We start from the raw sequence: 46,895 nt of genomic DNA, 5'->3' as shown, positions 1-46,895 counted from the left end.
TATGGTTTTTGTCCGTCCTTTGGTCGGGCTGTTCAGCGATAGCGATAGCGTCAGGGAAATTGCCGTTTCTGCCTGCACCGTCTTCCATCTCTTTTTTGGACTGTATGGTATTGAGACTGTCGTCACGGCGATGCTTCAATCGCTCGGGAGAGCGCGTCTCAGCGCGGTTGTGTGTTTCGCGAGACATTATCTCTTCATTCCGGCTGTACTGTTCTTCCCTGCCATCTCTGGCTTCAGCGGAGTATTGGCCAGTCAAGCCATCGCGGAGCTAGGCGCCGGGATGATTGCACTGTTTATCATGCGCCGTCAGTTCGTTGAGCTCAGGCGATGCGGCCGACACATTCAGCCTGGAATCGAAAGTGCTCTTTGATCTGATCATCGGAGCCGGCATTTAAGCCTGCATGGCCGGCGACGGGATGGCTCCAAAATTAGGTGTGATGTGCAAGAGCGAGTCGCTATGTATCGGTCTATATCGCTGCGATTGCGATGAAGGCAAAGCCGTCGAACGTCGTGCGCGGGTGGCGCAGCGCGGCGAGGTCGACGTCGCGCCTAGTCTTGGCGAGCACTCGAGCTCAAGCCAAGGATAAGAGAGACCGATCATGAGGAAGCTACATCCGTGGCTTATGATCTGAAATCCGACCGCCCTTCAGTGTCGTGTCGCTCATAGTGAGGCAAGTAGGCAGCCGGAATTTGCGGCTTGCAGTCTGAGAACGGAAAGACGCCTTCGGAGCGATATTCCCGGCTGTGGGCGCTCTGTTTCGATTGTGTGTACTCAACTACCGCGAGGCCAAGCGGCATGCACGCCGTAAGGAAAATCTACGTCTCCGGGTAGAACGAAAGACACGGCATCACGGGGACGACCTGCATTCGTGCCGAGTGCAAATTTCGAAAATCGAGGGATTAAGTCCGTTGTTAAGCTCCGAGCCGAGAGGATTCGGCGGCGAAAACTCTAGCCAAAAATGGTCCAGTTTGACGGCCTCAGATCCCTTGAATCGTACGTAGCGTCAAGTTGTATCTCAGATGGGTGGGACGGCCCCCGACCACGCCAAGGCTATCCAACGAGCGAAAAGGATTGCGAATGTTTCAATTCTTAGACTCACGCCGCAGGACTTCCGTGATCAGCGAAAGCAGGGCGGTTTGAACGGCACGCTCTTCTTTAGCGATGGTGGCGGTGTTGTTCACCCGATGCAGGCCCGTTCCCCTTCGGATGCACCTCGGAGCACCAACACGCCATTGCGCAAGTGGCGGCTTACGAATCGCCGATGCTGATCTCGTTACGAACGCGGCTGCGCGACGAGCGGAGCTGGAGCTCTCCACCGATCCAACAAACGACTAACATTTTGATGAACGAAATGGGAGCCATGATGACCGGCGAATCTATCCTGATTTTGGGCGGCGGACCGCGAGTGCGGACGCAATATCGTGAACAGCGAAACCAACATGTTGGCGCCGACGTCGGCACCAGTGGCAGCGACGCTGCTTCTTGGGCGGGTTGCACAATGGCAGAAATGCCGCTCGATCATCGCCTCTACCCGTTGCGACCGCCTATTCCGCTTTGGACATACCCACCTCCTACTCGGCAGCAGAGCTTCGTGGCCCTAGCGGACGGCCTGCCATGGCGGCCTATGCTAGCAGCCATTTCGCCGCGGACCGGACCGCGCATGGTTTCCGGGGCGGCATGAGCTATGCCAAGAGGTGAGGCTCCCTTGACCGCCTCAGTCAGGCCGCTTGAACGGGCGAGTAATCATGGCTTTTGAGACACAGCATCCAGTATTCCAGGCCTTGCGCGAGCGTCTATTACTGGGCCATTGGCTACCCGGCACAGCCTTGAAGCCTGCCGACATTGCCGATGAGCTTCGCGTCGGAATTTCGCCCGTACGAGAGGCTTTGATACGGCTGACTGAGCGCGATGTGGTGCAAAATGTCGACCACAAGGGGTTCAACGCCAGGCCGATCGACCCACATCAAGCCATCCTGTTCTGCAACATGCTGTCGCAAATGTATGTCGATAGCATCAGCGATTTCACCAAGGCGAAGCTGATTGATGAAGTGGCGGCAAGCTTCTGCGGTGAAATTAAGCCCATCTACGCAAGCAATGAGGATCCCGCCAAACTCTTCTTGAAAGCAGGCGAGTGCTATCGGCGCGCGTTGCTGGTCAAACAGCATCGCCACATTGCGGATCACGTCGCGGACGTCGTTTATGTCTACCTTTCACGCGCAATGGGAACACGTACGTACTACAGCGAGTTGCTTGTCGAAAGTCAAAGTATCAGTGCGTTGATGGTCGAAGGGCAGCACAAAGGCGCAGCCCGTGCCATCCAAGACTTTTTCAGGCGCCGGGTCACGGAAGTTATGCGAGCACAAGCGAGGCTCTCGCGGATGCCGACCACGACAAATCTAGCACGTAGTCACGTGGACTTATCACGCCCCGGCGATGCGTGATTGCTATGATCGTCGTGTCCGACGCGAGTTGCCGAAGTTCGTCGAAGATTCCGCGCTCGGTCTGCTCGTCCAACCCGGAACTGGCCTCGTCGAGGAGCAACAGCCGAGGCCTTGCGATGAGGGCACGGGCGATCGCAAGGCGCTGCCTCTCGCCGCCGCTTAGCAATTGGCCCCGCTCGCCGACGCGGTAGTCCAAACCGTCCCGCAAGGAGGTCACCTTATCAGCCAGATGGACGCATTCTAGTGCGTGGAACACGTCCGCATCGGGAAACGGGCGGCCCAGCAGAACGTTTTCGCGGATACTCAGATTCATCATCATAGGCTCTTGGGGCACGTAACCTACGTGCGCCAAGTAATCTTCCGGATCGATCGTGGCCAGGTCCAGAGAGCCAACGCGTACCAGGCCGCTGTAGCCTTGATGCATTTTTAGCAGGAGCTGCATAAGCGTCGATTTGCCAGCGCCCGAGCGTCCGATGATGAAGTTGATGACGCCGGGCTTGAACTCGCCCGTTATCCCAGAGAGAAGCGGCGAGGCGGCGCGCTCATAACCAAACGAAAGCGCGCTGATGGAAATGGCGAGTGAGCCCGATATCGGCATAGTACGCTTGAGCATAGCGGGTCGTGCCGCTGGGGCATGGGCATCAAGCAGCGCCTGCAGCGGCCGGGCCATGCCACGCGCAATGATGATGTCTCGAATTGACATGCCAATAAGCTCGAAGGGCCGGTTCAGTTGAACCAGGATCATGCTCACCATGACGAGCCCACCTATCTCGCCTGATCGGTCATAGAGCCACAGCGAAAGCCCCAAGATCGAGGCATACTGAACGAACAAGAGGGTCGCTTGCAAAGCGCCATAGCGCAACCGGGCGCCATAGAACGAGAGCCAGGCTCGGCGCGTGGCGGCGGCCTGGCGGTCATACAACTCAGCTATCCAGGGTTGAGCGCGGAACACCCTGATCGAAATGATGTTCTCGATTGCATTTCCTAAAACGTTCGAGCCCTCGTTACTTGAGGCCTGCGCCTCAGCCTGATACACTTTTGTAACTCTATTGCTCTTCCACGTTATCAACACGAGGACGGCGCCGTAGGCTAGAACGAACAGCGCCACAAACCAATTTGCTGCTCCACCGACGGCAAGGAACGAGAACGCAACATCGGCGACCCCGCCCATCAGCACCATCAAATAGAGCTGAATGTACATCTTATTGGACTGGTGCCAACTCTCTACCATTGCCGAAATCTTGCTCGGATTGTTTTGAGAAAACAGCGAGCCCTCGGCGCTCACCAGAGCGGCCATGATCTTCTTGCTGGAGAGATTACGAACGTCCTGTTCCAGCCTGTTCGACAGAACCGCCTTGACCTCCTGCAAGCACCGAGCAAGTGCGGTCGTAACGGCAAACAGCAACAACAAACTGAGCGTAAGAAGCGGCGGCGCGCTGGCCAGCCGGGCGACGGCCCGTGAGAACAAGAGCGGCCCGGCGACCGTGCAGGCAGACGCTGCAATGGTCGTGAGCAAGAAGCCCGCGACAAGAACGCGGGAAGATTGCAGGCTCGTCTTGATGATGTCCCATTGGAGCGGGGGCAAGAGCGGCTTACCCCAGTTCATGAAGGTCCATCCAATCGGCAACAGCGCAGAGACGAACGAGTGCAAACGCTGAGTCGTATGACAAATTGTCGATAGCTGAACGGAGGAGATCGCGGGAGATCAAGCCTTGCCGATACAATGCACTACGCTCGACACGTGACACTAAGGCACCATATTCGTACCGCATTAGCATGTCGCGCCCGGCACCTTTGCCAACCCGATAGTAGATCACGTCGGGCAAATGTTCCCGGAAGGCCTCGCGCTCAAGTGCACGATCAATTCCATTTGAGTGATGATGTCGGCGAGCCGTGACGAGACTTGCCTTGATGAGCGGCCAGAACACAAACGCCTTTCGCTCTTCTACCGCAATGTCTCGTAGTGCGATGCGATTGAGCTCCGCATGACGCATGCCGAAGAACTGAAACAGTCGCGTCGTCGGCAGGTGGCGTAGGGACCTGGCGCCTGGTACGAGCTCTGCACCGAAATCCGGCCGCACTGACGCGACAGGCGACTGCGGCCGATGATCACCGAGCATATGGCGGCGTAAGTCCCGGCCGCTCCGACCGGTGATCACCTCGCGAAGAACACGCCAGACAGACGTTCGAGCCTGAATCGCAAGGCCGGCGAGCTCGCGCAATGCATCTTGTGGCGATCGGGATTCGGCAAGCAGCTCTCTGGCCATCGTCAAGCGGCGCATTCTGAGAAATAGTTGATCGCCTCCGTCTCCTGTGAGCACCAGGCGCGATCCTGCGGCCTGCGCAGCCTCGTGAAGTTGAGCCGTTGTGGCGATCGTGGCCGCTAGCTTACAAGGTCGCGGCGTTGGAGCCAGCAATTCTGACGATAGATGGGTCATCGACGAGCGAGCATTCGTTTCGACATAGGTTGGCGCGCCGCCCACCTGCTCGGCTAGCGCGGCAAAAAAGAAGCGTTCGTCACCATTGACGTCCGTCTCTGAGTAGCTGTTCAGGAGGGAAAGGGGCCTGCCTCGATGGAGGTCGGCCGCAGCCAGCGCCACTACCGACGAATCAAGGCCCCCGGAACATTGAATACTGAAAGCACCGCCATAGTGGCGGGTTTTGTGAGCGACGCTCGCTGAGATCAATTGGCGAAAACTGGCCACGTCATCCTTGAAAGAGAACGCCGAGGTGTTGAGCCTGGCTACGGCGCCCGCCAGAAAATCGACTTGCCGAAAAGTCCCCCTTGAGACGATGAGCGCCGCGCCACTCAGTAGCTCAAAAATCCCACACAACCCTGTTTCCGGGGTCAACCAAGACGCGTTGCGTATCAGGCCAGTCAAATAGCCAAAGTTGAAGGCGTGGCGTTGCGCCAAGGCGGCATCTGGCAGCTTCAGTCCTGCCCAGCACTCAATCTCATCATTTCTGACCTGGTAGAAGATGGAGATCTCCGAGAAAGGTGGGCGTACGATCGCGATGCCACTTGGCGCGCGAACAATGAACGCCGCATCGCCAGCGTACCGCTCCTGCAGCAAGGCGACAATCTCCGGCAGAGACGTGTCTTTGAACTGTGTTGGCTCCAATTCAGTCGGCATGCCGGTCTCGGCGTCAACAATATCGTTGAGCACCGTGATTTCCACGCGGCCGTCTACAATGATGGTGGCAAGCTCCTTCGCTGAATCCAAGAGCCCATCTACATTGAGTCTCATTTCGCGAAGCTCAAGATGACGCTGTAGTCCTCCACAGCACGCTTCGCGTCGTTCAAAATGAGGTCACCAGATTGCAGCCAGGCGTGGGCTCTGAACGGGGGCTGCTTCACACCAACGAGGAGCTCGAGCGATGCGATGTAGGGATAGAAAAACAGATACCCCCCTACGGAATCCTCAAGGCAGCGCGGGCGGCGGAACCGAAGATTGCGCAGATGTTGGAATACGCTGGCGTAGTAATCGATTGTTTCGACTCCCATTGACGCCGGTGCTGTTCCCCGACGCGAGGCACGTAAAAAGTCGAGTTGACGAGCGATGGTCTGGCTGCGAACGAAGCGAGCAGCATGAGCCGCACGCGCATAGTGCCACACCAGATGGAGGGGTGGGAGAAAGGCTGGCGGTGAACTCAGGCAATCGCGCAACTTGGCCGTCGTCTCGGTTAGCCGTTCACGCTCCTCCGGACAAGCTGCAGAAGTGCTCGCCATGCTGTAACGATTGGATTGCAGGTCGAGGCTGATCCAACGCCCGTTAGACCACGCATGAAATATGTCACTCACAGCAGCGATCCCTTGGCCACCGCCTCAAACTGATGGGATGGGCCGAAGCCCATCCCATCAAGACGGTCCGCGTCAATCGGACTCATCCACGAAATAATAATCGCCGGTCGTGTGTTCTGCGCGCCACGAGCCCCCAAAGCCTTTTGTGAGCTCGGTGGCGTCCCCGAGGTCCTGCACCGTGTCATTGATAGCGGTTTCATTGATAGCGGTTGTATTCATCCACTTTCTCCAGAGTGACCGGCATATCGCCAGCGCGCGGAAGCTAGCATCGTGATATAAAATAGGGCTTTTATTTTCTGAGTATGATCTCGAGCGATTTGAAAAATAGTTTGACGTTGCGGAGGATGCGGGATGGGCGACGAGGCAATTAGGTGGCGCGTTTGCGGCCAGCGGCCGAAGGGACGATGATTCAATCACCTATAGCGCCTGAGTAGAGTTACCGGCACGGAAGGCGTCTAGTTCAATGGTAGCAATTCCATGGCCAGCGACCGCTTCGCGCTGACAGACAGTACCAGATCCAGTGCAGGCAGCCGATCTGACTTAAGCAAAGTCTAATCCGACTTCGTCACCGCGCAATGCCGCGACAGTTTCCGTCGCCGTGCGAAAGCTTGCTCAAAATGATCGCGATATTTGCCGAATCAGGCACCATGCTGCTGGGCTTGCAAGCCGCCAACCACTTTTGGCTTGGCATCGGGTCCGGCGCAGCAGCGCACCGACCCGTCTAACCGAACATAGATCTCTCAGCCGGCTTGGCGTTCTGGTAACGCTGCGTGATTTACGGCAGCAACTCCCGCTGAGGCGCGTCACGTTGCGCTTTGAAAGCGACGACGAAGACCTCAAGCCCGGCCGAGGTTAAACCGTTCTCAGTGACGAGACCCAGCCGCATGAGGTTGACCGCTGTCTCCATACATGGAACCTCCGCCAGCCGAGCGGACGCCCAGCGGTCCGCTTGCAGGACGCCTTCCAACAATGATGAGAGAGCTTTTACTGATCGTGTCGCCCCCGTGCAGTGGATCGTGTGACTTTGCCGGGCTGGCCGCGTTTGTTTGGAATTCTGCAGAACGATCTCGGTCAGCGCATATTGTCGCCGTTGTGTCGCCCATTCTTCGCGATTTTGCAGAGAAACAACCTGGCCTTTCGATTAAAAGGAGGGGCCAAACAGGAGATTGCATATGAAGGTCGGGGTCCCTAAGGAAATCAAGACGCACGAATACCGCGTGGGTCTGACCCCTGGCGCCGTCCGCGAATATGTGGCTGCCGGTCACAATGTACTGGTCGAGACCAATGCGGGTGCCGGCATTGGCGCGAGCGATGACACTTATCGCAAGGCCGGCGCGACGATTGTCGGCTCAGCTCGTGAGGTCTTCGCATCCAGCGAGATGATCGTAAAGGTGAAGGAGCCGCAACCTTCTGAATGGACTCAGCTGCGCGAGGAGCAGATCCTTTTCACGTACCTGCATCTGGCGCCAGACCCGGAACAGGCGCGGGGACTCCTCAAGTCTGGATGCACCGCTATCGCCTATGAGACCGTGACGGATGCGCATAGCGGGCTTCCGCTGCTTGCGCCGATGAGCGAAGTCGCGGGAAGGCTTGCGGTCGAAGCGGCAGGCAGCGCCCTGAAGCGCTATAGCGGCGGGCGAGGGCTGTTGATCGGCGGCGTTCCTGGCGTGCAGCCGGCCCGCATCGTCGTGATCGGAGGCGGCGTTGTTGGGACACATGCGGCCCGAATGGCCGCTGGCCTGGGCGCCGAGGTCACGATCCTCGACCGTTCGATCCCCCGCCTTCGCGAGCTGGATGAACTGTTCGAAAGCCGCGTTCGTACCAGATTCTCGACCATAGATGCCCTCGAAGAGGAGGTCTTTGCAGCCGACGTTGTCATCGGCGCGGTCCTCGTCCCCGGTGCAAGCGCACCGAAACTCGTGAGCCGCAGCATGCTAGGCTCAATGCGCAAGGGATCCGTCATCGTTGACGTCGCCATCGATCAAGGCGGCTGCTTCGAGACATCGCGCCCGACCACGCACGCCGATCCAACTTACGAGGTGGATGGCGTCATTCACTATTGCGTCGCCAATATGCCCGGAGCCGTCCCGCTCACATCGAGCCAGGCACTGAACAATGCCACACTGCCCTTCGGGCTGGCGCTCGCCAACAAGGGTTTCGCGGCGGTGCTCGAGAATCCGCATCTGCGGGCAGGCCTCAATGCGTATCGCGGCCGGCTTACTTACAAGGCTGTAGCCGAGAGCCTCGGCCTGCCATTCTCCCCGATCGAACAGGCTGCGGCCTGATCCCAGAAGTCCCTATGGGACGTTTCCTCCCTCACTTAAGGGCCGCTCCTTGGAGTGGCCCTTTTTTTGTGCCCGGCATGTTCGGCAGCTTGGAGGTGGAAGCCCTCTACTTTTGGATAGCTATGAAATCCCCCACGGGATCGAATCAACGTGAATCATCCCCTGAGCGAACTCGCGTGGATGACTAGTAAGTGCATTACAACCCAAAGATCCGAAGGAGACGCACTCAGACCAAGCCCACGCTTCGCCGGGGGTGTTACGGCTCGATACGTTCCGACCAGAGCGATATCGTCTTCGATTTACCCCGATACTTCTCGCTGGTCGATCAGTTCCTTGCCGGCGAGGGCGAGTTCAGCTTCGTAGACCGCGCGATCAGTCACCTCGATACGCTCGATATAGTCCCACGGGCTCCTCAGTATCGCGGCTCTAACGTAAAGACATCCGTCTCAGACCAGGTGGCAGGCGACGAACCGGCCGGGCGCAACCTCCTTCAAAGGCGGTCTTTCCGCGCAGACAGGCTTGGCTAAAGGACAACGCCCTCTCAGCTTGCATCCAGGCGCGATATCGATAGGGTTTGGAATTTCCCCGGACAAAGCGAAATCGTCGCGCTTTGCGTCGGGATCCGGAACTGGAATGGCCGCCAGCAAAGCGCGCGAGTAGGGATGCAAGGGCTTTGCAAACAGATCCTTTGTGCCCGACATCTCCACAATGCTGCCGAGATACATCACCGCAACGCGGCTCGCCAGGTACTTCACAGTGGCCAGGTCGTGGGAAATAAAGAGGTAGGACAACCCGAGTTGTTCACGCAGCTTCTCCAACAGAAGAATTGCCCGCGAGCGTAGTGATACGTCCAGTGCGGAGGTTGGCTCGTCAAGAACAACGAAGCGGGGATTCGTTGCAATGGCCCTGGCTATATTGACCCGCTGGCGTTGACCGCCCGAAAGCTCGTGCGGATAGCGGTCCAATAGATCGCGGCCGAGCCCCACCTCCTGCATGAGCTCCTCGATGCGGTCGCGCCGCTCCTTCGCCGGAAGCTTGGTATGAAGCGTGAGCGCCTCCTCCACCATCCGTCTCACCGATAGTCTGGGATTGAGCGAGGCAGTAGGATCCTGAAACACCATCTGGATGTCGCGGCGCAAAGGCTTCATGGCATGCGCATCAAGCCTCGCTATGTCCGTGCCATCATAGCAGACAGATCCCGCCGTCGGCTCGATTAGCCGGACCAGGCACCGCGCGACTGTCGATTTTCCACAGCCGGATTCGCCGACCAATCCAACCGTCTCGCCGGCTTCTATATCGAAGGAGACAGAGTCAACTGCCCGCACGACGGGCTGATCCTGACCTCGCAGGCGTGCGAGCGTCCCGGCCATCCCGCCGAGCGGAAAGTGCATTTGCAGATCACGTATCTCAACAAGTGCCACGGCGTTCCTCGAATCCATAACATGCTACAACATGGCCGGGGGCGGCCTCGATCATCGCAGGGCGTGCCGCGCGACAGCGATCCATTACCCACTCACAGCGTCCTGCGTAACGGCATCCGCTCGGCGGGTTGACCAGGGAAGGAACCGACCCCGGTATGGGCTCTAGGACGACGTCCCGATCGACCCTCGGTATCGATCGGACGAGCGCCTTGGTATAGGGATGGGCGGGATTATGGAACAGCTCCCGCACGGGGGCGCATTCCACCACTTGGCCCGCATGCATAACGGCAACGCGGTCGCATATCTCGGCAACAACGCCGAGATCGTGCGTGACCAGCATGATCGCCGCACCTGTTTTCGCGCTCAATTCGCGCAGCAGATCGAGAATCTTGGCCGCGATTGAAACGTCGAGCCCGGTCGTTGGCTCGTCCGCGAGCAGGAGCTGAGGTGAGGTTGCAAGAGCCATAGCGATCATGATCCGCTGGCACATCCCTCCCGAGAGCTGATGCGGGTATTGCTTGGCTCGCTTTTCCGGCGCCGGAATGCGCACAAGGCGCAGCATCTCGAGCATTTTCTTGTCCGCCTCTCGTGCCGACAAGCCGGCGTGGACCATCAGCAAGCGTGAGATCTGCTTTCCAACGGTCAGAAGCGGGTTGAGGGCGGTTCGCGGCGTCTGCGATACCATCGCGATCTTTGCGCCGCGCATGCGCCGCATCTGTTCCTCAGGGAGCGTACCCAGATCAACTCCGTCAAAGTGAACGCTTCCGGAGACGACGCGCCCTGGGGGACGGATCAGGCGCAGAATGGCGAAAGACGTGACTGACTTTCCCGACCCGGACTCGCCGACCAGCCCGAGAACCTCGCCCCGGCGGATCGTCAGGTTGATGTGGTCGACTGCTTCAATGGCACCCTGGTTTATCTGAAAGTGGACGGTCAGATCAGAAATCTCAAGCAGCTCGGTCATCTCAATCCCCTCATGCGCGGGTCAAGCAAGTCACGGAGTCCGTCGCCGATAAGGTTGAATGCGAGAACGGAAATCATGATGGCAAGGCCAGGAAACAGGAACAGCCACCATTCTCCCGTGACGATCTGTGAGGCACCTTCCGCGGTCATCACGCCCCATTCGCTCTGTGGCGGCTGAATTCCAAGGCCAATGAAGGAGAGCGAGGCCATCGTCAGAAGCGCAAAACCCGTCGAGAGGGTCGCCTGCACAATCAGCGGGGGAAGGCAGTTCGGCAGCAGGTGAATGAACACAATCCTCCAGGTCGGATTGCCGAGCGTGCGAGCAGCATCGGCATATTCCATCTCCCGGAGCCGAAGCATCTCTCCACGGGTCAGCCGCAGATAAGCCGGGATTTGTGTGATCGAGATGGCAATTGCGACATTGGTGGTGGAATTGCCAAGCCCTGCCGTGATGCCCATGGCCAGTACGAAGGCCGGGAAGGCCATCAGAGCGTCGACGACGCGCATCGCGATCGTATCAGCCCACCCCCGGCTGTATCCGACGACTGCTCCAAGCAACCCTCCGATTGAAACGGCAACAAACGTTGCTGCAAAGGCAACCAGCAGGTCGACCCGGGCCGCAAAAATGATTCGCGAGAGTTGATCGCGGCCGAACTCGTCAGTTCCAAGCGCATGCTGCCAGGAAGGCGGCTGCAAAGAAGCTGCAGGGTCGGTGGCATCGGGCGGGTAGGGCGCCACGATCGGCGCCAATATCGCAGCCGCCGCGATCAGCACGATCACGCACAGTGCCGCAAAGGAAACAGGATTGCGCTGAAGCCGCTGCCACACCAGAGATGAAGCCGGTTGCGAAATCGAAGAGGAGAATGATGAGGACATCAGCTGAACCTAATCCGGGGGTCAACGAGGCCGTACGCGATATCGACTGCCAAATTGACCATGACACACGTCACTGCGACGAAGAGGATGAAAGACTGGATCGGAGCCGAGTCCTTCGTAAGCAATGCAGTCACCGCGTAATTGCCAATGCCGGGCCATGAGAACACGCTTTCGACGACCGCATTTCCGGCCATCAAGAATCCAAAAACGATTCCGGAAATAGTGATGACAGGTATCAGCGCATTTCGCAGCGCATCCCGATAAATCACCGTTCTTCGCGGCAATCCGGCCGCCCAGGCCGCCTTGATGTAGTCGGACTCGAGGATCTCAAGCATGGTGGACCGCACCATGCGTGCGACTGGCGCGATCGCGCTGAGCCCGAGGGTCGCTGCAGGCAGCATGAGCTGATGCAGACTTGATCGTAAGGTGGTCCAATTGCCGGTAAGCAGGGAGTCGATCACATAAAGTCCGGTTATGTGTGCGGGAGGTTCTATGCCGGATCCGAGGCGCCCCAGCGGTGAGGGGGCCATGTTGAGCATGTAGAAAAAGACGTAAACGAACAGGAGCCCGGTCAGGAAGCTCGGCATGGCGACACCCATGATGCCGACCACTCGTCCGATATGGTCGATCAATGTGTCGCGATGCACCGCTGACAAGACCCCAAGAGGCAGTCCGATCACGATCGCGATGAGAAGGCTCGCCAGATTGAGCTCGAGAGTGGCGGGCAGGCGCTGCAGAAAGTCCTGAGACACCGGCCGTCCCGTCGAGGCACTCTCGCCAAGATCGCCTTTGAAGATGCCCGAGACGTAGCGGTAGTATTGCTCTGGAAACGGGCGATCCAGGCCCATTTGGTGCTCCATTTCAGCGAGATGTTCGGGCGTGGCAAACGGGCCCGCCTTGACCATGGCCGGATTGCCCGGGAGTAGGTAGGTGAGGGTAAAGCAGATCACGCTGACCCCGAACAAGGTCGGCAGAGCCAGCGCAAACCGTCGCATGACATAATTGAAGAAACCCATTGGAGCGCTCTCCCGTTTAATACGAAGATGACGTGCTCAGGCGAGCTTCATGCTGAAAAAGCGCTCATAACTATCCCAACGCTTCTCAATGCCAACGAGGTCGGATCGCATGACGCGGGTCCAGTTTTCGTACCAGAGGTGCCCCCAAACGGCGTCGCCGATGATGATCTCCTGCAGGCGTTTTGCCGCCGCCAGACGCTTGCTGGTGTCGGTTTCATGCATGTTCTCATCGATCAGCTTGTCGACTTCTGGATTGGAATAGAACGAGGTGTTCGTGCCCTTCGCTGTGCTGTGGAAGTTGAAGAACAGGTGATAGAAGGGATCGTTGATCCAGGACTGCCAGGACTCGATCGAAAGCTGGTGATCGCCTTTGGTTGCGATTTGGCGGAAGGTGGCTTCGGTTTCCTTGACGATGTTCACCTTGAAGCCGATCTTCTCCAGCTCGGTCTGGAGCCAGATCGAGGCCTGCTCGTGCGGCTGCCATCCAGCGCGTACCGCAAGGTCTATCGGAACCGGATCCTTGCCGAAGCCCGCCTCGCGCATCAACTCCTTGGCCTTTGCGATGTCGTACTTGTAGGGACTGATCGTGTTGTCGTAACCGGGCGTCAAACTAGGTACAGGGCTCTTCATCTCGGTGCCGAAACCATACAGCACGCTCGGGATGATCGCCTGGACCGGGATGGCGTAGTTGATGGCCTGCCTCACTTTGACATTGTTAAGCGGAGCCTTCTGCGTGTTCATGCAAAGCCAGTGACACAGGGTGTCCGGCACGGAGACTGTCTTCAAACCTGGCTCCGCCTCGAGGCTCTTCACATTGCGCGGAGACAGCGTTGATCTGCCGACGACCATGTCGATGGCTTTGCGCTTGAGCAGCAGCACGCGATCGGCTTCGTTCGGCACATATTTGAGAACGATCCGATCGAAATAGGGGTGACCACGCCAGTGATCAGCCTGCGCTTCCAGGACGACTTCGACGCCCGGCTGGTTCTTGACTAGTTGATACGGCCCGACGCCGGCCGTATTTCGCTTCAACCAGTTGGCGGCCCAGGGATCGTCTGCGTTCGCATTCGCCTTTACCTCATCCGGATCAAGCAGCGCGTTGTTCATAAGCGCCATCATGTCCAGCGCCATCGGGCTTGGCGAGGGCATATTGATCTCGATCGTGAAGTCGTCGCGCACCTTGAACTGCTCGGGCTTGGTTACCCCAAGAAGGCGCGGAAACAGGAGGCGCATATAACCCGGCGACTGCAGCCCGCGGTCGAGGAGATACTTCACGGTCGTGGCGTTGACGTCGCGGCCGCTCGGTAATTTCAGGCCTTTGCGGATGTTCAGCACCAGCGTGGCGTTGCCATTTTCGAAGGACCAGGACTGAGCGATGCCGCCCTCGATCTCGCCAGGCTTTGCTTGCGACACTCCCGGCTTTCCCTCGACCGGCTGCACCTTCCACATCAGCGGACTGTCGTAAACGTTTGCCTGCACCGTGTAGCCGGCCGACGTCTTGAACGAGGCCGGATCGAGCGTGTCGATGTCGGCATCCCAGGCGACTGTCAGCGTTCGCTTATCTTGTGCGGCAGCTAAACGAGCTGTGCCCGTGAATGTGAGCGCCGCGACGCTGGTTGCGGCGAACTTCAAGAAATCCCGACGGCGCGTGTCCCTGTTCATCTCATTCCCCTCCTGACTGTGCGCGAAAGATTTGCCGGTCGTCCGGTGCGCGATGGCTTGCATTATTGTCATCGTCCTGCTATTGTCAACTAAGTTTCAATATACGAAACTAGGTGATCAAAAAATGGGCGCAATTGAAAATGCCGCGCAAATCCTTAGACTTTTTGGGCCCGGCAGGCTTGAAGTCTCCGTGACAGAAGTCTCGCAGTTATTGAGTATGCCCAAAAGTTCAGCATCTCGTTTGCTGAAGACGATGCTGGTTGAGGGGCTCCTGTCGCGCTCGGAAAATCCTCCGCGCTACAAGGTTGGAAATTTGCTTTTTGAGATTTCGCGCCTCTACAAGCTGAACTCCTCCTTGATCGACGCGGTCGATGAGGCCGTAAAGGAGATCACCCGGGAGACTGGGCATACCGGTTATGTCTCGATCCTTGATGGTGCGGATGTTCTGGTCATCCGGATGCACCAGGGGTCTCATGCCTTGCGCGTATTCACGCCGCTGGGCCAGCGTGCTCCTGCATTTGCGACTGCGATTGGGCGCAGTCTGCTCTCGCGCTTTCCAGATAATGTGGTGCGCTCCCTTCATCCTGAAGGCGTCACGCCGCCTTCGCCGCGCGCCCCTCAAAATGTCGACGAGCTGGTGGCGGCGCTGGATCAGCCGCGCCGGTTCGGTTGGGCCGAGGCCCTCGATGAAGCGATCCCCGGGGTCGGCTCAATCTCCGTGAGCGTCTCCGATCCAGAAATCCGCGAGACGGTGGGCTTCTGTATTTCCTATCCAGCCTCGCACATGAGCGATGAGGAGAGGAATCGTGCGATCACGCTGCTTACGACTGCCGCTGAGCGTATCGCGCACCGCTTCGGCGATCAGTTTCTCATGCAGCGTGCGCAGCGCGCCCTTGGTGGTGGCGGCCCGGTTGCTGCTTGATCCGGTTTTTTGTCGCCGCAATTGACGCGGCTCGGAGGCTATAGATGAGACAATTGAGTCCGGAGGATATCGAGGCGCTCTCCGTCGGCGCCTGGATTCTCGGAACGGGTGGCGGCGGGAGTCCGTATCACGCGCTCTTGAGCATGCGGAGTTACTACAATGAAGGCGTTCGCGTAGATCTGATCGATCCCGACGAGCTGGACGATGATGATGCGATCGCGGTTGTCTCCATTATGGGCGCGCCGCTTGTTTTCCAGGAGCGTCTGGTCGACAGCAGGCTCATCGCGCGCGCCGTGTCGGCCATGGAGGAGCATCTTGGTCGCAAGTTCAGGGCGGTGATGGCAGTCGAAATCGGTGGCGGCAACGGCATGCAGTCCTTGCTCGCTGCCGTCCACCTGAAAATTCCAGTTGTCGACGCCGATGCGATGGGGCGTGCCTATCCTGAGGCGCAAATGACGAGCTTTGCGGTGGGCGGTCTCGCTCCCTATCCGCTGACCTCCGTAGACCCGCGCGGTAATGAGGCGATCGTTGGCAAAACCTCCTCCTGGAAATGGATGGAACGTGTGAGCCGAAAGCTTTGTACCGAGTTCGGGTCCATCGTCGCGACCTGCAAGGCGCCGCGCACCGGTGCTGAGGTGAAGAAATGGGCCATTCCCCGTACCACATCCAAAGCCATCAATCTCGGGCGGGCGGTTGCCGAGGCCAACCGGCAGCACGCTGACCCGATTGCAGCCATTCTGAAAGCGGAATCCGGCAGGTTCCTGTTCTCCGGCAAGGTCGTTGAAGTCGAGCGGCGGACAACGGAGGGCTTCCTGCGCGGCCGCACAGTCGTGGAGGGGCTTGGCGATGATCACAGCAGCCAGATCCGGATCGATTTCCAGAACGAGTGGATCGTCGTGTGGCGCGATGGGCAGGCGCTCGTCTCGACGCCCGACCTCATTTGCGTTCTCGACAGTGAATCCGGCGAAGCGATCGGAACGGAAACCATTCGCTACGGCCAGCGGACAACCGTGATCGCGCTGCCGGCGGCTCCGGTCTTCCTCTCGCCGCGCGGGCTCGACCATGTCGGCCCCCGCGCTTTTGGTTATGACATCGATTTCAAGTCGGTATTCTGCTCATGAGACGCATTGGGATTGACGTAGGTGGCACCAATACGGATGCCGTGCTGATCGACGGCGGAAAAGTCGTTCAAGGCGTGAAGGTCGCCACCACGGCCGACGTCACCAGTGGTGTGGCTGCGGCCATCGGGGCGCTCGATCTGAGTGCCGAGCATGCGAGCGGTCTCGACGCGCTGATGATAGGTACGACCCACTTCATCAATGCGGTCGTTCAGCGCCGTCATCTGACGAAAGTGGCAGTAATCCGAGTTGCACTCCCCGCCACGAGCTCCCTGCCGCCCTTTACCGACTGGCCGGCTGGGCTTGCCGAGCTCGCCAATGGCGGGGTCTTTCAAATCGAAGGCGGCCACGATTACGACGGGCGCAGGTTCGCCCCTCTGGATATCGCGGCAGCCAAGCGAATTGCGCGCGAAATCGGCAATCTCGGCCTCAAATACGTCGTGGTCAACGCACTGTTCTCTCCGCTTGATCCGTCCGACGAAGAAGCGGTCGCCGCCATCCTGCGCGAAGAAATCCCCGATGTGTCGGTGACCTGCGCACATTTGCTCGGCGGGATCGGATTGCTCGAACGTGAGAACGCCGCAATTCTCAATGCCTCTCTCATTGCGCTTGCTCGGGAGACCATCACGGCTTTTGAGCAAGCCAAGTCAAAGGTCGGGCTGAACGCGCCGCTTTTTGTCACGCAAAACGACGGCACCGTCGCGGAGGCCTCGCGTGCCGCCGCATACCCTGTGTTCAGCTTCGCCTCCGGTGCGACCAACTCGATGCGCGGTGCGGCCTATCTTTCCGGGCTCAAAGATGCGGTGGTGGTTGACGTCGGCGGAACGACGGCGGACTTTGGCTACTTGCGGAACGGCTTTCCCCGTGAAGCCAACACGGTCGTTCATATTGGAGGCGTCAGGACCCTATTCCGCATGCCGGACCTCGTTTCCATCGGACTTGGTGGCGGCAGCCATATCGACCTTGGAGCGGCAGCCATCGGGCCGCTCAGCGTTGGGTATCGCCTGTCCACGGAAGCGCTGGTGTTTGGCGGCAATCGCGTGACCTCGACCGACATCGGCGTTGCCGCCGGACTGATCGACCTTGGCGATCGCAAGCGTGTGGCACACATCACTGCCGATGACGTGAAGAGGGTTCTGCGCCGCTGCAAGGAGATGCTGGAAGAGAACGTCGACCGGATGAAGACAAGCGCTTCAGACGTCACGCTGATTGCGGTCGGGGGCGGCGCGTTTCTTGTTCCGGAAGAATTGCAGGGCGTCGGGCGTGTCGTTCGGGTTCAACACGGGGGCTGCGCGAATGCGGTTGGCGCAGCCATTGCGCAGGTCAGTGGTGAAGTCGATCAGGTGTTCCAGGGGCTGACGCGAGACGAGGCGGTTGCTTCAGCACGCAAGCTTGCCGATTCCCGGGCAGTGGAGGCCGGCGCGGATTCGGAATCGCTTGCCCTGGTCGAGGCAGAGGATACGCCGATCGCCTATCTGCCCGGAAATGCCATGCGCGTGCGCGTCAAAGTCGTCGGCAATATCCGATCAACCCGAATTGGGCAAACAGCCAAGGAGAAAGTCACATGCCAGTCCGTTTCCTGATCAGCACGCTCAAGGAAGGGGTCGACCCAGCGGAATATGAGGCCTGGGTCCGCGAGCGCGACTACGCTCTCGTGCGGAGCCTCGACAATTACGTGAGCTACAAGGTTCATCGCATTCGCCGCCCCATCCAGGGCGCCGAAAACTCGACGTGGCAATACATCGAAAGGATCGAGGTCAAAAGCCTGGAGCAACACGACAGGGACCTTGCCTCACCGGCTGGTGTTGCGCTGCGAGAGGAGCTCTATGGCAAGTTTCTCGATCGCTCGAAGAACATCTATTTCGTCAGCGACGAGATAGAATGATCTGTGCTCCGCGTTGAGCTCTGCCTAGTCCAAGAACGTAAGCGCAAACAGGACACCAACAAGATGACCCTCGACCTGCTGATTCTCGGCAACGCGCCAATGGCCAAGATGCTTGATCGCGTGAAGCTCGCCGAAGCGAGCGGATACGACACGGTCTGGCTTGCCGATGAACGGTTCTATCGGGAGGTCTATTCGTGTCTTGGATATTTTGCACAAAATACGTCTCGGGTCAGGCTCGGACCTTGCGTGACAGATCCCTACGCCAGACATCCGGCGCTGACGGCCATGGCGATTGCGACGCTCGACGAGATTTCCAACAAGCGCGCAATTCTCGGCCTCGGCGCCGGTATTTCCGGTTTTGCTGAGCTTGGCATCGATCGGAAGAAGCCGGCGCGCGCTATCAGCGAAGCGATCGAGGTCATTCGGATGCTCCTGCGCGGCGAGACCGTCACCTACGAGGGAGAGGTCATTCGGTTCAAGGAGGGCAAGCTGAATTTCACCCCTGTTCGCGCCGATATCCCAATCTATGTGGCCAGCAATGGTCCGCTCGGCCAACGGACGGCAGGCGCTTGCGCCGATGCCGCGTTCATGGAGGCCGGCGGCAATGCTCCGGAAATCAAGGCCTTCCGCGCGAGACTGGACGATGGGGCCAGGAAGGCGGGCCGCGATCCCAAATCCGTCAGGCTGATCGTTCGGCTCAATGCCTGTGTTGCCTCAGACGGTCAGGCCGCCCGTGACGCGCTTCGGCCGACGGTTGCAAGACTGCTCGGGGCAGGGCGTCTCAAGTTTGAAACAGCCGAAGAGCAGGGGCTGACCTTGCCGGAGGACGTGCTCGCCTCTGTCCAGGGCGCCCATTACGCCGCCGGGGTGACGCCTTACCTTCCTCTGCTGCCATACGTGACCGATCGCCATATCAACGCCTTCACTTTGGCCGGCAATGTGGAGGAGGTGACCGCGCGTGTGATCGAACTGCGCCAGGCCGGCGTCGACGGGATTATCATCATGCCCTTCGCTCCCGAAGGAGGTACGATCGAGGATACGATCGCCAAGATGGGCTCCGAGGTGTGGCCTGCCGCCCAGGCGCTGGAAGGGAGCAAGCCATGAGCTTTGATCTCCATCGGCCGGCCACGGTCACTGAAGCTATCGACCTTGCTCAACGCTTTGCGCCGACCGCGCGCTATGTCGCCGGCGGGACCGATACGGTTATCCAGATCAATCGGAAGAAGATCGATCCCGTACATCTGATCGATGTCGCCTGCCTGGCCGGAATGAGCGAAATCACCGAGACTACCGAAGCATTCACCCTTGGCGCGTTAACGAGGTACCGCACGATCGAAACGCATTCTGCGTTTCGGGGTAATCTGCGAGCGTTGGTCGAAGCTGCCAGCGTCGTCGGTGGCCATCAAGTACGAAACATCGCAACCATCGGCGGCAACATCGTCAATGCTTCTCCTGCCGCCGACTTTGTGCCGCCACTGCTCGCGCTCGATGCAAGCCTCGACATGACAGGTCCCAATGGACGGCGCTCCGTCCCCTTGCGCGACTTCATCGTCGGCCCGGGAAAGACTGATCTCTTGCCCGCCGAGATCGTGACCAGCATCCGATTTGCCAAGCTTCCGGCCGGATCCGCAACCGCCTTCCTGAAAGAAGGGCGCCGGCGGGCCATGGAGATATCGGTGGTTTGTGTTGCAGCTTGCTTGACGCTGGATGCCTCCACCTCGCGTTGCGCTTCAGTGCGCCTGGCAATCGGAGCCGCAAGCCCAAAGGCGTTCCGGCCCGAACAGGCGGAGAGTTATCTCATCGGCAGATCTGCCGGAAAGGAAAGCTTTGTGGAGGCGGGCAGGATCGCGGCAGAGGCTTCCAGTCCCATTTCTGATGTTCGCGCGTCGGCCGGCTACCGCCGCGGTCTTGTCGCGGTCATGGTCGAGCGCGCGCTCGGGACATGTTTGCAACGAATTCGGGAACAGGATCAATGAACCGGAAAATTCTCAATATCGTTGTCAATGGCGAGAGCCATCAGCTGCTCATTGAGCCTCATTGGACGCTGCTACAGGTCCTGCGCAACGGGATCGGCATGATGGGCACCAAGGAGAACTGCCTGGAAGCAGAGTGCGGGGTCTGCACGGTGCTGCTCGATGGAAGGGCCGTCAATTCCTGCATCCTGCTCGCGGGGCAAGCTGAGGGATGCTCGATCACCACGATCGAGGGGATCGGCGATCCCGAGCATCTGCATCCCCTTCAGGAAGCATTCATCGAATGCGGCGCCGTTCAGTGCGGCTACTGCATCCCGGGCATGATCCTGACGGCAAAGTCATTCCTGGACGAAAATCCGGGCTGCCGCCCCTCGCGCGACGAGATCAGGGAAGCTATCGCAGGTACCCTTTGCCGCTGTACCGGCTATCGCAAGATCATCGATGCCGTGGAAACCGCGGCAGAGCGCATCGCACTTTCGGGAGCCAAGCAATGAACGCTCAAACCCATCGCGTTGCCGGTCACCGCCTGCCCCGGCGGGATGGCGTCGGCAAGGTTACCGGAAAGCACGTTTACGCTGCGGATTTCAAGCTGCCCGGTATGCTCTACGGCAAGATCCTGCGCAGTGCTCGCGCGCACGCTCTGATCAAGAACATCGACATCTCGCGCGCGGCTGCGATCGCAGGCGTGCGTGGCATCATCACCGCCGCTGACATCCCGCAGGTCCGCTATGGAACGGCGGTGCGCGACACGACCGTATTTGCAACCGATCGCGTCCTGTTCATGGGACATGCGATCGCCGCGGTCGCTGCCACGTCATGCGAGATCGCCGAGCGCGCGATTGAAGCCATCAAGGTTGAATATCAGGATCTACCGGCACTGTACGATCCGGAAGAGGCGCTCACAAGCGATATCCGCATCCATCCTGATTGGGAAACCTACAAGGCGCTCCCGATCATTTCGCGCAAGGACAACATCGCAGGTCACGCCCGTATTCACGTCGGCGATGTCGAAGGAGCCTTCGCAAAGGCTCATAAGGTCTATGAGCATCGGTTCACGACCTCGCTTCAGCATCCAGGATACACCGAGCCGCGCGTTGCGACCGCGGATTGGGATGCGAACGGGATAGTGACGGTCTGGTGCAACACCCAATTGCCGTTCGACACGCAAACGACATTGGCCGAAATCCTCGATTTGCCGGCCGCGCGGGTGCGCGTCACCGTGCCGGGAATTGGTGGTGGCTTCGGTGGCAAGCTGAGGATCGGTGTCGAGCACTTCGCAGCTCTCCTGGCGCGCAAGACTGCCCGCCCGGTCAAAGTGATGTCGACGAGCGAAGAGGAGCTTATAGCCGCGCTTCCGCGTCAGGCTTCCGTGGTTCTGCTCAAAACTGCCGTTGACAAGGATGGGCATCTTCTTGCCCGAAGCGGTCGGGTCATCGTGGATTGTGGCGCTTATGCCGGCTCAGGTCCAGGCACGGCTGCTATCGCACTTCAGGTCATGGCAGGTCCGTACAAGACAGGAGCGCTCGCGTTCGAAAGCATCGCTGTCTACACGAACAAGGTCCATTCTGGCTCCTTCCGTGCTCCGGCGGGACCGATGGCGAATTTCGCGATGGAAAGCCAGATCGACATGATCGCAAAGGATCTCGGCCTGGATCCTCTCGAAATGCGCCTGCGCAACATCGTCAAGGAGGGGGATCCAGGCCCTTCGGGCGAGACGCACACCTCTGTGAGCATCGAGGAATGTCTGCGCAAGGCAGCCGATGCGATCGGCTGGCAAGATCGTAATCCCGAGCCAGGACGGGGCAAGGGCATCGCCTGCAGCTGGTGGATGACGACGGGTGGCTCGTCTGGTGTCTATGTCAAGATCAATCCCGATGGGAGTGCGACGCTCGTCAGCGGCGCCGTTGAAATCGGCACCGGCGCGATCACGGGAGCCGCTCAAGTGCTCGCCGAGGAGCTGTCTCTGGACTTGACGGACATCAACGTCACCGGGGTGGACACTCAGGCCGCGCCGTTCGACTACGGCGCTCAAGGCAGCCGTACGACCTTTTCTGTGGGCAATGCGTGCGTTGCGGCAGCTAAAGAGCTACGGCGTCAGATGTTCGAACTCGCGGCCAAGCAGCTGGAAGCACCGATTGAGGATATGAAGCTGCAGGACAAGCACGTGGTCGTCGGCAACAAGTCGATTTCGATTGCGGAGCTGGCACGCATCTCGCGTCTTGCCGGTGGCGGGCTCATTGCGCATGGCACAGCCATTTCACCGGCACCAGCCTACGATCCGACACGCGTCAAGAACCATCCGCTCCCGGTCTGGAATACGCCGAGCTACCATGCCCACGCCGTCGACCTTTCGGTCGATCAAGCCACGGGCAAAGTGACGATCAATCGCTATGTCGTGGCCCAGGACGTCGGATATGCGATCAATCCGACCTATATTGAGGGACAGATCGAGGGTGGCGTGGCGCAAGGTATAGGCCAGGCCCTGTCGGAAGAGATCGTCTATCAGGACGGTCGCGTCATGAATGCGAACCTGACAGATTACAAGATGCCGACGGCGATGGATGTCCCGGAGATCGAGAGCATTATCGTCGAATGCCGATCCGCTGCCGGTCCTTACGGTGCCAAGGGCGTTGGAGAGCCACCATGCATCGAACCACCGGCTGCAATCGGCAATGCGATCGCGGCGGCGACTGGCTGCTGGCCGAACTCGCTGCCGATGACCGCTGAAAAGATTGCCGCCACAATGCGAGCCCCGCACTCATGATCCGCGTCGAGGTCAATATGCATGGAAATCTCCGTCGGTTCTTGCCCGGCGGGGTTGGATCCATTCAGCTTGACCTCCCCGAGGGAGCGACGATTCTCAACGTGATCGGCTCGTTGAGCGCCGAGCATGATGTCTGGCTGGCCTCGATTGGTGACATGGTCGTGCCGTTGTCAGCTGAAGTCAAAGACGGAGCCGAGCTCAATTTCTTTCCCTATCTTGAAGGCGGCTAGTATGAACTTCTTTGTTCGGCGACGGACCCAGAAGTGTTGACCCGCGATCGAGCCGTCTTTGAACTAATTCGTTCACGTGAAGGAGCGGTGCGACTGATCTATTGAGTGTTCGGCCTGGTGTGAATACGGTCAAGCACGCTCGAGCGAAGCAGAGTTTCACTGTCAAGGCGTCATGCCGCAAGCAAAGGAGTGTAAGCCAAATGTCGAACGCGCCCCTTCCGACTTTGTCGATCGTCGGCGGCACTGGAGATCTCGGATCCGGCCTTGCCCGCAGCTGGAGTCGCGCCGGATATTCCGTCATTCTTGGATCGCGCTCGATTGAGCGCGCTCAGGATGCAGTCGCGCTCTTAAAATCCGACGGGTTCGCCAATGTGACTGGCGAGGCCAACGCTGCCGCCGCGGCGAAGAGCGATATTGTTGTCGTTGCGGTGCCATTCTCCAGTTATGAGACAAGCCTGGCCGAGATCAAGGACGCGGCCAAGGGCAAGATTGTTGTCACCGCGGTCGTGCCGCTCGTGCCGCCGAAGGTCTCTGTTGTTCAACTCCCGAGCGCCGGGTCGGCTGCGCTGATCGCCCAATCGCAGCTTGATCCGAGTTCGCGGGTGGTCGGAGCGTTTCACAATGTCGGCTCACAGAAGCTCCATGCCGGAGGAAAGGCGGACTGCGACGTTCTGGTGTTCAGCGATGATCCTGAGGCCCGCAAGGAGGTGATGTTGCTGGCGGATGCGGTGAGCAATCGCGGGATCGATGGCGGTGCGCTCGCGAACTCCGCTGCAGCCGAGGCCCTCACCTCCGTCCTGATCGCGATCAACCGCAAATACAAGGTGAAGGGTGCCGGCATCACGATTTCCGGCCTGACCTGAATGGAAAACCACACGGGCGTTCGCAACGATGCTCACAGCCCTCGATCCTCTAGACCGCAAAATCCTAAGCGAACTCATTCGGGATGCCCGCATAAGCCAGCTGGCGTTGGCCGAACGGGTCGGCCTCTCGGCAACGTCTTGCGCAAGGCGCGTGCTGCAAATGGAGAAAGCCGGGATCATCAAAGGCTACTCGGCCGAGATCGATGCAAACTCGCTTGGCTTTCCCCTCACCGTGATCGTCCACATCACGCTTGACCGCCAAAGCGAGGGCGCGCTCAGGGCTTTCGAAGCCGAAATTCAGAAATGCCCCGACGTGATCGCCTGCCATCTGATGTCCGGTACGGACGATTATCGGCTTTCGGTACTGGCGCGCGACATGGAGGACTACGAACGCATTCATAAGCAGCACCTGTCACGCCTGCCGGGGGTGGCAAGACTGCAATCGAGTTTCGCAATGCGCACTGTCATAAAGCGGTCAATTTCTCCGGCGGCGCTTCATGGCTAGCCTCTCCGTTGCGAAGCGGAGTTCGGAATAAGGGCAAGAGATAGCACGGAAACGCGCGTCAGCACGCTTGAAGGATGCGAACGTCGAAGACTTATCCAGGAGGTGTGCCAGGGTCTGCTTAAGGGAGAAGCAGATAGGATACAGAACTGATTTCGGGTACGGCGCGTAGAGATCGTATTCGAGGAGAGATGCCCCGCGCCAGAAACAACAAGACGTGTGGGCAGCGGCGAAGGAGGAAAAAGTCGCGATGACGAGGAGCATCACATACAGCGCCCTTCCCGGGATCCCTCTGGTGGGGCCTGGCGACGATCTGGTTGGTGTCATCGCGGATGGCGCGAAGACCGGAGAGATCGCCGTGGCATCTGGCGATATTTTTGTCGTCGCACAAAAGATCGTGTCGAAGGCGGAAAACAGGTACGTCTATCTCGATGATGTGAGGCCTTCCGACCGCGCTGTGGAGCTTGCAAAAACGGTCGGCAAAGATCCCCGGCACATCGAGGTGGTACTCTCAGAATCCACCGAGGTCCTTCGCGCAAGACAGAATGTGATCATCGTTGTTCACCGCCTCGGCTTCGTGATGGCGAACGCCGGCATAGATGAATCCAATATCGAGCAGGATCGCGGCCATCGCGTGTTGTTGCTGCCTGAAGATCCGGATGACAGTTGCCGGCACCTCAAGCGCGGCCTCGATCGACAATTCGGGGTCGATGTCGGCGTCATCATAAACGATAGCTTCGGCCGTCCATGGCGCAACGGCGTCGTAGGTGTGGCGCTTGGAAGTGCTGGAATTCCTGCCCTTCAGAGCATGATCGGCAAGCCCGATCTGTTCGGCCGGCCCATGCAGGTAACAGAGATCGCGGTCGCGGATGAGCTGGCGGCCGCCGCCTCGCTCTTGATGGGACAGGCGGCCGAAGGCCAACCAGTAATCCATGTTCGTGGATTCTCCTCTCGTGCGCCTATCAATTCGGCGTCCGCGCTCGTGCGTGCGAAAGAACGGGATATGTTCAGATGAACGGGCGGTCACATTTGCCGGGAAAAGGGCGTGTTGTGGCGCTCTGCGGGGGCGTCGGAGGAGCAAAGCTCGCTGTTGGATTACAGCACGTTCTCGGAGAACGATTGACCGTGGTCATCAATGTGGCCGACGATTTCGAGCATCTCGGACTCCATATCTCGCCGGACCTCGATACAGTCCTTTATACGCTCGCCGGTCTCAGCGATCCCGAGCGCGGCTGGGGCCGATCCGATGAGACCTGGAACTTCATGGAGGCCTTGAAGCAGATCGGCGGCGAGACCTGGTTCTTGCTCGGGGATCGCGATATGGCGATGCATATCGAGCGGACCCGCCGCCGCTTAAGGGGAGAAAGTCTCACAGCGATTGCCAGCGACATTGCACGACGGCTCGGGATCGCTTCAGCTGTGCTGCCCGTCACCAATGACAGACTTTCGACCATCCTCGACACCACGGAAGGCGAGCTCGAATTCCAGCGCTATTTCGTCGAGCGTCGCTGCGAACCGGTTGTCAAGCAGATCCGGTTCAGCGGGGCGCAAAACGCTCGCCTGAGCGAGGAGGTGCTTGCGTCATTCGATGCCGAGGATCTCCGCCTCATCATCCTATGTCCTTCCAATCCTTATCTCAGCATCGATCCAATCCTGGCTGTTCCAGGGATGGCTGAAAAACTGCGCGCGACCAGCGTTCCCGTTGTGGCCATTTCCCCGATTATCGGCGGTCAGGCAATCAAAGGACCGACGCGCAAGATCATGGACGAACTCGGCCTTGAGCCGTCAAATGCAGAGATTTCCAGGCATTATGCGGGGCTGCTCGATGGCCTGATCATAGATATTGCCGATTCGGCAGGGGCAGGCGACCTGGGGGTCGATGTACACCCGGCGCCTACGCTCATGACAGACATGCAGTCGAAGTTCATGCTCGCAGAGCATGCGCTTGCCTTCGGCGAAAACCTTCGCGCAACGCACGAGCGGCGGGGCAGGGCCCCTTCAAAGGGAGGCGCATCATGACGACACGTGATGCATGGGTAGTCATCCCGGCAAAATCGTTCTCGTGCGCGAAGCAGCGGCTCTCCCCATTGCTGACGGCATCCGAGCGCGCCCTGTTGGCCCGGTCTATGCTGTGCGATGTTCTGAGCGCGGCATGTGGCGTGATAAAACTAAATCATATCGCTGTGGTAACAAATGCTGAGGATGTCGCTCAAGAGGCGGCTCGTCTGGGGACTGTCGTGATTGGTGACGGCGGTGCGGACGGAACCAATGCGGCAGTGGCAGCCGGGCTCGCCGCGGTCGAAAATCGTGGGGACGAACTCATCCTTGTTCTGCCGAGCGATGTGCCGGCTATCTTGAGCGAGGACGTTTCGACGCTCCTCCAAGCCGCGCAAGGCAACGCCGTGATCGTGCCGGCGCCGCGCGATGGCGGCACCAACGCGGTTGCATTCACCGTAGCGCGAGCCTTGCAGCCGTGTTTCGGCCCCGATAGCTTCGCCCGCCACATCGCCGCAGCCGATAGGCTCGGCATTCAGCCTATCGTGTGCCGCAATGCAAGGATTGGGCTTGATCTCGATGCTCCCGCCGATGTCTTTGATTTTCTTGACCTGAACACGTCCACAGCCACCGATCGCTATTTGCGTTCGATTAATCTCGGCCAAAGGCGGCTGGGGATGGGAACGGACGGACGGGGCGCGCAAGCGTCGATGCGGCGGCCGAAGTGAGCTCGGGGTTGGTTGCCCAAAATGCAGAGAGCTCCGACGTTTTTCGCGGAGCGTGAGGAGTTCTGAGAATGGTGGATCGGATGCTTCTGGAATCCTTGAGGCGAAGTGACATTTCCGCTTCCGAGGCCATGTCTCTCGTCAGCGACGTGTCCCTTCCCGATCTCATGCGGATGGCGGCATCAAAGCGGGATGAGGCTCACGGCAGAAAGATCTCCTACTCGCGAAAAGTCTTCATTCCGCTGACCCAGTTATGCCGGGATGTCTGCCACTACTGCACATTCGCCCATCCGCCCCAAAAAGGGCAGCGTGCCTACCTCACCATCGATGAGGTGCTGGCGATCGCGCGTGCCGGTCGTGAGGCCGGCTGCAAGGAGGCGCTGTTTACGCTGGGCGACAAGCCTGAGCTGCGCTACCGCCAGGCCGAGCGAGAGCTGCACGAGATGGGCTTTGCATCGACGCTCGCCTACCTCCAGGAAGCCGCGCGCGTGGTTTTCTGCGAGACTGGCTTGTTGCCGCACCTCAATCCAGGCTTGATGGAGGCCGACGATATCGCAGCTTTGCGCAAGGTCTCCATCTCGCAAGGGATCATGCTCGAGAGCGCCTCGGCACGACTGTGCGAGCCCGGGGGGCCACATTTCGGCTCACCTGACAAGGAGCCTGGAAGTCGGTTGCGGACAATTGAACTGGCAGGCCAGCTCTCGGTCCCATTCACGAGCGGATTGCTCATCGGTATCGGCGAGACGCCGCTTGAGCGCATCTCCTCATTGCTTGCATTGCGCAATTTAGACGAAAGCTACGGGCACATTCAGGAAGTCATTATCCAGAACTTCAAGCCGAAGCCGGATACCCGCATGAGGGGCGCGGCGGCCCCAACAATGGAAGAGCATCTGTGGACCATTGCGCTCGCGCGATTGCTGTTCCGGCCCGACATGAACATCCAGGCTCCCCCCAATCTCAGCCCGGGCGTACTGGACAAGATTCTGGCCGCTGGCATCAATGACTGGGGCGGCGTATCCCCGGTTACACCGGACCATGTCAATCCGGAGGCGCCATGGCCGCATCTGGCACGTCTCTCCGAGGCCACCGTTCAATGCGGCAAGACGCTCGTCGAACGCCTCGCAGTTTATCCGCCCTATGCGCGTCAATATGCTCGCTGGACTGACATGTCGCTGCAGAAGAACCTGCTCGGTCTTGTCGACGGACATGGCTGGCCGCGCCGAGACGAATGGTGCCCTGGAGCGAGGTGCGAGCCGCCTGCCGGGGACCTCGCGATGCTGCGTGAAGATGCCAGCTCGCCCGCCGTCCTAACCGGCAGCTTTCGGAGAATCGTCGCAAAGGCTCATTCTGGGGCACGACTCGACGAGGCAGAGATCGTGTCGCTGTTCGAAGCCGAGGAGTGCGATTTCACGGCCGTGTGCCGCGCTGCTGACGAGCTGCGCCGCTCCGTCAATGGGGATTGCGTTAGTTATGTCGTCAACCGCAACATAAACTACACTAATATCTGCTACTTCAGGTGCCAGTTCTGCGCGTTCTCGAAAGGAAAGCTCGCCGAGAACTTGCGCGGGCGGCCGTACGATATTTCCATGGATGAGATCGGGCGGCGCGCGCGCGAAGCCTGGGAGCGTGGCGCGACCGAAGTCTGCATGCAGGGCGGCATCCATCCCGCCTACACCGGCGCAAAGTATCTTGAGATTTGTCGGACCGTAAAGCAGTTCACGCCCGAAATGCATATCCATGCTTTCTCGCCCTTGGAGGTGTTTCAGGGGGCCAAGACGCTCGGAGTTTCGGTCGATGAGTTTCTGCGCGAGTTGAAGGACGCCGGTCTTGGTACATTGCCCGGGACCGCCGCAGAAATCCTGGACGACGAGGTCCGCGCGATTCTGTGTCCCGACAAGATCAACACCGCGCAATGGCTGCAGGTCATGGCAGCGGCCCATAGAGCCGGATTGCGCAGCACCGCAACGATCATGTTCGGTCATGTCGACCGTTACGAGCATTGGGCAAAGCATCTGTTGCGCATCCGGGATCTTCAGACCGAGACCGGCGGCTTCACTGAATTTGTCCCATTGCCGTTCGTGCACATGGAGGCCCCGATCTACTTGAAAGGGCGCTCGCGCAAGGGGCCGACCTTCCGCGAAGTCGTTCTCATGCATGCCATCGGGCGGCTCGTCTTCCACACGAAAATCTCCAACATCCAAACCTCTTGGGTGAAACTCGGCGAACAAGGCATTCGCGCCTGCCTTGAGGCTGGTGTGAACGATCTCGGCGGCACGCTGATGGACGAAACGATCTCGCGTTCAGCCGGTGCTCAGCATGGCCACGAGATGGCTCCAAAACAAATGGAAGAGCTCATCCGGGCCATGGCACGCCTGCCGCGCCAACGTACGACGCTCTATGGCGAAGTTGCTGACGATCGTTATCTCGCGTCGCTGAACCCTCCGGCGCTCACTCCGATTGTTACGGGACTGGACGACCATCGCGAGGTGCGAAACATCCCTCGGTCCCGCGCGCTTGAAATGACGTAATGGGAGCGCGTCCCGCGCGAGCCTGAGACGATGCCGAAAGGCGTCGGCCGGGAATGCTTGACGCTGAATTTGATTTGTGATCACATATCGAGAACGGAGGGACCCTAAAGTGAGCCGCATTATCGCGCCAGCGCACGCTTCGCCGGGCATTGATCGCGCATCCAGCTTCGATCGGCCGGCGCTTCGCGCCATCTCTTCGTGTTGCTCTCAGCTCAAGCTTGTTGTGGGCGCGCAATGCGCTGTGCCGCAAGAGTCATTGGATCAACTATTCCGCGGCCTATGAGTTGGCTCAGCGTTGCAGGCCATCCAAGTGCATTCTTGGCGCCGTCCGCGTCAGTGGATCACGACGAGCAGCGGCAACGCCCTGCTTCAGCGCTCGAAATTTCGCGTTTCTGGCGCGCGCTCAGCTGAACCGCTCAGAACTGCTGTCCAGAGCGACTGCTAGTGGCCGAGGCGTAAGCACAAGAATCTGCCTCGGTCTTTGACCCGAAGGCCGATGAGGTCGCCAATCTGAGGGGGATTTTCCCGGCGGCCAATTTAACGATCACACCAATCAGGAGCATTCATGCCGACTTTAAATGAGGACCGAGCAGCCATTTTGAAAGTGCACCGCGACTGGTGGGTTGCCAATCACAAGTGGGATATCCCCTTGATGCGAACCTGCTTCCCGAGTGGCACCGCGTTCTTGAATTTCAACCTTAGCGGCGATCCGTACTTTGGGCGGGAGGAACTGACCGCTTTTTGGGAGTCGTTCAAGGACAGGCCGCGATCGAAGCCTGCGGTCATGCACATCTGGCGTCTGGATCTCCATGGCGACATGGCCTACCTGCTTTGCGAAGGCAATTTCGAGGAAGCCGACAAACCGGACCAGTACCTGCGCAGCACCGAAATTTACGTGCGCAACGACGGAGAGGGAAAGCCGGAGTGGAAGATCTGGCACTTCCACTGCTCGGAGATGGCGCCCAAAGACAAGATCCGGCAGCCGTTCGGCGATAGCTACGCCAGCCGCGGCGTGGGTTATCTGCCGCCAGGCTTCGGCAAGAGCTTCTCGGTTACGGACGACCAAAAGCTGTAATCAAAGCGAGCGCCCCGCCGGGCTGGCCGCGCCGCCTACATCCGGCGGACAGGCTGATCCCGCCGGGGCGAAGAACGTCCAAAGAAGATTTTCCAGCTGAACTTGCCGCCCGATGTGACCGCCGAGAAGCGGATGGACCGTAGTGCGCGAGCCTCACTGGAAAGGGAGAGCACACGCAATCGAGCGTCCCTTCGGCGGTTCGGAACGTCGTGACCGTGGAGGACTCATGAGGCGGCTCACTATCAAGCGACCGGTCGGTCCGATCGCCGTTTCTTACCATGGCGAGACCGACGCGAGCAGGCCGCCAATCCTGTTCGTGCATCCTATCAATCTCAAGGGCGCGGCGTGGGCCGAAATTGTTCCGGCATTCGCCGACCGATTTACGATTGTCCCCGACATGCGTGGATTCGGTGACTCGCCGCCGGCCGAACAGTACGACCTTGCGCGGTGGGCGCAGGACTGCATCGATGCCGTGGACCGGGCAGGCATCGATCGCTTCCACGCCATCGGCGGTTCGCTTGGTGGAGCAATTTCGGTCTATCTCGCCGCTGCAGAGCCCAAACGGGTCCTCTCGGTTGTTGCGGTAGGCAGTCAGCTCTACTCGCGAGATTCTGACAATGCGGCTGTTCTAGCCACCCTCGAGTATCACACCGTCACCGAAATGTTTGAGCTTATCTTGCCGAAATATGCGCTGGGTCCACACGCGTCTGCCGAAGTGGTGGCCAAGACCATTGCGCTGCGCAATCCAAACGGAAAGGACGACATCCGTCGCGTGTGGAGAGCCGCCTGCGCGGCCGATATCCGCGCCCATGTGGCCAGCGTCAATTGCCCTGTGACGGTTCTGACCGGGGAGTTCGACCTGACTTGCCCTCCCGCAGCCGGCGCAGAAATGGCAGCCTCGCTGCATGCTCCGCACGTTCTCCTGCCAGGTATCGGTCATTTGCCGATGCTGGAGGATCCGCTGGCTTTGATCGCGGCGATCAAGGCGCACCTCGAGCGTGTGGAGTCTTGATGATGACGTACTCGATTGTCGCCCGGGATTCGGTTACGGGTGAGTTGGGTGTTGCGAGCCAATCGCATTATTTCGCCCTCGGGCGCGTTGTGCCGTTTGCGCGAGCCGGCGTTGGTGTTGTTGCGACCCAATCGTTCGTTGATCCAGCTTACGGGCCGAACGGGCTGGATCTCATGGCCTCCGGCGTGTCGGCGCCGATGGCGCTCACGAGCCTGCTTGCGAAGGACGAGGACCGAGAGCTGCGCCAAGTCGCCTTTCTCGATGCCGCTGGCGGCAAAGCCATGTTCACTGGCGATCGCTGCGTTCCCCACCGCGCTCAGCTCGAGGCCAGCAACGTTGTGGTGCTGGGAAACATGCTGGCCAGCGACGCCGTGGTTCCCGCCATGCTGGCAGCTTACGAGGATACTGCCGGCCCACTTCTCGACCGCATGCTCGCGGCGATGGATGCAGCTGAAGCCGCTGGAGGTGACGCCCGCGGCCGGATGTCGGCCGCGCTCCTCGTTGTGTCCGCCGAAATCGCTCCAGCGCCCTGGGCTAACCGGCTCATCGATGTGCGAGTTGACGACCATCCGGAGCCGCTTGCCGAATTGCGCAGGCTCACCAAGCTCTCTCAGGCCCACACGATCTTCGGCGCATCTGTCTTCACACCCGGGCTGCTCTCGGGCGAGACGGCAGCGACAGGTCCGCAGCTTGCAGAGGCGCTGCGCATGCTCACGAACGCCCAGGGATTGATCGGCTTTGATCCAGAGCCAACCTTCTGGAAGGGCGTGCTGCTGATCCGCGCCGGCGAGATCGCTTCAGGGAGGAGACTCGTTGCCGCCATCGTTGCGGCGCGACCGCAGTATCGGGCCTTCGTGGATGGGCTCTACGCAGTCGGCATCCTTCAGCTGTCATCGAACGAACTCCTCGGTGCGTGAAAAGCTCAATCCTCTTGCCTCCTCTGCGAGGCATTCTGCCGCCGCCAGCCGGGCGGCAATTGCCTCAACGCGCGATTCGGGAATCCCGCCGACGAAGCTTGACGGGTTTTTCATAATGTGATCACATATCTCATATAGGAGAGGGAACTTGGAATCGCGCAACCTCATTGCCCTGCTGCCGTTGCCGTCCCTCGTCCGGGACTCGATGGCGGATCAGGTTTACCGGCATTTGAGAGATGGTCTGATGGCCGGACGCTTTGCGCCGGGTCAGAAGTTGACAATCCGGGGCCTTGCCGAGGCGCTGGGCTCAAGCCCGACGTCGGTACGGGAGGCGCTCCGCCGCCTGCAAGCCGAGGGCGCCTTCGAATTCCGCGATTCGGCGCGACTGAGCGTTGGGAGCCTGTCCGAGGCGCAGCTGCGGGATGTGCGCGATGCGCGCGTGGCGCTCGAGGGGCTGCTGGCCGAGCGCGCGGCTTCGCGTATGACGCGTGTCGACGATGCCGAGGTGGCGCAACTCTACGGCCGGCTGCAGAGCGCCGCTGATGCAGTCAATGGACCCGCTTATCTCTGGACCAACTTCGCCTTTCATCGGCGGATCTACCAAATTGCACAGGCACCGGCGATTCTCGGCGCCGTCGAGCATTTTTGGCTGCTCATTGGTCCGTGCTTCGTGCTCGTTGCTCCCGACGCTGCCCACCTGCAGCGTTCTATGGACGCGCACCGCCAGATCCTCGATGCGCTGTTGAGCCGCGATGCGCCCGCCGCTCGTGCCGCTGTGACAGACGACATCATGCAGGCCGCCAATTGTCTGTCCCGCTTTCTCGACAATGCGGGCATTGGGCGCTCCGTGGCCGTTCCGAGACGCGGCCGGGGAGGTGCACCGGCATGAGCGTGCTGCAGCGTCTTGTGCCTCATCCCGAGCTGCGCGTCCTGATCTCGGCGGGCGCATCCGGCATTGGCGCCGCACTTGCGGGTGCCTTCGTTGAGGCTGGTGCGTATGTGCATATCTGCGACGTCAACGACGATGCGCTTGCAAGCTTCTGCAATCAACATCCGCAGGTCCTTGCCACAAAGGCCGACGTATCGGACCGCGGTGCGGTCGCGGCCGTCTTTCGCGCGCAGGCTGCGCGTTGGGGTGGGCTCGACGTGCTCATCAACAATGCCGGCATTGCCGGACCGACGGGCGGAATCGATGCCATTGCAGAGTTCGATTGGCAGCAAACGATCGATATCAATCTCAATGCACAGTACCGCTTCGCCCGTCATGCGGTCCCGATGCTTCGCCAATCTCGCTATGGACAAATCCTCTGCATGGCCTCCGTTGCCGGCCGCCTCGGTTATGCCTGGCGTACCCCGTACGCGGCAACGAAATGGGCTATTGTTGGGCTCGTCAAATCGCTTGCTGCCGAACTCGGTCCTGACGACATCCGCGTCAATGCGCTTTTGCCCGGTATCGTCGAGGGCCCGCGCATGGAGGGCGTAATCCGCGCGCGCGCCGAGCAGCTCCATACCAGCTACGAGGCGATGCGCCAGGAATACCTCAAGAAGATCTCGCTGCGTCGCATGGTGACGGCTGAGGACGTTGCGGCCATGGCCTTATTCCTCTGCTCGCCAGGTGCACGCAATGTGACTGGCCAGGCGATCAGCGTTGACGGGAATGTGGAATACCTGTGAAACGTGAGAATGGGGGGGATGACTTTGCAGATCGAGATCGTGGCGGATCTGAAGACGACGCTTGGCGAAGGCCCGCTTTGGGACACCGAGCAGCAGCGTCTGTACTGGATAGACAGCATCGATGGTCGCGTTTTTCGTGCGACCGCAGATGGACGCGAGCTTCGCGCCTGGGATGTTGGAGCGAAAATCGGCTCGATGGCGCTTCGTCGCGACGGTACGCATGCGCTCGTCGCGCTGCAATCGGGCCTGCATGATCTCGATCTGGAGAGCGGGGAGCTGAAGCTGATCGCGGCCCCCGAGGCACATTTGCCGCGCAATCGATTGAATGACGGCAAAGTCGATCGCCGCGGGCGTTTCGTGTTCGGTTCCATGGATACACTGGAGGATCAGGCCTCTGGCCGTCTCTACCGGCTCGATCCCGATCTCTCGCTGCACGTCCTGGACGAGAAGATCATCGTGTCCAATGGCCCGTGCTGGAGCCCGGACGACCAGACCTTCTATTTCGCCGACACCTGGACTGGAGAAATCTGGGCCTACGACTATGACATCGAGACCGGCGCTGCGACCAAGCGGCGCCGTTTCGCGCCAGTAGATCGCTCAAACGGCGGTGCTGCCGATGGCGCTACGGTCGATGCAGAAGGATTTCTTTGGCAAGCGCTTGTTTATGATGGAAAGCTCGTACGCTACGCGCCCGACGGCAGCGTTGAGCGCGTTATTCAGATGCCGGTGCGCAAGGTCACGAGCGTGATGTTCGGTGGTCCCAACCTCGACATTCTCTATGTGACCTCCATGGCGAAGCCGCCCTTGCCGCGATTTCCCGATGACGGACAGCAGCGCGGGGCCCTATTTGCAATCAAGGGGCTTGGCGTCCGGGGCATACCGGAGCCGCGGTTCGCCAGCTGACCTCGCGAAAAGCTGCCTCGTCATCAATTGGCAGGCGAGGAGATCCATCGTGCGCAAGCGCGATGGGCACTCCTGATCCGGCTGTCCTGCCATAAAAGCCGAAAATTCCGCGGCCGCCGCCGCTTACCCACTACCGATTAGCTCTTGAGGTTTCACATGGCCAGGCCTGGCAAGGTCATTCTCACTTGCGCCTTAACCGGCGCGATCCACACGCCCTCAATGTCCGCGCACCTGCCGGTGACACCGGAGGAGATCATCGAAGAGGGCGTGCGGGCTGCGGAAGCGGGAGCTGCGATTCTGCATGTGCATGCACGCAACCCGAAAACTGGTCAGCCGGACCAATCGGTCGAAGGATTTGCGAAGATTCTCCCGGAGTTGAGCCGCAGATCGGGGGCCGTGATCAACATCACGACCGGCGGCAGCCCATTCATGACGGTCGCCGAACGCGTGGAGCCCGCCCGGCATTTCCGGCCTGAGCTGGCCTCGCTCAACATGGGCTCCTTCAATTTCGGCCTGTTTCCGATGCTCGAGCGTTATCACGAGTTCACCCATCAGTGGGAACGCGAGCACCTGGAGTCTTCACGCGACCTCGTTTTCCGTAACACCTTTGCCGAGATCGAGCAGGTCCTCGCATTGTGCGCGCCCAGTGGCACGCGATTTGAATTCGAATGCTACGATGTCGGCCACCTCTATAATCTTAAGCACTTTGTCGACCGCGGAGTGGTGCGGCCGCCGTTCTTCATCCAGTCCGTCTTCGGTTTGCTCGGCGGGATCGGGGCGCATCATGAGGACATCGTCACCATGCGCCGCACGGCCGAGCGGCTGTTCGGCGACGACTATGTCTGGTCGGTACTCGGCGCGGGCGCCGCGCAGATGCGCATAGGCGCCATGGCTGCGGCAATGGGCGGCAATATCCGCGTGGGACTCGAGGACAGCCTTTGGGCGGGGCCTGGCAAGCTCGCCACCTCCAGCGCCGAGCAAGTGAGGCTAGCCCGCTCGATCCTGAAAGGACTCGGATTAGAGGCAGCAACCCCGGACGAGGCTCGTGTCATGCTGAAGTTGAAAGGGACGAGCGATGTCGGCTTCTGAGTGCGATCTTGTGGCGACCTTTTGCGAATGAGACCGGCGCCAGCTCAGCAAGGCAGCCAAGGGCCACCGATCAGCGTTCGGGGCGAAGACAGGAGAACTCGGTGAGCTGTGAATAGCGTCTGGCTCTCTGCCGTGAGCGCGTGCGTTGTCGTCGCCTAGACTCCGCTGGGCATAGGCGAACACGAAATGGTCACACGTTCCGCAGGACGAGCCGATGGCGGTTCAATGTGACCAGCCGGCCTAATCGTCGCGTTTTCGGGTTCGAGCATGAGTTCAAATAGCATTGCATGCGCGCGCCGCACCATACGACATATCGCCACGTGTCAATTCGGCGCTTGGACGAAAAAAAGGTGATCGACCGCAAAGAACAGAGGCGTTCTACGCGGCTTAATAGGGAGGGCAGGATGATGCGAGAACAGGCGAAAAATGTCCACCGCTCGCCCAGATATGACGCTGACGGCTGGACCCACTGGCCGGATCATGAGGTCGAGAGCACCCAGCTGAGACGCCTGCTGGGAGATGCTCAAGAGGGCGCAAGCTTCGTGTCCGAGTGCCTCATGATTGCCGGCAAGATCGTTGTCGGCGACGACGAGAGCTGGCTCGAGGAGTGGCGTGCCCTGGCCGACCGGATCGCAAGGCGCGCGCGCCTCTCAAGCGCAGAAGGCCACTTTACGACGGCAAGGAACGAATGGCTGCGCGCCTTGAACTATTATCGCACAGCTTCCGCCTTTCTTGTTCGCAGCGATCCGAGAATTCCCGAACTGTCTCGCATTGCCAACTCATGTGCCGAGGCCTTCCTGGAAGTGCTGTCTCCGCGTGGAGAGGTGCTCGAGATCCGCTTCGGTACCAATTTGCTCCAAGGTTATCTCATTCGTTCATCGGCCGCGCCGCGCAAATCCCCGGTGGTCGTGGCTATCGGCGAGGAAAGAGATACCAAAGAAGACCTATTGGTGAGATTTCAGTCTCATGCCATTGCAAACGGCCTGTCATTGCTCGTTACCGACCTGCCGCGAGAGATCGAGCGCTTCCAGGATCGACCGGTCCACCATTATCAATGCGTGGCTCTACGTCGCTGGTTGGATTATCTACTCAGCCGCGATGACGTCGATCAGAGGCGAATCGCCTTGATAGGCGATGGTCTTGGAGGGGCCCTTGCCACACGCGTGGCGGCAACCGAAACGAGGTGGGCTGCTGCCGTTTGCGACGGCGGATTTTGGGATGATCTCGAGCACAGATATGTCACCGCCAGCCTCTTCGGTCCAGATATAAAACTATCCCCGTTCTGTAAGCTTGCCCGTCAGATCAAATGTCCATCCTTGGTCGTTGTGGGAGAGCACGACTATGTCAGCCTGGAGGATATCACTGCCTTGCATGAGCACTGCCGCGCCGCCGGCGTACCCATGGATCTCAAGATCTTCAAGGGCGAGGAGACCGGTTCATCGCACCGGCAACTCGACAATCCGAGCATTGGGCGGCAGTTTATCTTCGATTGGCTCAGAGACAAACTGCGCATCGACCGAAACGACCAGGCGCCTAGCATTCCAACGCGAAAGAATTGCGTAAAGAACGCTCGGCCGCTGGCGCTCAATGATACCCGCACGGCGTCGAGGGCCTAGGGCGCGAATTCAATTGGGATCAATCGCTCTCGCGCTCGGCGTCCGGTGCGCACAATCTGCTCATAAATCCTTCGGAGCCGAATGGCTCCTGTAATATAGCCACTCACACGTCCGGCTTGCTTGCATCCAGCTCGAGCTGAAGGGCCACTTTCTCCATTCTGCGCTTGATGGTCGAAAGCACTTCTCTGAAATCTTGCAGCCTTTCGTGCCCAAGATCTGCAAAAATCGTCTCATCCAGTTTTCTGCGCTTGGCTGCAAGGCTCGTAATTGCCTTACGAGCCTTTTCGGTCAGCGACATCAAAACGACCCTGCCATCCGCCGGAGAGGCAGTGCGAGATACGAAGCCCCCCTTTTCCAGCATTTTGGTCTCTGCGGTCACGAACGGGGAGCGGACGTTGATCTTCGCCGAAACATCTCCGACGGACACGCCTGCACCCTGATCCAGATCGGCAATCGCCATTAGGATCAGCCATTGGGGGCCGCTGACGCCAAGTGCCTTTGCCCAGGTCCGCCGAATGTCCTCCAGATGCACATTGATGGCCGCAATGTCCCAACCGACTTCTCCTATGATTCGGTCCGACGGAGCGGTTTGTTTGCTTGTCCTGTGACCTTTCGCGCTCAGCGAGGGCTGCTGCCGGGTCGTATCTCGGGACATGATCCGAGACCTCCTCTTCATTATTTCGCCAACTTACCTAACCCGGTTTGCAACACGCAGCAACAATGCGGGTGCGGTGGTGTGTTGCTCGAATACCACGACTCTTTCCCGAATCGACACTTCGCTAACTTATATCAGTTGCATATATAAGTAGCTTATATAATGTCCATCCCGTGACGGAGCGGCCCCTCGGTCGCACGTCAAGCAAATCGATCCATTCGCGCGTGGCGAAGACGTCGAGGTGCGCGAAACGAGAAGCAACAGTCGTGAACTTGGGATCATTCTTCGGCAACCGCCCATAAGGGCCGCAGAAGATGTTGGAGGGCTTTTATGAAGACGTTTAACCGAATGCTCTGCGGTTCGGCCGCTGCGCTCAGCTTGATGGGTGGTGCACAGGCGGCCGACCTGCCGGCCAAGGCAGGGCCGATTGAATACGTGAAGGTCTGCTCTCTCTATGGCGCCGGGTTCTATTATATCCCCGGCACCGACACATGCATCAAGCTCGGAGGTTATCTGCGCGTTGATGCGGCCTTCAACACCAACTCGATCTACACGCAGGGCGCGGTGAATGGTGCGCCTGGAGCGGGCAATCGCCTGCGCAACTCCTATTCCACCAATGCCCGTGAAGATCTGACGATCGATACGCGCACCGCAACACAATACGGTATGCTCCGCACCTTCTTCGATGGTGTGTTCGACTGGGGGTCGGGCGGCTATACCGGTGTTGGGACCAGCGGTGTTAACGGCTCGACGGTTTACGGCGGAACTGGCGTCGCTGGTGGATCGGTTGGTGTCTATCTGGCCTTCATCCAGTTCGCAGGGTTCACGATAGGCAAAACCATCTCCCAGTTCTCAACGCCCTGGATCAATTACCCCGCGAACAACTTTGACGGTCTGCCGGGCGGCGGCGGTGCGGTTACGGGTGTGAATCAGTTTACGTACACCGCTGACTTCGGCCAGGGTATCACGGCATCATTCTCGGCGCAGGATCAGGTCCAATACTACACGACCAACATCTGGAACATCAGCGGCGCGACAGTGGCTGGTCTTGCGACAGGCGCGTACGGCGCGAGCGACATTGCCGGTGCAAGCTCTCCTGACCTTGTCGCTATGCTTCGAGTCGATCAGGCTTGGGGCCTCTTCCAGGCGTCAGTCGCGATGCATGACAATCATGCCGCTTACTACGGCGCCGACGAGACGACCGGTCATCCCGGCGACAAGTGGGGCTGGGCGGGTCAACTGGCCTTGTCAATCAAGAATCTCCCGACCGGTCCGGGTGACACAATCAACGTCCAAGGCGTTTATACGTATGGCGCAAGCCGCTATAATTTCCAGGACCTCGTACCCACCACCTACGCGATGTACGGGGGGGCGGGACTTGCGGGGGTCTACCAGAGCGTCGGCCTTGCCGGTCTCGCCGACTCGGTCTTCGTGGCGGGCTCCCGTCAGGAACTGACCACCACCTACGGCTTCCGTGGCGGCTATACCCACAACTGGGATCCTTACTGGAACACTGGCATCTACGGTGCGTGGGCTGCTGCGCGATATAATAGTGCAGCGAAAGGCTACATCTGCGGTGCATTCGTCGCGGGCCTTGCGCTCTCGAGCGGCGCGGCCGGCTGCAACCCCGACTTCAACTATGCGGTCGCAGGCGTGATCACTCGCTGGACTCCGGTCAAGAACCTGACCTTCTCGGCCGATCTGGCATACAGCGTGCTCGACCAGAAGTATGCGGCCGGCGGCACTGTGGTGTTGCCGGCGCAGACGGGTATTGCCAAGCCCGGAGTTACCTACGAGCTGAAGGACCAGAGCACGGTGAGCTTGCTCCTGCGAGCTCAGCGCAATTGGTGATCTGTTTTGGCAACTAGCACGAAGGAGAAAGGAAGAGGCTTTTAGAATCGAGTTTGACCTCCAGAAGGCCTCCGGCATGCCCGCCGGAGGCCTTTCCAAGAACCGGTTTTTCAGGCCCATGATCCGCGGGACGAACGGTGCTCCGCCGCTCGCGTCCCATCTGAAGTCTCACGTTGACCGAACGACCCGACAAGTCTGCAACCTTAAGTCCAAAATCAAGAATGGGCTGAGCAAACTTGACGTAGACGCGAATTTGTGATCACATATCCGAAATTAAGACTTGGGGGGACCCGCGAAGGTGAAGGACAAGAAACCGCTGCCGCTACTGCCGTCCGTTGCCCGGGACTCGATGGCGGATCAGGTTTACCGGCATTTGCGTGACGGCGTAATGGCCGGCCGCTTCGCGCCGGGCCAGAGGCTGACAATTCGAGGACTTGCCGAGGCGTTGGGTTCGAGCCCGATGCCGGTGCGCGAGGCGCTCCGCCGCCTGCAGGCTGAAGGTGCATTCGAGTTCAGCGACACGGCGCGCCTGAGCGTCGTTCATCTGTCAGGCGCGCAATTGCGCGACGTGCGCGATGCACGGGTGGCGCTTGAGGGGCTTCTTGCCGAGCGCGCGGCAATCCGCATGACGGGCGTTGACGATAGTGAGGTCGCTGAGCTCTATGATCGTCTCCAGGCGGCGGCCGATGCAGTCGATGTGCCCGCTTATCTATCGGCGAATTTCGCCTTTCATAGGCGGATCTATGAGATCGCTCAAGCACCCATCATCCTTGGTGCGGTCGAGAATTTCTGGGTTCTGATTGGCCCGTGCTTCGTGCTCGTTGCGCCCGACGCCGCGCACCTGCGCCGCTCCATGGATGCTCATCGCCGCATCCTTGATGCGCTGACGCATCGCGACGGCCCCGCCGCCCGCGCGGCTGTGACCGATGACATCATGCAGGCGGCCAATTGCCTCTCGCGCGTTATCGACAAACCCGTAAAGAAGCGATCGGCGGCCGCTCCGAAAGGCAGGCGCGGAAACGCCTCTGCCTGAGGATCCTGCAGCGGTTCATGCCTTATCCCGAGCTGTGTGTCTGAACACGTCAGGCGCATCTTTATCTCCGCGATCGTCGATTGTGCGGACGCAAGCGGAACTTCCTGGGTCGCTCCTTTGCGGGAGCGCCTTCGAAGACTCGTGCGCACGAGACAGAGCTATCCACGTCATTCGAGCTTGTTCACGCAAATCCAGAACCTACGCAGGGGACTTGAATGTTGGGAAATCAATCACGCCGCAGCTTTCTCAAGCTGGCGGCGAGCGGCAGTGCGATGTTCACGCCGGGCCTTTTTACCGGGTCTGCAAATGCACAGGCTGGTCCGACGCTCACGGTGGCCTGGGGCACGGATATCGATTCCTTCGATCCGGCGCAATTCAAGTCCGACGGCGCTTATATCGTTCAGGCAAACATCTACGACACGGTGCTGAGCTGGGGTGCAGAGCCAGTCGCCGGATCGCCTAACCTTGCGATTTCCAAGCCCGCTGTTTTCGCAAGCGGCATCGGCGAAAGCTGGACGTATGAGAACGACAACAAAACCCTTGTCGTCAACATCCGTCGTGGCCTGAAATTTCCGAGCGGCCGGCCGGTGAATGCGAACGCGGTGAAATATCTCTTCGACCGTGGGCTGCAATCTTCCGGCTACATGCGGCTCATCTTTCCAACCATGATCGGGGTGACGGAGGCAGATCAATTCGAGGTGCGCGACGATAGTACCTTTGCGATCAACCTGCCGGCGCCGAGTGCCATGTTGCTCGACGTGCTGTCCTTGTCCAACAACGCACTTCTTGATCCCGAAGAGATCAAGCTGCACGCGACCGCCGACGATCCTTGGGCCTCTCAATGGCTTAAGCGCAACACGGCCGGGCTCGGGCCCTATAAAGCCGTCAGAAACGAGCCAGGCGTCGAGGTGGTTCTGGAAGCCACACAAGGCTATTGGGGGGCGTCACCCTATTTCAAGCGCATCGTCATCAAATCAACGGCGAATGAGGCTGACCGGATTCTCCTGCTTAAGCGCAAAGCCATCGACATGGTGATCGGACCCAACTCGATGTCGCCGAAGAATCTCAAGAGCCTTGAGGGCGAGCCGGGTCTCAATGTCGTGTCGCTGCCCGACACCAATTGCAATTTTCTCTGCATGAATCTGAAGAAAAAACCGTTCGATAACGTGAAAGTTCGCCAGGCGATCAATTACGCGATGCCGATCCACGCAATCATCCCGAACGTCCTCTACGGTTATGGCGAACAGATGAAAAGCCCGATCGCAGCTCAAACGCCCGGCCATGATGGTTCGCTCTCGCCGTACAATTACGATGTCGCCAAAGCAAAATCACTGATGGCGGAAGCTGGGCTCGGCTCGGAGCCGATCCCGGTCAAGCTCGCGGTGCGTGTTGGATATGCGCCGCATGAGCAAGCAGCGATATGGATTCAGCGCGAACTGGAGAAAATCGGATTCCGGGTCAGCATCGAGAAGGAGACTGACGCGACCTTCCGCCAACTGTCATCGACCGGCGGGCACGAGCTGTCGATTGAATCGTGGCAGTCCTGGATCAACGACCCATTCTATCACCTCTATTGGAATTTTCACAGCAAAGCCAGCGCGACCAACAAGGGGGGCTACGCCAATCCTGCCCTCGACAAGATCATCGACGAGAATATCCGAGAGGCTGATCCAGCCAGGCGCATGGCCGCAGTCAAGGATGCGCAGAAGATTCTTCTGGATGACGCGGCCTGGGGTCTGCTTTGGTATGACAATTGGGCGAGGGTGACTCGTTCCGAGCTCGCGGGCGTTGCGAAGTACTGGGATTCCTTCGAGCGCTTCAACAAGATGAAGCTGAGTTGAGAGCGGCCTGGACGCGCTGACAAGATCATGTCGTTCTTCGCTTTCGTGCTTCGCCAGTCACTCTTTGCTGACGCCGACCCTATTCGGCGTCAGCGTGACCGGCTTTCTTCGTCTATCTGTTGCCCGGTAATCCACCCTCGTGAAGGCCGGCGCCATGGCGACGCCCGAATACGTGCCTCGGCGTCATCGCGCATTCGCCCTCAAGGATCGGATGCCTCGGCTGGTTAGGGACCTGGCCGCGGACCGGCGAGGCGGCAAGTCAAGCCCTTTTTCTTCATCACCTCTCGGCCGGGTCAGCTCGCTTGAGCGCGGAGGGAGGCAACTGTCGGAGACGTTCATGTCGATAGAACTGTTGATGCTCGGCGACCAACCGGTGTCCCGCCTTGCCGCTCGTACCAGGCTTGCCGAAGAGAGCGGATTTGAAACCGTCTGGCTTGCGGATGAGCGCTTCTACCGCGAAACCTACTCGTGTCTGTCCTATCTGGCCGGGCAAACCTCACGCGTCAAGCTTGGTCCCTGCGTGACCGATCCGTTCGCGCGCCACCCGGCTTTGACCGCCATGGCCCTGGGCACCCTCGATGAAATCTCGAAGGGGCGCACCATTCTCGGCATCGGCGCGGGTGTCTCCGGCTTCGCCGAGCTCGGGATCCAATCGCGCAAGCCGCCTCTCGCCATTCGCGAAGCCGTCGATCTGATTCGTCAGCTCATGGCCGGGCAGGAGGTCGACTACCAGGGCGAGATCATTCGATTTCACCGCGGCCGATTGAATTTCACGCCGCCGCGCGCGCGCGTCCCTGTTCGCGTCGCAAGCAATGGTCCGCTCGGTCAGAAATTGGGCGGCGCAGTCGCCGATGGCGTGATGATGGAAGGGTGCGGCTCTGTCGACGAAGCAAAGGCCTTCGCGTCGGCCGTCGCCGAGGGGGCGACAAAGGCCGGCCGTTCTCCGGGCGAGATCAAGCTTGTCGCGCGCCTTGATTGCTGTATCGCCAATGACGGTAAGCAGGCGCGCGATATATTGCGCCCTTCAGTGACGCGGATCATTGCGCAAGCCACTTCGCGGTTCTACACGCTTCAGACACAGGGACTTACATTGCCAAAAGAGGTCGTCGATGCCATTGGTCCAGTCCCTTATGCTGCCGGCGTCGCCCCGTTCGCCGCATTATTTCCTCTCGTCACCGACCGCCATGTCGATGCTCTCACCCTCTGCGGGACTGTCGAAGAGGTGACCCAGCACGTCATTGACCTCCGCCGCGCCGGCGTCACCGGCTTCAACATCTTTCCGGTTCCGGCTCCTGGCGTCAGTTACGAAGACGTCATCATGCGCTTCGGAACGCAAGTCTGGCCGGCCGTCGAGGCGGCTTTCGCGAAGGCGTCGAGCGATCGGCAGGCATAAGCCTCGAGCCAACTTTTTTTCCCAAAAGAGGACTGGCAGTCTCCTCGCGGGCTCTTTGCGCCGCGCTGATCGAAGCCCTGCCAGGGACGTGACGGATGACGCGTGTAGCTTGGCGTCGGAGACGAGCGGGATGGTGAAGACGAGTGGCTCGTGCTTGGCGGACAGCGGTACTTATCGGCGCCCGATGATCCCAAACATAAGGATCTGCCGAAGCTTGGCCTTCAGGCTATCAAAGCTCGTTCGTCCTCTCTGAGCAATATTCATAAGGAGCAAATGATGACGACGGTCGTCTATATCCTGACCGCCTTGAAAACCGGTGTCGACCCGGACGAATATGAACGCTTCGAGCGCGAGGTTGACTATCCGTTTACAGCAAAGCTGAAGACGATCATCAGCTATCGGATTCATCGCCTGACGGAGCCGGTGCCGTTCGACGGCGGCCCCTGGGATTACATCGAGCGCATCGAGGTGACCGATCGCGCCGCCTATGAGGCGGAGCTCGCCACATCCGCCAAGGATCTGATCGACCTGATACACAACAAATATCTGGACGAGTCGAAGCTGAAGTTGATCTGGTCTAGGAGAATCGATCCATGAGTGCGGGCGAATGTGATCTCAACGGCAAGGTCGCCCTTGTCACCGGCTCCTCATCAGGCACCGGCGCTGCAATCGCAGTCGAGCTCGCCCGGCGTGGGGCGCGTGTCGCGGTGCATTGCCGGCGTGCTTTGAGCGAGGGCGAAAGCATTGTCGCTCGCATCGCCGCGATCGGTGGAAAAGCGATGCTGTTTCCGGTTGACCTAAGAGACCCAGAGGCGGCGGCAGCGCTTGTATGCCGGGTCACAGAGCGACTGGGAGCCTTAGGCATCCTAGTCAACAATGCGGGTCCCTATTCAGATACACCGTTTCGGTCGCTATCCTTGTCGGAGTGGGAGACGGTCATGGCGGTGAATCTAAGGACCCCGTACCAGCTTGCTCAAAGCGCGATCACAGGCATGGAGCGAATGGGCTGGGGCCGGATCATCAATGTGAGCGCAACCTCGGCCTATGCGAGGTCGCATTCGGTATACGGGCTTGCCAAAGAGGCTTTGATCCATTTGACGCAGTGCCTCGCGCTCGAATTTGCGCCGCTCGTTACGGTCAACGCGATCGTACCCGGCCAGATCGCCAGCGAGCGTACCAATATGATGGCCGACTACAAGGCCAGCGTCGTCATGGAAACACCGATGGCGCGACTGGTCACCGAACAGGAGGTCGCCCGGATGGTGGCGTTTCTCTGTACATCGGAGTTTTCCGCGGTGACGGGACAATCAATCGTCATGGATGGCGGACGATCGCTGCCGCGCACGCTGAAACTCAACCTCACGACGACCAGTTAGGTCTCCGGCTGCGCCAGAGCGCGCGACATTCGGTGCGGGTGCTTTCCGATGCTGATTCGTTCGCGCGTCAAAATCCATCGTATCTTGCAGGAATCATTCACTTACCTCCAGTCTTTCGTGGAGTTTCACCGCTAGTTTCCAGCGAAGGCAGTCAGATCGCCGAGAAACGACGTCTTCCCGGTGCTAGTTTGCCCGTAGACCCGAGGGGAAATGCAATGGGGCGGGATCCTATGTGAGGCCAATCGGCAGCTGGCCGCAGTACTGGCGCCTGACCTTGAGCCTCATCCGCGGCAAGTGTGAGCTAGCTTTCGTTGCACGGGTGACACGAAGGACCGTATCTCAGCGCGGCGCAAGGCGAGATGTCATGGAATGACGCGCGGGCAACATTGCCTAATCATTCGGACCAGCGGATTGATTGCGGTCGGCGGATCGGACTGACTGGGAGAGCGGCACAGATCTTGGTCGAGAGAGCTTGAAAGGCTCGGCGC

42 protein-coding genes and 1 pseudogene are annotated in these 46,895 nt (G+C 59.6%); 32 read left to right on the top strand and 11 right to left on the bottom strand.

Going from position 1 to position 46,895, the window contains the following annotated elements:
• Together I6F20_RS36985 and I6F20_RS36980 are read left to right on the top strand one after the other, a co-directional pair.
• Nucleotides 1-370 (top strand): annotated as a pseudogene (locus I6F20_RS36985) (MATE family efflux transporter); the annotation flags it as partial.
• 1,376 nt (nucleotides 371-1,746) lie between these two features.
• Nucleotides 1,747-2,442 (top strand): GntR family transcriptional regulator, encoded by a 696-nt coding sequence (locus tag I6F20_RS36980; RefSeq protein ID WP_225131377.1) that lies wholly within the window; start codon nucleotides 1,747-1,749, stop codon nucleotides 2,440-2,442.
• Here I6F20_RS36980 and I6F20_RS36975 read toward each other — a convergent pair.
• The 5 genes from I6F20_RS36975 to I6F20_RS38120 all read right to left on the bottom strand — a co-directional run bounded on the left by I6F20_RS36975 (nucleotide 2,351) and on the right by I6F20_RS38120 (nucleotide 7,151).
• Nucleotides 2,351-4,048, bottom strand: coding sequence for an ATP-binding cassette domain-containing protein (locus tag I6F20_RS36975; protein WP_225131375.1), 1,698 nt, complete (start codon nucleotides 4,046-4,048; stop codon nucleotides 2,351-2,353). The genes I6F20_RS36980 and I6F20_RS36975 overlap by 92 nt on opposite strands.
• Nucleotides 4,035-5,666, bottom strand: a complete 1,632-nt coding sequence (locus I6F20_RS36970; RefSeq protein WP_225131372.1) for an asparagine synthase-related protein — start codon at nucleotides 5,664-5,666, stop codon at nucleotides 4,035-4,037. The genes I6F20_RS36975 and I6F20_RS36970 overlap by 14 nt, the downstream gene beginning before the upstream one ends.
• Before the next feature lie 20 nt (nucleotides 5,667-5,686).
• Complete coding sequence (locus I6F20_RS36965; protein ID WP_225131370.1) at nucleotides 5,687-6,244, bottom strand: lasso peptide biosynthesis B2 protein; 558 nt, start codon at nucleotides 6,242-6,244, stop codon at nucleotides 5,687-5,689.
• A gap of 72 nt (nucleotides 6,245-6,316) precedes the next feature.
• Nucleotides 6,317-6,463 (bottom strand): hypothetical protein, encoded by a 147-nt coding sequence (locus I6F20_RS36960; protein ID WP_225131368.1) that lies wholly within the window; start codon nucleotides 6,461-6,463, stop codon nucleotides 6,317-6,319.
• Nucleotides 6,464-7,019: 556 nt separating this feature from the next.
• On the bottom strand, nucleotides 7,020-7,151 hold the full coding sequence (locus I6F20_RS38120; RefSeq protein WP_275945364.1) for a hypothetical protein: 132 nt from the start codon (nucleotides 7,149-7,151) through the stop codon (nucleotides 7,020-7,022).
• 265 nt (nucleotides 7,152-7,416) lie between these two features.
• Between I6F20_RS38120 and ald the strand changes: the two genes are divergently transcribed.
• Complete coding sequence (gene ald, locus I6F20_RS36955) at nucleotides 7,417-8,529, top strand: alanine dehydrogenase (RefSeq protein WP_225131366.1); 1,113 nt, start codon at nucleotides 7,417-7,419, stop codon at nucleotides 8,527-8,529.
• Nucleotides 8,530-8,975: 446 nt separating this feature from the next.
• Here ald and I6F20_RS36950 read toward each other — a convergent pair whose 3' ends face one another.
• From I6F20_RS36950 to I6F20_RS36930, 5 genes are read right to left on the bottom strand one after another with little or no spacing between them, the layout of a single operon-like run.
• Entirely contained in the window at nucleotides 8,976-9,950 is a 975-nt protein-coding gene (locus I6F20_RS36950) for an ABC transporter ATP-binding protein (protein ID WP_225131364.1), read from the bottom strand.
• The gene (locus I6F20_RS36945) at nucleotides 9,937-10,914 is read right to left on the bottom strand and encodes an ABC transporter ATP-binding protein (protein ID WP_225131362.1); all 978 of its coding nucleotides are present in this window, start codon (nucleotides 10,912-10,914) and stop codon (nucleotides 9,937-9,939) included. The genes I6F20_RS36950 and I6F20_RS36945 overlap by 14 nt, the downstream gene beginning before the upstream one ends.
• Nucleotides 10,911-11,789 carry an ABC transporter permease gene (locus I6F20_RS36940; protein WP_225131360.1) on the bottom strand — a complete coding sequence of 293 codons (879 nt, stop codon included), beginning with the start codon at nucleotides 11,787-11,789 and terminating at the stop codon, nucleotides 10,911-10,913. Before I6F20_RS36940 ends, I6F20_RS36945 begins: the two co-directional genes overlap by 4 nt.
• On the bottom strand, nucleotides 11,789-12,805 hold the full coding sequence (locus tag I6F20_RS36935) for an ABC transporter permease (protein ID WP_225131358.1): 1,017 nt from the start codon (nucleotides 12,803-12,805) through the stop codon (nucleotides 11,789-11,791). The genes I6F20_RS36940 and I6F20_RS36935 overlap by 1 nt, the downstream gene beginning before the upstream one ends.
• 36 nt (nucleotides 12,806-12,841) lie before the next feature.
• Entirely contained in the window at nucleotides 12,842-14,530 is a 1,689-nt protein-coding gene (locus I6F20_RS36930) for an ABC transporter substrate-binding protein (RefSeq protein ID WP_225131356.1), read from the bottom strand.
• Between I6F20_RS36930 and I6F20_RS36925 the strand changes: the two genes are divergently transcribed.
• From I6F20_RS36925 to I6F20_RS36815, 23 genes are all read left to right on the top strand, one after another.
• Nucleotides 14,520-15,389 carry an IclR family transcriptional regulator gene (locus tag I6F20_RS36925; RefSeq protein WP_225131354.1) on the top strand — a complete coding sequence of 290 codons (870 nt, stop codon included), beginning with the start codon at nucleotides 14,520-14,522 and terminating at the stop codon, nucleotides 15,387-15,389. The genes I6F20_RS36930 and I6F20_RS36925 overlap by 11 nt on opposite strands.
• A 44-nt stretch (nucleotides 15,390-15,433) precedes the next feature.
• Nucleotides 15,434-16,510: an S-methyl thiohydantoin desulfurase family protein gene (locus I6F20_RS36920; protein ID WP_225131344.1), complete on the top strand. Its 1,077-nt coding sequence runs from the start codon at nucleotides 15,434-15,436 to the stop codon at nucleotides 16,508-16,510.
• The gene (locus I6F20_RS36915; protein ID WP_225131343.1) at nucleotides 16,507-18,090 is read left to right on the top strand and encodes a hydantoinase/oxoprolinase N-terminal domain-containing protein; all 1,584 of its coding nucleotides are present in this window, start codon (nucleotides 16,507-16,509) and stop codon (nucleotides 18,088-18,090) included. Before I6F20_RS36920 ends, I6F20_RS36915 begins: the two co-directional genes overlap by 4 nt.
• Complete coding sequence (locus tag I6F20_RS36910) at nucleotides 18,072-18,392, top strand: RedY/HapK family protein (protein WP_225131341.1); 321 nt, start codon at nucleotides 18,072-18,074, stop codon at nucleotides 18,390-18,392. Before I6F20_RS36915 ends, I6F20_RS36910 begins: the two co-directional genes overlap by 19 nt.
• A gap of 63 nt (nucleotides 18,393-18,455) precedes the next feature.
• A complete protein-coding gene (locus I6F20_RS36905) occupies nucleotides 18,456-19,496 on the top strand; it encodes an LLM class flavin-dependent oxidoreductase (protein ID WP_225131338.1) in 1,041 nt (346 codons plus the stop codon).
• Complete coding sequence (locus I6F20_RS36900; protein ID WP_225131336.1) at nucleotides 19,493-20,368, top strand: FAD binding domain-containing protein; 876 nt, start codon at nucleotides 19,493-19,495, stop codon at nucleotides 20,366-20,368. The genes I6F20_RS36905 and I6F20_RS36900 overlap by 4 nt, the downstream gene beginning before the upstream one ends.
• Complete coding sequence (locus I6F20_RS36895; RefSeq protein ID WP_225131379.1) at nucleotides 20,365-20,859, top strand: (2Fe-2S)-binding protein; 495 nt, start codon at nucleotides 20,365-20,367, stop codon at nucleotides 20,857-20,859. Before I6F20_RS36900 ends, I6F20_RS36895 begins: the two co-directional genes overlap by 4 nt.
• Complete coding sequence (locus I6F20_RS36890) at nucleotides 20,856-23,129, top strand: xanthine dehydrogenase family protein molybdopterin-binding subunit (protein ID WP_225131334.1); 2,274 nt, start codon at nucleotides 20,856-20,858, stop codon at nucleotides 23,127-23,129. Before I6F20_RS36895 ends, I6F20_RS36890 begins: the two co-directional genes overlap by 4 nt.
• Nucleotides 23,126-23,359 carry a MoaD/ThiS family protein gene (locus tag I6F20_RS36885; RefSeq protein ID WP_225131332.1) on the top strand — a complete coding sequence of 78 codons (234 nt, stop codon included), beginning with the start codon at nucleotides 23,126-23,128 and terminating at the stop codon, nucleotides 23,357-23,359. Before I6F20_RS36890 ends, I6F20_RS36885 begins: the two co-directional genes overlap by 4 nt.
• A gap of 200 nt (nucleotides 23,360-23,559) precedes the next feature.
• Nucleotides 23,560-24,222: an NADPH-dependent F420 reductase gene (gene npdG / locus I6F20_RS36880; RefSeq protein ID WP_225131330.1), complete on the top strand. Its 663-nt coding sequence runs from the start codon at nucleotides 23,560-23,562 to the stop codon at nucleotides 24,220-24,222.
• A gap of 28 nt (nucleotides 24,223-24,250) precedes the next feature.
• Nucleotides 24,251-24,727: an Lrp/AsnC family transcriptional regulator gene (locus I6F20_RS36875; RefSeq protein WP_225131321.1), complete on the top strand. Its 477-nt coding sequence runs from the start codon at nucleotides 24,251-24,253 to the stop codon at nucleotides 24,725-24,727.
• A gap of 247 nt (nucleotides 24,728-24,974) precedes the next feature.
• Nucleotides 24,975-25,739: a coenzyme F420-0:L-glutamate ligase gene (gene cofE, locus I6F20_RS36870; protein WP_225131318.1), complete on the top strand. Its 765-nt coding sequence runs from the start codon at nucleotides 24,975-24,977 to the stop codon at nucleotides 25,737-25,739.
• Nucleotides 25,736-26,743 (top strand): 2-phospho-L-lactate transferase, encoded by a 1,008-nt coding sequence (gene cofD, locus I6F20_RS36865; protein ID WP_225131316.1) that lies wholly within the window; start codon nucleotides 25,736-25,738, stop codon nucleotides 26,741-26,743. Before cofE ends, cofD begins: the two co-directional genes overlap by 4 nt.
• Nucleotides 26,740-27,447 (top strand): 2-phospho-L-lactate guanylyltransferase, encoded by a 708-nt coding sequence (cofC, locus tag I6F20_RS36860; protein WP_225131314.1) that lies wholly within the window; start codon nucleotides 26,740-26,742, stop codon nucleotides 27,445-27,447. Before cofD ends, cofC begins: the two co-directional genes overlap by 4 nt.
• Before the next feature lie 68 nt (nucleotides 27,448-27,515).
• A complete protein-coding gene (gene cofH, locus I6F20_RS36855; protein WP_225131312.1) occupies nucleotides 27,516-29,972 on the top strand; it encodes a 5-amino-6-(D-ribitylamino)uracil--L-tyrosine 4-hydroxyphenyl transferase CofH in 2,457 nt (818 codons plus the stop codon).
• A gap of 565 nt (nucleotides 29,973-30,537) precedes the next feature.
• Nucleotides 30,538-31,047, top strand: coding sequence for a YybH family protein (locus tag I6F20_RS36850; RefSeq protein ID WP_225131310.1), 510 nt, complete (start codon nucleotides 30,538-30,540; stop codon nucleotides 31,045-31,047).
• Between the two features lie 226 nt (nucleotides 31,048-31,273).
• Nucleotides 31,274-32,059 carry an alpha/beta fold hydrolase gene (locus I6F20_RS36845; RefSeq protein ID WP_225131308.1) on the top strand — a complete coding sequence of 262 codons (786 nt, stop codon included), beginning with the start codon at nucleotides 31,274-31,276 and terminating at the stop codon, nucleotides 32,057-32,059.
• Nucleotides 32,059-32,976 (top strand): DUF1028 domain-containing protein, encoded by a 918-nt coding sequence (locus tag I6F20_RS36840; RefSeq protein ID WP_225131306.1) that lies wholly within the window; start codon nucleotides 32,059-32,061, stop codon nucleotides 32,974-32,976. The genes I6F20_RS36845 and I6F20_RS36840 overlap by 1 nt, the downstream gene beginning before the upstream one ends.
• 148 nt (nucleotides 32,977-33,124) lie before the next feature.
• Complete coding sequence (locus I6F20_RS36835) at nucleotides 33,125-33,865, top strand: GntR family transcriptional regulator (protein WP_225131304.1); 741 nt, start codon at nucleotides 33,125-33,127, stop codon at nucleotides 33,863-33,865.
• On the top strand, nucleotides 33,862-34,650 hold the full coding sequence (locus I6F20_RS36830; protein ID WP_225131302.1) for an SDR family oxidoreductase: 789 nt from the start codon (nucleotides 33,862-33,864) through the stop codon (nucleotides 34,648-34,650). Before I6F20_RS36835 ends, I6F20_RS36830 begins: the two co-directional genes overlap by 4 nt.
• A gap of 18 nt (nucleotides 34,651-34,668) precedes the next feature.
• Nucleotides 34,669-35,553 (top strand): SMP-30/gluconolactonase/LRE family protein, encoded by an 885-nt coding sequence (locus I6F20_RS36825; RefSeq protein ID WP_225131301.1) that lies wholly within the window; start codon nucleotides 34,669-34,671, stop codon nucleotides 35,551-35,553.
• Nucleotides 35,554-35,709: 156 nt separating this feature from the next.
• Complete coding sequence (gene kce, locus I6F20_RS36820) at nucleotides 35,710-36,642, top strand: 3,5-dioxohexanoate:acetyl-CoA acetone transferase (protein ID WP_225131299.1); 933 nt, start codon at nucleotides 35,710-35,712, stop codon at nucleotides 36,640-36,642.
• Between the two features lie 404 nt (nucleotides 36,643-37,046).
• On the top strand, nucleotides 37,047-38,258 hold the full coding sequence (locus tag I6F20_RS36815) for an alpha/beta hydrolase family protein (protein WP_225131297.1): 1,212 nt from the start codon (nucleotides 37,047-37,049) through the stop codon (nucleotides 38,256-38,258).
• Nucleotides 38,259-38,361: 103 nt separating this feature from the next.
• Here I6F20_RS36815 and I6F20_RS36810 read toward each other — a convergent pair whose 3' ends face one another.
• Nucleotides 38,362-38,913, bottom strand: coding sequence for a MarR family winged helix-turn-helix transcriptional regulator (locus tag I6F20_RS36810; RefSeq protein WP_225131295.1), 552 nt, complete (start codon nucleotides 38,911-38,913; stop codon nucleotides 38,362-38,364).
• A 330-nt stretch (nucleotides 38,914-39,243) separates the two neighbouring features.
• Between I6F20_RS36810 and I6F20_RS36805 the strand changes: the two genes are divergently transcribed.
• The 6 genes from I6F20_RS36805 (at nucleotide 39,244) to I6F20_RS36780 (ending at nucleotide 46,407) form a co-directional block, all read left to right on the top strand.
• Nucleotides 39,244-40,764 carry a porin gene (locus tag I6F20_RS36805; RefSeq protein ID WP_225131292.1) on the top strand — a complete coding sequence of 507 codons (1,521 nt, stop codon included), beginning with the start codon at nucleotides 39,244-39,246 and terminating at the stop codon, nucleotides 40,762-40,764.
• A 298-nt stretch (nucleotides 40,765-41,062) separates the two neighbouring features.
• Entirely contained in the window at nucleotides 41,063-41,797 is a 735-nt protein-coding gene (locus I6F20_RS36800; RefSeq protein ID WP_225131290.1) for a GntR family transcriptional regulator, read from the top strand.
• A gap of 215 nt (nucleotides 41,798-42,012) precedes the next feature.
• On the top strand, nucleotides 42,013-43,638 hold the full coding sequence (locus I6F20_RS36795) for an ABC transporter substrate-binding protein (protein WP_225131289.1): 1,626 nt from the start codon (nucleotides 42,013-42,015) through the stop codon (nucleotides 43,636-43,638).
• Between the two features lie 337 nt (nucleotides 43,639-43,975).
• A complete protein-coding gene (locus tag I6F20_RS36790) occupies nucleotides 43,976-45,031 on the top strand; it encodes an LLM class flavin-dependent oxidoreductase (protein ID WP_225131287.1) in 1,056 nt (351 codons plus the stop codon).
• Nucleotides 45,032-45,307: 276 nt separating this feature from the next.
• Nucleotides 45,308-45,628 carry a RedY/HapK family protein gene (locus I6F20_RS36785; RefSeq protein WP_225131285.1) on the top strand — a complete coding sequence of 107 codons (321 nt, stop codon included), beginning with the start codon at nucleotides 45,308-45,310 and terminating at the stop codon, nucleotides 45,626-45,628.
• A complete protein-coding gene (locus I6F20_RS36780; protein WP_225131283.1) occupies nucleotides 45,625-46,407 on the top strand; it encodes an SDR family NAD(P)-dependent oxidoreductase in 783 nt (260 codons plus the stop codon). The genes I6F20_RS36785 and I6F20_RS36780 overlap by 4 nt, the downstream gene beginning before the upstream one ends.
• The last annotated feature ends 488 nt before the right edge of the window (nucleotides 46,408-46,895 follow it).

This window comes from Bradyrhizobium sp. IC3123, from assembly GCF_020193625.1.
Lineage (GTDB): Bacteria > Pseudomonadota > Alphaproteobacteria > Rhizobiales > Xanthobacteraceae > Bradyrhizobium > Bradyrhizobium yuanmingense.
The sequence above is the reverse complement of the archived record's forward strand: the minus strand, read 5'-3'. Positions and strand labels throughout refer to the sequence as shown.

What these genes read in the sequence shown, in the direction of transcription:
- I6F20_RS36980 (WP_225131377.1), top strand. Translation starts at nt 1,747, where the DNA reads ATGGCTTTTGAGACACAGCATCCAGTATTCCAGGCCTTGCGCGAGCGT.
- I6F20_RS36975 (WP_225131375.1), bottom strand. Translation starts at nt 4,048, where the DNA reads ATGAACTGGGGTAAGCCGCTCTTGCCCCCGCTCCAATGGGACATCATC.
- I6F20_RS36960 (WP_225131368.1), bottom strand. Translation starts at nt 6,463, where the DNA reads ATGAATACAACCGCTATCAATGAAACCGCTATCAATGACACGGTGCAG.
- I6F20_RS38120 (WP_275945364.1), bottom strand. Translation starts at nt 7,151, where the DNA reads ATGGAGACAGCGGTCAACCTCATGCGGCTGGGTCTCGTCACTGAGAAC.
- ald (WP_225131366.1), top strand. Translation starts at nt 7,417, where the DNA reads ATGAAGGTCGGGGTCCCTAAGGAAATCAAGACGCACGAATACCGCGTG.
- I6F20_RS36945 (WP_225131362.1), bottom strand. Translation starts at nt 10,914, where the DNA reads ATGACCGAGCTGCTTGAGATTTCTGATCTGACCGTCCACTTTCAGATA.
- I6F20_RS36940 (WP_225131360.1), bottom strand. Translation starts at nt 11,789, where the DNA reads ATGTCCTCATCATTCTCCTCTTCGATTTCGCAACCGGCTTCATCTCTG.
- I6F20_RS36935 (WP_225131358.1), bottom strand. Translation starts at nt 12,805, where the DNA reads ATGGGTTTCTTCAATTATGTCATGCGACGGTTTGCGCTGGCTCTGCCG.
- I6F20_RS36925 (WP_225131354.1), top strand. Translation starts at nt 14,520, where the DNA reads ATGGCTTGCATTATTGTCATCGTCCTGCTATTGTCAACTAAGTTTCAA.
- I6F20_RS36930 (WP_225131356.1), bottom strand. Translation starts at nt 14,530, where the DNA reads ATGCAAGCCATCGCGCACCGGACGACCGGCAAATCTTTCGCGCACAGT.
- I6F20_RS36920 (WP_225131344.1), top strand. Translation starts at nt 15,434, where the DNA reads ATGAGACAATTGAGTCCGGAGGATATCGAGGCGCTCTCCGTCGGCGCC.
- I6F20_RS36915 (WP_225131343.1), top strand. Translation starts at nt 16,507, where the DNA reads ATGAGACGCATTGGGATTGACGTAGGTGGCACCAATACGGATGCCGTG.
- I6F20_RS36910 (WP_225131341.1), top strand. Translation starts at nt 18,072, where the DNA reads ATGCCAGTCCGTTTCCTGATCAGCACGCTCAAGGAAGGGGTCGACCCA.
- I6F20_RS36905 (WP_225131338.1), top strand. Translation starts at nt 18,456, where the DNA reads ATGACCCTCGACCTGCTGATTCTCGGCAACGCGCCAATGGCCAAGATG.
- I6F20_RS36900 (WP_225131336.1), top strand. Translation starts at nt 19,493, where the DNA reads ATGAGCTTTGATCTCCATCGGCCGGCCACGGTCACTGAAGCTATCGAC.
- I6F20_RS36895 (WP_225131379.1), top strand. Translation starts at nt 20,365, where the DNA reads ATGAACCGGAAAATTCTCAATATCGTTGTCAATGGCGAGAGCCATCAG.
- I6F20_RS36890 (WP_225131334.1), top strand. Translation starts at nt 20,856, where the DNA reads ATGAACGCTCAAACCCATCGCGTTGCCGGTCACCGCCTGCCCCGGCGG.
- I6F20_RS36885 (WP_225131332.1), top strand. Translation starts at nt 23,126, where the DNA reads ATGATCCGCGTCGAGGTCAATATGCATGGAAATCTCCGTCGGTTCTTG.
- npdG (WP_225131330.1), top strand. Translation starts at nt 23,560, where the DNA reads ATGTCGAACGCGCCCCTTCCGACTTTGTCGATCGTCGGCGGCACTGGA.
- I6F20_RS36875 (WP_225131321.1), top strand. Translation starts at nt 24,251, where the DNA reads ATGCTCACAGCCCTCGATCCTCTAGACCGCAAAATCCTAAGCGAACTC.
- cofE (WP_225131318.1), top strand. Translation starts at nt 24,975, where the DNA reads ATGACGAGGAGCATCACATACAGCGCCCTTCCCGGGATCCCTCTGGTG.
- cofD (WP_225131316.1), top strand. Translation starts at nt 25,736, where the DNA reads ATGAACGGGCGGTCACATTTGCCGGGAAAAGGGCGTGTTGTGGCGCTC.
- cofC (WP_225131314.1), top strand. Translation starts at nt 26,740, where the DNA reads ATGACGACACGTGATGCATGGGTAGTCATCCCGGCAAAATCGTTCTCG.
- cofH (WP_225131312.1), top strand. Translation starts at nt 27,516, where the DNA reads ATGGTGGATCGGATGCTTCTGGAATCCTTGAGGCGAAGTGACATTTCC.
- I6F20_RS36850 (WP_225131310.1), top strand. Translation starts at nt 30,538, where the DNA reads ATGCCGACTTTAAATGAGGACCGAGCAGCCATTTTGAAAGTGCACCGC.
- I6F20_RS36845 (WP_225131308.1), top strand. Translation starts at nt 31,274, where the DNA reads ATGAGGCGGCTCACTATCAAGCGACCGGTCGGTCCGATCGCCGTTTCT.
- I6F20_RS36840 (WP_225131306.1), top strand. Translation starts at nt 32,059, where the DNA reads ATGATGACGTACTCGATTGTCGCCCGGGATTCGGTTACGGGTGAGTTG.
- I6F20_RS36830 (WP_225131302.1), top strand. Translation starts at nt 33,862, where the DNA reads ATGAGCGTGCTGCAGCGTCTTGTGCCTCATCCCGAGCTGCGCGTCCTG.
- I6F20_RS36825 (WP_225131301.1), top strand. Translation starts at nt 34,669, where the DNA reads ATGACTTTGCAGATCGAGATCGTGGCGGATCTGAAGACGACGCTTGGC.
- kce (WP_225131299.1), top strand. Translation starts at nt 35,710, where the DNA reads ATGGCCAGGCCTGGCAAGGTCATTCTCACTTGCGCCTTAACCGGCGCG.
- I6F20_RS36815 (WP_225131297.1), top strand. Translation starts at nt 37,047, where the DNA reads ATGATGCGAGAACAGGCGAAAAATGTCCACCGCTCGCCCAGATATGAC.
- I6F20_RS36810 (WP_225131295.1), bottom strand. Translation starts at nt 38,913, where the DNA reads ATGTCCCGAGATACGACCCGGCAGCAGCCCTCGCTGAGCGCGAAAGGT.
- I6F20_RS36805 (WP_225131292.1), top strand. Translation starts at nt 39,244, where the DNA reads ATGAAGACGTTTAACCGAATGCTCTGCGGTTCGGCCGCTGCGCTCAGC.
- I6F20_RS36795 (WP_225131289.1), top strand. Translation starts at nt 42,013, where the DNA reads ATGTTGGGAAATCAATCACGCCGCAGCTTTCTCAAGCTGGCGGCGAGC.
- I6F20_RS36790 (WP_225131287.1), top strand. Translation starts at nt 43,976, where the DNA reads ATGTCGATAGAACTGTTGATGCTCGGCGACCAACCGGTGTCCCGCCTT.
- I6F20_RS36785 (WP_225131285.1), top strand. Translation starts at nt 45,308, where the DNA reads ATGACGACGGTCGTCTATATCCTGACCGCCTTGAAAACCGGTGTCGAC.
- I6F20_RS36780 (WP_225131283.1), top strand. Translation starts at nt 45,625, where the DNA reads ATGAGTGCGGGCGAATGTGATCTCAACGGCAAGGTCGCCCTTGTCACC.